We start from the raw sequence: 42,020 nt of genomic DNA, 5'->3' as shown, positions 1-42,020 counted from the left end.
CGAGCGTGACTATCCGTGGACGGCGAAGTCGTGTGGTTCTGGCGCCCCGACGCTGGCGCTAAGTTTTTTGCGCGAACAAGTTTGCGCGAGAGGCGACGGTGGCAAGAAAGCCCGGTCACCGGGAAGAGCACGAAGTAAGCCGTAAACCACTGCGCAGGGAAAGCCGGTGTTGCTCCGGTTGACCTGTGGTCCTACCCCCGTGCTTTTTGTTGCACGGGGCCCACGGGTGCAACCGGCACCCGGCTTTCCCTGCGCCCTCTACTCAATGAGAGGGTGGAACGAGATGCAAAGCTCGGGCGTAACGCGCCGCGAGAATGCGAATGCACATCCTCTTCTCACACTCCATCGTCATGCCCGCGAAGGCGGGCATCCAGTAACCGACGGCCTCTCAACTTAAGCTCAGACGCCTCTGGAATACTGGATCGTCCGGTCAAGCCGGACGATGACAGCGGAAAGCTGTTTGACATTTGAATCAGAAGAAGCGCCGACGGAGGTGAACGCGGCGCCTACTTCATCGCTCCGAAGCGGCTGTCGAAGGAGTTCGAGTGCACGATCGGCTGCGAGCCTGAGAGCTGCGTGTCCTTGGCGGCGGGCGCGGCTGCCGCGGTCGAGGTGGTCGGCGCGTCGGTGACGGTCGGCTTGAGCGCCGGCTTGGCGGCGGCGAGCTTGGTCTCGGCGGGCTTCGGTGCGACGCGAACGACCGACGGCGGTTTGGTCTCGGCAGCCTTGGTGTTGGCAGGCTTGGTTTCGGTAGGCTTCGTCGCCGCAGCTTTGGGCTTCGCGGCCGCTGCTGGCGCAGAGGGCGGGACGCTGGTAGCGGCGGCGTTGGCGTCGGCCGTGGCACTGATCCCGACCTTGCGGGCGAGGTTGGAGAAGAAGCCGTCCGACTGCTGGTCCGGCTTCGTCGCAGGCGGGGCGGAAGCGACACGGGTTGATGACGTCGACGAGGTCGTCGACACCGCCACCACCGGCTCCTCGGGCTGGGCCAGGTTCGGCTTCGGCGGATTGACGGTGGACGGGATCGTGCCGGGGGCGCGCGCCAGCGACAATGATTGCAGGCTCTGGCTGTCGCCGCCCTCGGAGAGGCCAGTGCTGCCCTCCGGCAGCTTGGAGGCGAAGATCTTGTTCATGCCGCCGTCGATGCCGGTGTTCATCCGTGCCACCGGCGTACCCTTGGAGATCAGCTTGGCGACCTCGGCCGCTTCCTGTTGCTGCTTCTCGCGTACGGCGCTCGCGATCTCGTCAGGGATCACATAGGCCGGGCATTTGGCGGACGCATCAAATACCGGGTCGCGAGTGGCGCTCGGCGGCTTGGTGGCGTCGAAGACATATTTCTTCTCGCAGAAGTCGACCTTCGGCTCCTGCTTCGTCACCTCGAAGTGGTCATAGCCTTCCTTGATCATCTTCCAGAAAGGCATATTCGGGTTGTTGCGGTGCTTGGCCATGTTCACCGGCGTCATCCGGAACGGATAGGCCTGGAGCTGGAACGCCTTCTGGCCGCCAAAGAAGGATTCGCGCCCGAGCGAGTAGATTTCCGCGATCTGCTCGTCGGTCATCGCGTAGCAGCCGCGCGATGAGCAGTCGCCATGCACCATCAGCTGCGAGCCGGTGCGGCCGAGCGCCTTGTCGAAAGCGTTGGGATAGCCGGTGTTGAAGGAGAGGTAATAGGCCGATTGCGGGTTCATCTGGCCCGGCGAGATCGTATAGAAGCCTTCCGGCGCCTGGCGGTCGCCCTCGCGGATCTTCGGGCCGAGATCGCCGGACCAGCGGCAGATCGGATAGGTCTTCAAGAGCGCGAACTTGCCGGAGCGGTCCTGCTTCCAGACTTCGAGCTCGGCTTCCTGCTTGAACAGGCGGATCAGGATCGGCGACTGCAGATCCATGTTCTTTTCGCCAATCGCCGCGACCAGCTTCGGCGGCACCGGCTGGTTGGCTTTGGCATTCGATGCGAAGGAGATGTCGTCGCTATTGCAACCGGCGAGCAATACACTGGCCGCAAGGGCAGCCGAAGCCAGAAGCGCGCGAACCAGCGTGCGGTGATTCAAGTCCAAGCTCCACACCCACCAGGCATTTCGGGCAAACCCCGATTCAACCCTTATGCCTTGAAGCGATCGTTAAAATAGTAACCTTTGGACTCCCGACCCGCAACCTTAACAGGGGTCACCGGGCCGGAACCATGACGGGCATGGTCAAGCAGAGGTTAAAGACCCGCCTCTGGGCCGAATTGCGGCCAAACCAGGCGAACTGGAGCAAAATGCCGCGCTTTCGGGGCGGCTAGCCGAGTTTGCGGCCGATATCGAGAAACTTCTGCCGCCGCTGCTTGCGGATCGCGTCCGCATCAAGATTTCGTAGGTCGTTGAAGGCCTGGGCGATGGCATCGCCGGTGGACGCGATCATGGCGGCGGGATCGCGGTGGGCGCCGCCCGGCGGCTCCTTCAGGATCTGGTCGATCACGCCGAATCGCAGCATGTCCTGCGCGGTGATCTTCATGCTGTTGGCGGCTTCCTGCGCCTTGGTGCCGTCCCGCCACAGGATCGAGGATGCCGCTTCCGGCGAGATCACGCTGTAGATCGCGTGCTCCATCATCAGGACACGGTTGGCGGTGGTGATCGCGATCGCGCCGCCCGACATGCCCTCGCCGGTGATGATCGCGACATTGGGCACGCCCAGCGACAGGCAGACATCGGTCGAGCGCGCGATCGCTTCGGCCTGTCCGCGCTCCTCGGCGCCGATGCCCGGATAGGCGCCGGCCGAATCGACCAGGGAGAGCACGGGGATGCCGAAACGGTCCGCCATCTCCATCAGCCGCACCGCCTTGCGGTAGCCTTCCGGCCGCGCCATGCCGAAATTGTGCTTGAGCCGGCTCTCGGTGGAGGCGCCCTTTTCCTGGCCGATCACGCAGATGCTCTCGCCGCGGAAGCGGCCGAAGCCACCGAGCAGGGCTTCGTCGTCGGCGAATTTGCGGTCGCCGGCCAGCGGCGTGAATTCGGTGATGAGCGCGCTGACGAAATCGGTGAAATGCGGCCGCTGCGGGTGCCGCGCTACCAGCGTTTTCTGCCAGGGCGTCAGGTTGGCGTAGAGGTCCGCCAACGCCTGGCCGGCCTTCTCCTCGATCCGCGTGATCTCGTCGCCGATGTCGCTGCCGGACGCCGCCAGCGTGCGCAATTCGTCGATCTTGGACTCAAGCTCGGCGACGGGTTTTTCGAAGTCGAGGTAACTGCGCATCTGATCCGGCATTACGGCAATATAGGAAGGAACCTGGCGGGCGGCGAAGCGGGTCTAGGTTTGGAAGAGAAGCTTTGTATCTTCAACAAGTTAACACGCAGCCTCAGTCGAGGCGCGCGGGCTGACCGCAAGCGGTGACGCTCTTTCCTGTGAGAAGCCGCCGAAGTCAAGGCGGATCGACTACTGCTGCGACTTCTCGGCCAGGGGATGCAGGTCACGCACCAGGCTCTTCAGCCGCTCCTCGACGACGTGGGTATAGATCTGGGTGGTCGAGATGTCGGTATGGCCGAGCAGCGTCTGGACGATGCGCAGGTCGGCGCCATTGTGCAAGAGGTGGCTGGCAAAGGCGTGCCGCAGCACATGTGGGGAGACGAGCCGAGGCGCCAGGCCCGAAGCGGCTGCCAATTCCTTCAGGTCGCGGGCAAAGTGCTGCCGGGTCAAATGGCCGCTCGCGCCGAAGGACGGAAACAGCCATTTCGACGGCGCGGCCTTCTTCTCCGGCTTCATCACCTGCATCGCCGCAAGATAATCGGCCATTGCTTGCCGCGAGGCGTCGTTCAGCGGCACCAGGCGCTCCTTGTTGCCCTTGCCGCGCACCACGATCATGCGGGCGTCGCGCCGCGCCGCCGACAGCGGCAGCGAGACCAGTTCGGAGACGCGCAGGCCGGTGGCGTACAGCACCTCCAGGAGGCAATGCAGCCGCAGTGCGCGCAGCCGCAGCGCCGGCGAGCTATCGGTTTGCGTCAGTTCCTTCGCCCGCGTCAGCATGCGGTCGACGTCCGCGATCGACAGCACCTTGGGCAGGCCGCGGCCGCGCTTCGGGCCAGAGAGGATCGCGGCTGGATCGTCGGTGCGAAGCCGCTCGTTGAGCAGGAAGCGGAACAGGTGCCGCATCGACGAGAGCCGGCGCGCCACGCTGGATGATTTGTCGCCGGCGCCCTGTTCAGCCGCGAGCATGTCGAGGAACAGGCTGATCAGCCCGGCATCTGATGTCCTGGAACGGGTCTTGGAACGCATCCCGAATCATAGCGGCTATTTCTTGAGGAACTTCTCCTGCGGGATCGTCACCGTCATTTCCCGTGGTTTCGGGGTCACGAAATTGGCCAGCGCGAAGATGATCCCGTATCCGATACCGCCGATCACGGCGAGGACCGTCAGGAAGCGGAACAGGCTCGGCATGTCGAAAGCTCGGGCGGCGAATTAACCATCGTCGTCATCCATCATGTTCCCTCAGCCGTTGCAAGGCTCTGGCAACGGTATCGGCGGGGGTAGTATAGGTGGCCTGGAACGACGCAAATTCGCCGAGAGACCGAGCTTTAGATGCCAGACAGCGCCGCACCGCTACCTGCGCTCCCGTCCCTGGAGGCCGACATTCTGGCCGCGCTGGGGTCGCGATCGATCGTGCTGGTGGGCATGATGGGTGCAGGCAAATCGACCATCGGCCGGCGATTGGCGGCGCGGCTGAGGCTGCCCTTCACCGATGCCGACTGTGAGATCGAGGCAGCGGCGGGCATGTCGATCCCGGAGATTTTCGAAACCCATGGCGAAGCCTATTTCAGGGATGGCGAGGCGCGGGTGATCGCGCGCCTGCTCGCGCACGGTCCCGGCGTGCTCGCCACCGGCGGCGGCGCCTTCATGCGTGAGGAAACCCGCAACTGCATCCGTGCCAAGGCGATCTCGATCTGGCTGCGCGCCGATGTCGATGTCATCATGCGCCGGGTGCGGCGGCGCGCCGACCGCCCGCTGTTGCAGACGGCGGATCCCGAGGGAACCGTCAACCGTCTGCTCGGCGAACGCGAGCCGGTCTACCGGAGCGCCGACCTGACGATTTCGTCGCGCGACGTGCCGCATGACCGTATCGTCGAGGAGTGCCTGGAGGCGCTGCACACCCATCTCTGTGGCAACGGCACGGCACAACCGGCAACGAACGGAATCAGCGTGCCATCATGACTGCGCCATTGAAACATTCGGATCCCATCACCGTCGATGTCGCACTCGGTGACCGCGCCTATGACATCGTGATCGGACGCGAGGTGCTGCCGTTGCTAGGGCCGCGCATTGCGGCGCTCCGCCCGGGTGCGCGCACCGCCGTTGTCACCGACCGGACGGTGGCGAAGCATTGGCTGGAGCCGGCCGAGGCGTCGCTCGCGGCGGCGGGTATCCCGAGTTCGCGCATCATCGTCGAGGAAGGCGAGAGCTCGAAGAGCTATGTCGGCCTGACGGAGGTCAGCGAAGCGCTGATCGCGGCCAAGATCGAGCGTAACGATCTCGTCATCGCGCTCGGCGGCGGCGTGGTCGGCGATCTCGCCGGCTTTGCTGCTGCCATCCTGCGCCGCGGCGTCGATTTCGTGCAGGTGCCGACTTCCCTGCTGGCGCAGGTCGATTCCTCGGTCGGCGGCAAGACCGGGATCAATTCGCCGCAGGGCAAGAACCTGATCGGCGCCTTCCACCAGCCGCTGCTGGTTGTCGCCGATACGGCTGTGCTCGACACGCTGTCGCCGCGCCAGTTCCGTGCCGGCTATGCGGAGGTCGCCAAATATGGCGTGCTTGGCGATGAAGCCTTCTTCGCCTGGCTGGAAGCCAATCACGCCGACATCTTCTCGGGGAGCGCGGCGCGCGAGCACGCGATCGCGACCTCGTGCCGCGCCAAGGCTGCGATCGTGTCGCGCGACGAACGCGAGACCGGCGAGCGCGCCCTGCTCAATCTCGGCCATACTTTCGGTCATGCGCTGGAAGCAGCGACGGGCTTTTCCGACCGGCTGTTCCACGGCGAAGGCGTCGCCATCGGCATAGTGCTGGCGGCGGAGTTTTCCGCTTCCCTCGGCATGATCGCGCACGCGGATGCCGCGCGCGTCAAACGTCACCTTGCTGCAGTGGGGTTGCCGACGCGGCTGCAGGATATCGGCGGCTTCGTCCAGGAAGGACTGGCTGATGCCGACGTGCTGATGGGGCTGATGGCGCAGGACAAGAAGGTCAAGCGCGGTAAGCTGACTTTCATTCTGCTGGAAGCCGTCGGCCGGGCCGTGATCGCGCGCGACGTCGAGCCTGCGTCGGTCGGCGATTTCCTGAAGGCAAAACTGGCCGAGAATTAAGAACGCTCCTCGTAAAAACGCTCCTCGGATGACGTAGCTTGACCTGGGTTTCGTTCTCGATCGTCATCGTCTGCCTGTTGGTCTCCGCCTTTTTCGCGGCGAGCGAGACTGCGTTGACCGGCGCCTCGCGTGCCAGCATGCTGCGGCTGTCCAAACAGGGCAATCGCGAGGCTGGCGTCGTCTCCAGCCTGTTCAACATGCGCGAGCGGCTGATCGGCGCGCTGCTGCTCGGCAACAACATCGCCAATATCGGCGCCTCAGCGCTCGCAACCGGCATTCTCACCGCCTGGTTCGGCGACGTCGGCGTGCTCTATGCGACCGCGGTGATGACGGTGACGGTCGTGATCTTCGCCGAGGTGCTGCCGAAGACGATCGCGATCAACGCGCCCGATCGGGTATCGCTTCTGGTGGCCCGGCCGATGAAGTTCACGGTCTATCTGCTCGGACCGTTCCTGACGGTGATCGAGTTCATCGTGCTCGCCCTGATGAAACTTTTGGGCATCAGAATCGGCGCCCATCAGGCGATTCTGTCTCCGACCGAGCGGCTGCGCGGTGCAGTCGACTTGCTGCATCACGAGGGCAAGGTCGAGAAGCAGGACCGCGACATGTTTGGCGGGCTGTTGGATCTGCGCGAACTGCAGGTGTCGGACGTGATGGTCCACCGCACCGAAATGACCATGATCAACGCCGACCTGCCGCCAGAGGAACTGGTGCGCGAGGTGCTGGCCACCGAGTACACCCGCATTCCGCTGTGGCGCGACAAGCCGGAGAACATCGTCGGGGTGCTGCACGCCAAGGATCTGTTGCGCGCGATCCGCGCTGCCGACGGCGACACGTCGGGCATCGACGTCTCCACCATCGCGCTGCCGCCCTGGTTCGTGCCGGAAATGCGGCCTGTCTCCGAGCAGCTCAAGGCGTTCCGCCGCCGCAAGACGCACTTCGCCCTCGTCGTCGACGAGTATGGCGAAGTTGAAGGCATGGTGACGCTGGAAGACATCCTGGAGGAGATCGTCGGCGATATCTCCGACGAGCACGACGTGGTGGTTGCCGGCGTTCGTGCTCAGCCCGACGGTTCCGTGGTGGTCGACGGCTCGGTGCCGATCCGCGACCTCAACCGCGCGATGGACTGGCACCTGCCGGACGAGGAAGCCACCACTGTTGCGGGCCTCGTGATCCATGAAGCGCGCTCAATCCCCGAACGCGGCCAGAGCTTCACCTTCCACGGCTTCCGCTTCCGCGTCCTGCGCCGCGAGCGCAATCGCATCACGGCATTGCGCATCACCGCGCTGCCGCGCGAACCCGAGACTGAGGAGCCCCAGCCGAAGCGCGCCGGGACAGCGTTCTAGCCGGCCCATACATTACGGGCGGCGACGCCTATTCGATATCGATGGTGATGCCGGAAAGCTTCCAGGTGCCGTCGGCGGGGATGAAGGCGAACTGATACTTCACCTGCTTCGGCGTGGTCTCGAAATGGCCTTTCAAGCGCAGCACGCCCTTGTCGTCGATCTTTGCCTCCTCGTCGGCGATAGCAGGCTTTGCCACCACGGCATCGAACACCGCGTGCTTGTCGACGAGATCCTTGAACACGGCCTGCAGCTTCTCCGGCGGAAACTGGTCGGCGAATTGCTTTGAGATCTTGGCGTGCAGGACGGTGAAATTATTGGCGGCGACGGCATCGCTCAGCGTGACCAGAATGCTCTTTATCAGGACTTCCTGGGCGAGTGGGCTCGGCATATCCTGTGCCACAGCCGGCGCGGGCGCCGAGAACGCCAGCGTTGCCATCACGGCCACGGCCAATCGCAGATGTGCCCAGTGAACCATCTGATAGCCCCTCATAACAGGTGGCGATGGTGCAATGAGCCTGCCCAATTCCAATGGAACTGGTCCATCGCCCAGGCAGCTATCTCTGATAAAGGAAAACGGCCATATCGTCTTGCGCGACGTTGTTCAAAGTCGCGGTTTGGGTGCGTTCTTCAACCAAATTTTCGGGCGGCGGCTTTCAGCGCGGTATCTCCCCCGGGACCTGTGCGTGGATTGCGAGCGCATGCACGGTATCCGCGAGTTCCTGGGCCAGTGCCACATTAATCATGCGATGGCGCTCGACCCGGCTCTTCCCTTCGAAGGCTTGAGATACAATATAAACTCGGAAATGCGTCTCGCCGCCCGGCCGATGTCCGGCGTGGCCCTCATGCAGATGTGATTCGTCGAGGACCTCGAGGCTTTCGGGCATGAAAGCTTCACTCAACTTCTTTATGATAGCGTCTCTTGTGCTCATGGCGGGGCAATAGTTCGAAGGCCGCATTTCGTCAATGGCACATCCGAAGAAGAGGTATTCGCAATGTCAAGACTTGAAGCATTTTGCATTGCGTAGTCAAAGTCAGTCATGGCGATCGATTCATCAAAATTCTTCGACTCCATTCGCATCAAGCCGACGAAGGTGAGTGCGAAGCGCCAGGCGCAGGCTGGCCAGGAGGCCATCAACTGCGAGTGGGCCGGCTGCCAGAACAAGGGTTCGCACCGCGCGCCGAAGGGTCGCGAGAATTCGCGCGAGTATTGGCATTTCTGCCTCGACCATGTCCGCGAGTACAATCAGTCCTACAATTTCTTCCAGGGCATGAATGCCGAAGCGGTGGCGCGCTACCAGAAGGACGCGCTGACCGGCCATCGCCCGACCTGGAAGATGGGCGCCAACACCAGTGCCAAGCGCGGCAAGGGCAATGTCGAGGACGATCTCGGCGGCGCCGCCGATCCCTTTAATGTGTTCGCTGAGCTTAATGGTCGCGCCGGCTGGCGGCCGGGCCCGGGCGCGCAGCAGGCCAAGCCCGAGAAGCGCACCGTGATGAATGCCGAGCGCAAGGCGCTGCAGGTCATGGGCCTCACCGCCGAAGCGACGCTCGAGGACGTCAAGGCGAAGTACAAGGCGCTGGTGAAGCAGCATCACCCCGACGCGAACGGTGGCGATCGCTCCACCGAGGACCGCCTGATCGAGATCATCAAGGCGTATAACTATCTGAAGACGGTGGTCCGCGAGGCGTAATCGCTCGTCGTCCCGGGCTTGACCCGGGATCCATAACCACAGGACGTTGGGGTTATGGAGAATGTCGGCCCAGTCTTCGTTACAATTCTCATCGGTGGTTATGGGTCCCGGCTTTCGCCGGGACGACGGCGGAGCATGTAACCCCGCCGTTTTTTCATTGAAATGCCCAGCTGGGCTAGGCCCTCGGCATCGGGCCGACATAGGACGAGCTTGGCCGGATCAGCCGGCCGGTGCGCTGTTGTTCGCGCGCATGCGCGGTCCAGCCTGCCGAGCGCGCCACCGCGAAGATCGGCGTGAAGGCCTGCCGCGGGATTGAAAGCGCATCGAGCAGGATCGCGGTGAAGAATTCGACATTCGTCTCCAGCGGCCGGTTCGGATTCTTCCGCCGCAACGCCTCGCGGATGTAGGCCTCGACCTCGCCGGCGAACGGCAGGTCGGCGCCTTCGGCAGCTAACCGCTCGATTGCTTCTTTCAGCACATCCGCGCGTGGATCGCGCACACGATAGACGCGATGGCCGAATCCCATCAGCCGTTCGCCGCGTGCCAGTGCCGCATCGACCCAGGGCTTGATGCGCTCGTGCGTGCCGATCGCGTCCAGCATCTCGAGCACCGGCTCCGGCGCACCGCCATGGAGCGGCCCGGTCAGCGCGCAATAGCCGGCGGTGACGGCCGCGAACAGGTCGGCCTGCGTCGAGGCCACCACGCGCGTCGTGAAGGTGGAAGCGTTCATCCCGTGATCGCAGACCGTGACGAGGTAGGCATCCAGCGCCGCGACCTCACGCGGTTCGGGCCTGCGGCCCAGCAACATCGTCAGCATATCCGCGGCGTGGCTGACATTCGGATCGGGCGCGACCGGCTCGTTGCCCTTGGCCCGCTGCACCAGCGCGCCCGCGATCACCGGAAAAGCGCCGACAACAGTCGCGTCATGCTCGAGCCCGTTTTCCGCGCGCAAGCCTGCGACCGCGGTTCGGACGCCGTCCACGATCGACATGCCGCGGGTCGCCGGCAGCAATTCCGGCAGTCGCGCGAAGGCGCGCTCGCGCGCGGCGCCGAGCTTGGCGCGCACGTTGGCCTCGCTGAGTGTGCTTCCAGTCGCTGCGTTCCACAGCCGCGTGGTGACACCTTCGAAGCTCGATGTGGATGCGAGTACGCGGACATGCTCGCCGGCGATGATCAGTTCGCCGCGCTCGCCATCGACATGGCTGAGCACGGTTTCGGCGGCGGGAATGCCGTCCAGCCCGATCGGGCTTTTGGTCGTCTGCATATTCATGACGGATCTCCTTTGGTGAGTGGAAAAGTCGATCCTCTCGACAGATTGATCAATCTTGATTAGCTTAATCAATATGAAAAAATCCGATGGCCTTTACCTCTCTGCCCGCGAGGCGGCGGCCGAACTCGCGATCTCGCCGGCCACGCTCTACGCCTATGTCAGCCGCGGCCTGATCCGCTCCGAGCCATCAGCGGATTCCCGCAGCCACCGCTACCGGGCCGAGGATGTGCGCGGGCTGAAGGAGCGCCGCACCCCGTCGGCGGAGCCGCGGGGCCTGCGCAGCTTCGATGCCGACCTGCCGGTGATGGATTCGGAGATAGCGACCATCACTGAGGACGGGCCGATCTACCGCGGCGTGAACTGCGTCGATCTTGCCGAAAAGGATACGCTCGAGCATACGGCCACGCTGCTGTGGGATGTGACGGGCGTCGATCCCTTTGGGCCGGACAACTGCCCGTTTGTCTCCCACGAGATGCGCGCCATCGCGGACGCCGCACGCCGCGCTGCGCCGATCGACCGTGCCATTGCCGTACTGGCGCTCGCCGCGAGCGCCGATCCCCGCGCCTTCACTCGCGCGCCGGACGGCCGCGCCATGGTCGGCGCGCGCATCGTCCGGCTGCTGGTTGCGACCATGCTGAACCGCGAGCCGTCCTCCGACCCGCTGCACGTGCAGATCGCCGACGCCTGGGCGGCTGACAACAAGCATGCCGCCGATCTGATTCGCCGCACGCTGGTGCTGCTCGCGGATCACGAATTGAACGCCTCGACCTTCACGGTGCGCTGCGCGGCATCGACCGGGCTCAATCTCTATGACGCTGTGGTCGCCGGCCTCGCTGCGCTGAAGGGTCCGAAGCACGGCGGCGCCGGCGTGCTGGCGTCGCGGCTGGTGAAGACCTTGGTCGATCAGGATGTCGAGCCCGTGATTCGCGAGCGCGTTGCGCTTGGCGAGCGCTTCGCCGGTTTCGGCCACGGCGTCTACCGGCGCGGCGATCCCCGTGCGCAATCGCTGCTCGACGCACTGGCCCGCGCCGGCGCCGCGCGCAAATTCACCAGGGAGGTTCCGGAGCGGATCGCGGAAGCGACCGGAGAGTTCGTCAATATCGACTATGCGCTCGCCGTGCTGGTGCACAGCCTGCGGCTTCCACTTGGCAGTGAACTCGCCCTGTTCGCGATGGCCCGCAGCGTCGGCTGGATCGCGCATGCCAGCGAACAGTTGCAGCACGGCCGGCTAATCCGCCCGCGTGCGCGATATGTCGGGCCGGCGCCGGGACGCAGCGCGACGGCCAAGACCATCTGAGATAAGACCATCTGAGGTTACGTGCGCGGTTTCGCGGCCGGCCCGATCATGCTGCTGCGTCGCCGGCGGATGATCCAGAGCGCCAGTACCAGGATCACGGCGCCGCCGATCACCGCCAGGATCCAGATATGTTTGCCGACATGATGGTAATACGGCAGCCCGCCATACTCATGCAGCGCCGAGATCGCCAGCACGCCCGGCAGCACATGCGCGGGCGCCCAGAGCAGGACCGCCGGGATATTCACGCTGTAGAAGCGCACCGGCGGCATATCCAGCGCGCCGGCGGTGAGCGGCACGAAGGCGCGGAACGGTGGCACGAAGCGCGCAAAGAACACCGCAAGCGTGCCCCAGCGGTGAAAGAACGCCTCGCTCTGCTCAACCACGCGCGGATAGTTCGATAGCGGCCATGCAGCCAGGATTTCCCGCTGGCGGCGATGGCCGATCCAATAGGCAGAGCCGTCGCCGAGCAAGGCGCCGCCGGCTGCCGCTGCCAGCACCGGCCAGAGCTTCAACTCGCCGCCGGGGATCAGCGCGCCCATGGCCAGGATGATGGTCGAGCCAGGCACCAGTGATCCCGCCACCGGAACTGCTTCCAGAAAGGCCGCCAGGAACAGCGTCAGATAGGCAAGCCACGCATGCGCCGAAACGAAGGTGATCAGAGGATCGAGGAGTGAGGTCACCAAATTCCCGTTGCTGCGTCTTGCCTACATCTTGAGAGCTAGCAACTCGCTCCCGGCCTGGAAAGGGAGCGCCACGCGGCGGTCCCTAGCCCTCGCGGCAAAGTGCGGCGTGATTCGCAGGGCAGCCCTCCAAAAACCGCGTCCAGCACCTATCTTTATGAAAGAGCAACGGAACTTTGATCGTATCGCGGGCTTCTGCCGGCGGTTGCACTCTGCTAGGCTTGTGCATAGCACCCAATCCGCAGCCAAACGAACAATCTGGTTTCGGGATTCCCGGGACCTCGGAGGACGAATGACGACCGCCGCCCAGACCACATTGGAAGACACCGTCGGCTTGCCCGACATGAAAGTATCGGTCCGGCAGGTGTTCGGCATCGATAGCGACCTTGAGGTGCCGGCTTATGCGGAAGTCGACCCGCACGTGCCGGAGGTCGATGCGGATTACCGGTTCGACCGCGCCACCACGCTCGCGATCCTCGCCGGTTTCGCCAGGAACCGCCGCGTGATGGTCACCGGCTATCACGGCACCGGCAAGTCGACCCACATCGAGCAGGTTGCAGCGAGGCTCAACTGGCCCTGCGTGCGCGTCAACCTCGACAGCCACATCAGCCGTATCGACCTGGTCGGCAAGGACTCCATCGTGGTCCGGGAGGGCAAGCAGGTCACCGAGTTTCGCGACGGCATCCTGCCTTGGGCGCTGCAGCATAACGTCGCGCTGGTGTTCGACGAGTATGACGCCGGCCGGCCCGACGTGATGTTCGTGATCCAGCGCGTGCTGGAGGTCTCCGGCCGGCTGACGCTGCTCGACCAGAACAAGGTGATCAAGCCGCATCCGGCATTCCGCTTGTTCGCGACGGCCAACACGATTGGCCTTGGCGACACGTCGGGCCTCTATCACGGCACCCAGCAGATCAACCAGGGCCAGATGGACCGCTGGTCGATCGTGACCACGTTGAACTACCTCGCCCATGACGAGGAAGTCGAGATCGTGCTCGCCAAGGCGAAGCACTACCGCAGCCAGGAAGGCCGTGACACCGTCAACAAGATGGTGCGGCTCGCCGACCTTACCCGCAACGCGTTCGCCAATGGCGATCTGTCGACGGTGATGAGCCCGCGCACGGTGATCACCTGGGCGGAAAACTCCGAGATCTTCGGCGATATCGGCTTTGCCTTCCGCGTCACCTTCCTCAACAAGTGCGACGAGCTCGAGCGGCCGCTGGTCGCTGAATTCTACCAGCGCTGCTTCAATGCGGAGCTGCCGGAATCCGCAGTCAACGTAGCGCTCAGCTAAGGACCAGCGATGTCGTCCCGGACAAGCGAAGCGCGATCCGGGATCCTCCGAGCGAGCGCTCGTCGCGATAACCCAAGGACGTGGTTGTTGCGAAGACTGGTGCTGCCTTCGCGCTCAACAACTTCTTCCTGTGGTTGTGGGTCCCCGTCTTCGCGGGGACGACAGTGAGATCGAGATGACCACGTCGAACTCCAAATTTCGCAATACGAAGGAAGCGCCGACCGAGCCGTTCAAGCGCGCGCTGACCGCGTGCCTGAAAGCGATCGCGAAAGCGCCGGAGCTGGAAGTCTCCTTCGCCGCCGAGCGTCCGGGGCTTGCGCCCGGCAAGGCGCGATTGCCGGAGCCCGCGCGTAAGTTGACCAAGCGTGACGCTGCGATCGTGCGCGGCCATTCGGACTCCATCGCACTGAAGCTCGCCTGTCACGATCCCAAGGTGCATCGCAAGCTGATCCCGGGCAATCCGCAGGCGCGCGGCGTGTTCGAGGCGGTCGAGCAGGCGCGCGTCGAGGCGATCGGCTCGCGGCGGATGGCGGGCGTCGCGAAAAACCTGAACGCGATGCTCGACGATCATTTTCACCGCGGCAAATATGACGAGATCACCGACCGCGCCGATGCGCCGCTTTCGGATGCGCTGGCGATGCTGGTGCGCGAGCGGTTGACCGGAATGGCACCTCCCCAGGCTGCGCGCAAGATGGTCGATCTCTGGCGGCCGCTGCTGGAAGACAAGATCGGCACGCGACTCGATAAACTGGCGCGCTTCACCGAGGACCAGGCCAGGTTCGGCGACCTCGTGCATGATCTGCTGTCCGCACTCGACCTCGGCGACGAGCGCGACATCGACGCCGATGAGGACGACAACCAGGACGAAAATCCGGACGGCGAGAGCGATCAGGCCGGCGCCGAAGGCTCGCCCGACTCCGATGCCGCGCAGGAGATGAGCGCCGATCAGGCGCAGACCACCTCAGAAGAGATGTCCGAGAGCGCGATGGAAAGCGCGCAGGCTTCCACCAGCGACACCTTCGACGATGGTGAGCTCGGCGATGACGAAACGCCAGGCGAGGCGACGCGGCCGCATGCGCGCGGCGGCAACGAGCCGCGCGGTCCCGAATATCACGCGTTCGCGCCGAAGTTCGACGAGATCGTTGCCGCTGAAGACCTTTGCGATCATGACGAGCTGGAGCGCCTGCGCTCCTATCTCGACAAGCAGCTCGCGCATCTGCAGGGCATCGTCGCGCGGTTGGCCAATCGGTTGCAGCGCCGCCTGATGGCGCAGCAGAACCGCGCTTGGGAGTTCGACCTCGAAGAGGGGATTCTCGATCCCGCGCGGCTGTCGCGCGTCGTCACCGATCCTTATCACCCGTTGTCGTTCATGCACGAGAAGGAAGCAACGTTCCGCGACACCGTGGTAACGCTCTTGCTCGACAATTCCGGCTCGATGCGCGGCCGCCCCATCACGGTCGCTGCCACCTGCGCCGATATCCTGGCGCGTACGCTGGAGCGCTGCGGCGTCAAGGTCGAGATCCTCGGCTTCACGACGCGCGCCTGGAAGGGCGGGCAGTCGCGCGAAGCCTGGCTCGCCGCCGGTAAGCCGCCAAATCCCGGTCGGCTCAATGATCTCCGCCACATCATCTACAAGTCCGCCGACGCGCCGTGGCGGCGCGCGCGGAAAAATCTCGGCCTGATGATGCGCGAGGGCCTGCTCAAGGAGAACATCGACGGCGAGGCGCTGGACTGGGCGCACAAGCGCCTGCTGGCGCGTTCCGAGCAGCGCAAGATCCTGATGATGATCTCCGACGGCGCGCCGGTCGACGATTCTACGCTGTCGGTCAATCCCGGCAACTACCTCGAACGGCATTTGCGCCACATCATCGAGGAAATCGAGACCCGCTCGCCGGTCGAGCTGATCGCGATCGGCATCGGCCACGACGTCACGCGCTACTATCGCCGCGCCGTCACCATCGTCGATGCCGAAGAACTCGGCGGCGCCATCACCGAGAAGCTCGCCGAGCTCTTCAGCGAGACTCACGGCCCTGCTCCCGTAGAACGCCGGCCCAGGCGGCTGCATTCTTGAACATCATGAAATGACGCGCCGCGCCAACAGATCGCCTCATCTCGAGGAGCGGCGTCAGCGCTGCCCCTCGGATGACGAGGAAACCGACGGGCCTCATGGTTCGAGACGGCGCGAATGCGCCTCCTCACCATGAGGGACGGAGATCTTTCCCGCCGCCGCTTCCTGGGCTTTGCCGCGGCGGGGCTTTCGGCCGCGGGGTTGCCATACTTCGCGCGAGCGCAGACCGTTCTCGAGCCGCCGACGAAGCCGATCCTACCGGGCGAATCCACGGTGGCGGCGCCGGTCTCGATCGACGTCAATGCGCGGCCGCTGCCTTCCTTCGACATCCGCGATCGCTCACATGTCCGGTTCGGCGCGCTGGCGTATCGCAGCGGCTTGGTGCTGACCTCTTCCTTTCGCGGTTTCGGCGGCCTGTCGGCGTTGCGGCTCGACGCGAAGGGCGAACGCTTCATCGGCGTCAGCGACCACGGCCGTTGGTTCACCGGCCGCATCGTCTATAAGGGCCGCGAGATGACGGGGCTTGCCGATGTCGAGGCGGCGCCGCTGCTCGGCCCCGACGGCAAGCCGATCAGCGCGCGCGGCTGGTACGATTCTGAATCAATGGCGCCCGACGGCTCGCTCATCTATGTCGGGCTCGAGCGCGTCAACCAGGTGCTGCGCTTCGATTTCGCCAAGGGATTCACGGGCGCCCGCGGCGAGGTGGTGCCGCTGCCGCCGGCCGCGAGACGGCTCCCGAACAACAAGGGGTTAGAGGCGCTGGTGGTCGTGCCGAAGGGCCTGCCGCTTTCGGGAACGCTGATCGCGATTTCCGAGCGCGGCCTCGATGCTCAGGGCAACATCATCGGCTTTCTGGTCGGCGGCAAGACGCCGGGGCAGTTTTCCGTTCGCCGTACCGATAATTTCGACATCAGCGATGCGGTGCTGCTGCCCTCCGGCGACCTCTTGCTGCTTGAGCGCAAATTCTCCTGGATCAGCGGCGTCGGCATCCGCATCCGCCGCATCGAGCTTGCGTCCGTGGTGCCGGGCGCTGTCCTCGACGGTCCTTCGGTCTTCAACGCCGACCTCGGCAACGAGATCGACAACATGGAAGGCATCGACGCGCACACCACGGCCGAAGGCGATACGGTGATCACCATGGTCTCCGATGACAATTTCTCGCTGATCCAGCGCACGCTGCTGCTGCAGTTCACGCTGGTGGAATAGGGGACTGGTCTCCAGGTTGGCAAATCCGGCGGCTGGCGGAACGGTTCTTGCAGCGCCGAGGCGTCAATCGAAACCGAGAGCCATGATGCGCAAGTTCCTTCTTTTCGTTCTCACCGTCACGAGCCTGTTTGCCACCATTGCGCACGCCGAGATCTGGCCCTCGCGGCTGATCAAGGCGACGATTCCGTTCGGCGCCGGCAGCGCCACCGACGTGGTACCGCGCCTGGTGTTCGATCGGCTGTCGGCCGAGCTCGGCCAGCCCTTCGTGATCGAGAATCGCGCCGGCGCCGGCGGCACGCTCGGCACTGGCCTCGTCGCCAAGGCGGAGCCCGACGGCTATAACGTGCTCGCGCATTCCTCGGCGCTGATCATTGCGCCGGCCATCTTCCCGAACCTTCCTTTCGACGCGACCAAAGACCTATCATCCGTATTGATGATCGGCTCCAGTGCCAACGTCATGATCGTGCCGAAAGAGCGGCCCTGGAAAACCATCCAGGATTTCATTGCCGACGCCAAGGCGAAGCCCGGCTTGATCTCCTTTGGTACGGTCGGCGTTGGCAGCGCCGTGCATATCAGCGCTGAAAAATTCCGCCTCGCCGCCGGCATCGAGGCGACCCACGTGCCTTATCGCGGCGGTCCCGAAGTGATTGCCGATATCCTGGGCGGTCGCATTGATCTCTATTTCTGTCCGCTCGCGACTGCGCTGCCTTTGATCCGTGACGGCCAAGTGAAGGCCCTCTTGGTGTCGACGCCGAAGCGCGTCGCCGATTTGCCCGATGTGCCAAGTCCGCTGGAGATCGGTTTGACCGGTGCCGACAGCGTGAGCTGGTTCGGGATCTTTGTGCCGGCGAAAACGCCGCGCGACATCGTCGAGAAGTTTCATGCGGCTGGCATGAAAGTGCTGAACGATCCCGCGACGCAGGCAAGCCTGAAGAAGCTCGGTGTCGAGCCGATGCCGATGACGCCTGACCAGATGGACGATTTCATCAAGCGCGAGACCGCCGCTAACCTGGAGTTAATCAAGACTGCCGGAATCAAGCAGTAGCTGATAGCTTGAGGCCGGGTCGGAGCGTCGTTAGATAGGAGGGCAGTTTCCCTCCCAATGGTGGATCCCCGCATGAGCGCCCTGTTTTCCCCGATCGAGCTGCGCGGCCTGAAATTACCCAATCGCATCATGGTGTCGCCGATGTGCCAATATTCGGCAGAAGACGGCGAGGCCAATGATTGGCATTTCACGCATATCAACACGCTGGCGTTGTCGGGCGCGGCGATGTTCTGCATCGAGGCCACGCATGTGGAGGCCATTGGACGCATCACGCCCGGCTGCCTTGGTCTCTACAACGACGCCACCGAAGCCGCGTTGAAGCCGATCCTGGCTTCGGTTCGCAAGCATTCGAAGGCGGCGGTCGCGATGCAGCTTGCGCATGCTGGTCGCAAGGCATCGAGCCACCGGCCCTGGGAGGGCGGGCAGTTGATCCCGCTGTCCGAAGGCGGCTGGCAACCAGTGGCGCCATCCGCCGTGCCGCACAAGGAAGGCGAGGCGGCGCCGCTGGCGCTGGATGACGCCGGGCTCAAGCGCGTCCGCGATGCGTTCGTGACGGCAGCCAAGCGCGCCGACCGGCTCGGCATCGACGCGCTCGAGCTGCATGGCGCGCACGGCTACCTGATGCATCAGTTCTTGTCGCCGATATCAAACAGGCGCACCGACCAATATGGCGGTTCGCTCGAAAACCGCATGCGCTTTCCGCTCGAGGTGTTCGACGCCGTGCGTGCCGCATTCCCGGATCGCAAGCCCATCGGCGTCAGGGTGTCGGCAACCGATTGGGTCGAGGGCGGCTGGGACGTCGCGCAGACGATCGAATTCGCCAAGGAATTGAAGAAGCGTGGGGTCGACTGGATCGATGTGTCCTCCGGCGGCGTTTCGCCGTTGCAAAAGATTCCATTGGGCCCGGGTTATCAGGTGCAGCTGGCGCAGGCCGTGAAGGAAGCAAGCGGCGTCACCACGATCGCGGTGGGGCTGATCACGGAAGCGAAGCAGGCCGAAGAGATCGTCGCCTCCGGCAAAGCCGATATGATCGCGCTCGCCCGCGGCATGCTCTACGATCCGCGCTGGGGTTGGCACGCCGCTGCCGAACTCGGCGGACAGGTTGAGGCACCGCCACAGTATTGGCGCTCGCAGCCCTCGACTCAGAAGGCGCTGTTTGGCACGACCACATTCGGCACGCGGTAAATCATCACCGTTATTGCGAGCGAAAGTGAAATCGCTATCCCGCTTTGCGGCGACGAAAGCCACTATTCCGCCGCAACGGGGGTGGGTACTGTCGCTTGTTTGCATGAGATGCGACAGCCAAGTCGCGCAGAACACAAGCGAGAGGAAAGCCCATGGAACTCGGATATTTCGCGATGCCCTCGCATCCGCCGGAGTGCGGGTTGAAGGAGGGTCACGACTGGGACCTGCAGGTGCTCAGGTGGCTGGATGAACTCGGCTATCAGGAGGCGTGGATCGGTGAGCACCACACCGCGCCTTGGGAGCCGCATCCGTCTCCGGATCTGTTGGTCGCGCAGGCGTTGCTGCAGACCAAGAACATCCGCATCGGTCCGGGCGGCTTCCTGCTGCCCTACCACCATCCGGCTGAACTCGCCAATCGCGTTGCGATGCTCGATCATCTCTCCGATGGACGGCTCAATTTCGGCGTCGCGGCAAGTGGCCTGCCGAGCGACTGGGCGATGTTCAACGTCGACGGTATGTCGGGCCAGAACCGCGACATGACGCGCGAGGCGCTCGAAATCATCCTGAAGCTTTGGACCGACGATGCCCCGTGGACATACAAGGGCAAATACTGGACGGTGACGAAGCCGGACGCGATGTTCGACTTCCTTAAACCCCACCTGAAGCCGAAGCAGGCGCCGCATCCGCCGATCGGCGTCGCTGGCCTCTCCAAGAACTCTGATACGTTGAAGCTCGCAGGCGAACGCGGCTTCATTCCGATGAGCCTCAACCTCAACCCGGCCTATGTCGGCAGCCACTGGGATTCGGTGGAGGCGGGCGCAGCGAAAACCGGCCGCAAGCCGAGCCGACAGGATTGGCGATTGGTACGCGAAGTCTTTGTCGCCGACACTGACGAGGAAGCCTGGCGTCTGTCGACCGGCGACATGATGGGGCGGATGATGAGCGAGTATTTCCTGCCGCTGCTCGGTCACTTCGGCTTCAAGGATTATCTCAAAGCCGCGCCTGACGTGCCGGACAGCGACGTCAACGTCGAATATTGTGCCCGCCACAACTGGATCGTCGGCTCGCCCGCGACCGTCACCGAGAAGATCGAGAAGATCTACCAGGAGGTCGGCGGCTTCGGCGTGCTGCTCGTGTTCGGCTTCGACTACAAGCACAAGCCGGAAGCCTGGCACCACTCGCTGCAGCTACTGAAGCAGGAAGTGCTGCCGCGGCTGAAACATCTCGGCAGCGAGTTCGGCCGCGCGGCCTGAATCAGAGAATCGTGTGGGCAAAGTGACTACATCCACCGCAGCTCACGACGTGTGACAATGACAGCGTGCCCACCATCACGAGTGTAGTGCTTGATGGTGGGCACGCTGCGCTTTGCCTACCCTGCGAGAGCTGTAAGTCTGCAAAAATCGACAATCGCGGTAACTCATCGCTGCTATCAGCGCAATTTGTGGTGAACACGGGCTCGCCGACATGTGCAGCGCACATGCGAACGCTATCTTTCGCACGATCCGAAAGAGGCGTAGCCTGATCATCATCATGGGGGATCGGCACGATGCGGTCCCACGTACGAAGATTCGCCCACGTTTTCGAGCGCCTCGGCCTGGCCATGGCGGGAGCCGCGAGCGGCCTGTTCGTCGCGGCCCTAGTCGGGTCGACCATCACCGCCTTTACGTCGCAGGGATTTTTGCTGCTCATGATGATCTGCGGCGCGGTCGGCTTCTATCTCGGCATCGATACGCCGCCATCGCCAGCACAGCCGCCGAGTGGCCAACCGTCGCGCGGAAATATCGATGCGGCGGAATTCCTGAGCGCGGTGGGGACATTTCTCGCGGCGCTGGTGGCGTTCGTGTCGGTCCTCGTCATCGTGCTTCGCGGCGAGCCGCATATCGCCTGGACGGTGGCGATCATGATTGGATGGGTGTTCGGCGTCGCCATGCAGATTGTCGCTGGCACAATCGCACGCATTCGCCGGATCGGTTAAGCCTCCGATCCACCACCGTTACATTAGTTATAAATATATCAATAACTTACGAGCTTGGTCGGCGACTGCCTGTCGATCAGGCGTAAGCGCATCCGGTCTGCGTAGATCATTCTTGAGCATTGCTCAATTTTGGGCTATAAGCGTGAGCGTTGCTCAAGTCCATCGGAGGCCGCCCACATGGAAGCGCTCGTCGTGCAATTGACCCGGCAACTGACCGCGACCTTCTTCGACGATGTCTTCAAGTCCATCCTGGGAGCTGGCCAGTCGATTGCCCGCGTCGTCACCGCGCCGATCAATCGTATTGCCAATGCCTGCGACGTTGCCGGCGTGCTCGAGCGTCGCCGGCTCGCTGCACGGATGCGGCGTCGCGCGCGACAAATGCAGCGTCCGCACGGGCGCGGGCTGTTCGGTTCACTCAGCGAACTCACCTGAGACGAACGAACGGCGCAATTCGCCTCGATTGGCCAATCCCTAACCAGGGAATCACCATGCTCCGCATTGTCGATGGCCCACATGGCGGCACGTAGCCAGACACAAGGTCTCGTACATCTTTGCCTTGCATGGTCCACCAGTGCCGCGACCTGGTCGCGTCGAACCGGGAGGCATTCAAGAACACTAATGGCAACGGCATCACTGCTCACATTTCGCTCATCTTGATCCCAATAATCCAGAACGAATTTTGCAAGGCCTCCCGGCCGAACTGCCAAGGAACTGTTCATGATCAGACAGTTGATGTCGTCCCGCCGCTTTGCGCCGCTGTTCTGGGCGCAGTTCTGCTCGGCGCTCAATGACAACGTTCTGAAGAACGCGCTGGTCATCATCCTGCTTTATGGCGCGACCGCCGGCGAGAATGCATCGCTGGTGACACTCGCTGGCGCCGTCTTCATCTTCCCCTTCTTCGTATTATCGGCGCTCGGCGGCGAGCTCGCAGACAAGTATGTGAAATCGGTCGTCGCGCGGCGGCTGAAATTCGTCGAGATCTTTGCCGCCTGCTTTGCGGCAGCGGGCTTCTTCCTGCATTCGGTGCCGCTTCTGTTCGTGGCGCTGGCGCTGTTCGGCACGGTGGCTGCGCTGTTTGGCCCGGTGAAATATGCTGTCCTGCCCGACCAGCTTTCGGTCGCCGAGCTCGCCACCGGCAACGCGCTGGTCGAAGGCGCGACTTTCCTGGCGATCCTGATCGGCACCATCGCCGGTGGCCAGTTGGTTGCGGGCGCGAGCCACATGGGCTGGATCTCGCTTGCCGTGATCGGCCTGTCTGTTCTGTCCTGGGCGTTCGCCGCGCGCATTCCCGCCACCACGCCGTCCGCACCCGATCTCGCGATCACCGCCAATCCCTGGACCTCGACAGTGCGGCTGCTCAAGTCGCTCTACGCAGAGCCGCGTCTGTGGGACGGCATGGTGATCGTGTCCTGGTTCTGGCTCGCCGGCGCGATCGTGCTATCGCTGCTGCCTGCACTGATCAAGGAAGGTGTAGGGGGCACCGAAGGCGTCGTCACGCTGTGCCTTGCGACCTTTGCCATCGGCATCGCGACCGGTTCGCTGATCGCGGCCCAGTTCAGCCACGTCAGGCCCAATCTCGCGCTGGTGCCGACCGGTGCCATCATCATGGGCGTGGTCGGCCTTGATCTCGCTGCGGTGATCGGTGCTACCGTCCCCGGCAGCGGTGTGACCGCGGCAGCGTTTGCGACCTCGCTCGGCGGGCTGCACATGCTGGTCGGCTTCTTCCTGTTCGCCGTTGGCGGCGGCCTGTTTGTGGTGCCGTCGTTCGCCGCCGTGCAGGCCTGGACTGCGCCGTCGGAGCGCGCGCGGATCATCGCGGCCGGAAATATCCTGCAGGCCGGCCTCATGGTCGTGGGCTCGCTGTTCGTTGCGCTGCTGCAATATGCCGGGCTGTCGATCGCCTGGATCTTCTTCGGCCTTGCCGTCGCAAGCTTCGGTTCGGTGTGGTTCGTGCTGAGCAAGTGGGGCAAGGAGGGTGTGCGCGATTTCGGCGCGCTCTTGTTCCGTGCGCTGTTCCGCGTCGAAGTCCGCGGCATCGAAAACCTGCCGCCGACAGGCACGCGCATGCTGATCGCGCCCAACCATGTCAGCCTGGTCGACGGCCCGCTGCTGCATGCGACGCTGCCGATCGATGCCAGCTTTGCGGTCGATACCGGAATCGCAAAGGCGTGGTGGGCCAAGCCGTTCCTGAAGATGGTTCGCCACATCACCGTCGATCCGACCAAGCCGCTCGGCGCGCGTGACCTGATCAAGCTGGTCGCCTCCGCTGAACCTGTCGTGATCTTCCCCGAGGGCCGCCTGACCGTGCATGGCTCGCTGATGAAGGTCTACGACGGCACCGCGATGATCGCCGACAAGGCGGACGCCGTGGTCGTGCCGATCAGGATCGAGGGCGCGCAGCGCTCTCATCTCAGCTATCTCAAGAACGGCGAGATCAAGCGCTCCTGGTTCCCGAAGGTGACGATCTCGATCCTGCCGCCGGTCAAGCTGCCGCTCGACCAGTCGTTGAAGGGCAAGGCCCGCCGCAATGCCGCGGGCGCGGCGCTGCAGGATGTCATGATCGAGGCCATGGTGAAGAACGCCATGCTCGATCAGACGCTGTTCGAGGCGCTTGCCCATGCTCATCGCGATCGCGACACCGGCAAGGTGGTGATCGAGGACGCTCTGGGCACCAAGCTGACATATCGCAAGCTCATCCTCGGTGCGCAGGTGCTGAGCCGCAAGCTCGAGCAGGGTACCGCCGTCGGCGAGAATGTCGGTGTGCTCTTGCCGAACTCGGTCGGCGTCGCCGTTGTCTTCATGGCGCTGCAGAGCATCGGCCGCGTTCCGGCGATGCTCAACTTCTCCGCCGGCCCGGTGAACGTGCTCTCGGCGATGAAGGCGGCCGAGGTCAGGACCGTGCTCACATCCCGCGCTTTCATCGAGAAGGGCAAGCTCGACAAGCTGATCGCGGCGATCGCGACCGAAGCGCGCATCGTCCATCTCGAGGACATCCGTGCCACCGTGGGCGCGCTCGACAAGATCCGCGGGCTTCTCGCCGGCACCGCGCCGCGCGTCGCGCGCAGGGCGGATGATCCTGCCGTGATCCTGTTCACCTCGGGCTCGGAGGGCACACCGAAGGGCGTCGTGCTGTCCCATCGCAACATCCTCGCCAATGCGGCGCAGGCGCTGGCGCGGGTCGATGCCAATGGCAACGACAAGGTGTTCAACGTGCTGCCGGTGTTCCACTCGTTCGGACTTACGGGCGGCATGATGATGCCACTGTTCGCTGGCATTCCGATCTTCATGTATCCGTCACCGCTGCATTACCGCATCGTGCCGGAACTGATTTACCAGACCGGCGCCACCATCCTGTTCGGCACCGACACCTTCCTCACCGGCTACGCCCGCTCGGCGCATGCTTACGACTTCCGCACGCTGCGGCTGGTGCTGGCGGGTGCGGAGGCGGTGAAGGAGCGGACACGGCAGGTCTATATGGAGCGCCACGGCATCCGCATCCTCGAAGGCTATGGCGTCACCGAGACCGCACCGGTGCTTGCCATGAACACGCCGATGGCGAACCGTCCGGGCACCGTCGGCCGGCTGTCGCCCTTGATGGAATACCGCCTCGATCCGGTCCCCGGCATCGAGGAGGGCGGCCGGCTTTCGGTGCGCGGGCCGAACGTGATGCTCGGGTATCTCCGCGCAGAGAATCCAGGCGTGCTGGAGAAGCTCGCCGATGGCTGGCATGACACCGGCGACATCGTCACCATCGACGCCGCAGGCTTCATCGCCATCAAGGGCCGCGCCAAGCGGTTCGCCAAGATCGCGGGCGAGATGGTCTCGCTGTCGGCGGTGGAAGCGATGGCTGCCGCGTTGTGGTCGCAGGCGATCTCGGTCGCGGTCTCCATTCCTGATGCGCGCAAGGGCGAGCGCATCGTGCTTCTGACCACGCAGCGCGATGCCGAGCGGGGCGCGATGCAGCGCCAGGCCAAGGCGACAGGCGCCTCCGAACTCGCCGTGCCGGCCGACATCCGCGTCGTCGACAAGGTGCCGCTGCTTGGCTCCGGCAAGACTGACTATGTCGCGGCGACCGCGCTCGCCAGGGAACTCGCCACGGCGATGCCGGCGGCGGAGCCGATGGCCGAGGTGGCGTAGGGTTCGATGCTTCGCATCGCCCTGGAATGACGCTACGCTTGCAAGCAACCAACTAACAACGATGCCGGCGCGCGATGGCGACGCCGGCCGGAACTTCGGAGGAACCGCATGCCTCTCCCGCTTGATCCGGTGATCGAGAAGATCATTCCGCTGCTGCCGCTGCGCGATCCGAAGGTCATGACGCCGCAGAGCGCGCGGCAGCAACTGCGCGATCTCGCCGCCCAGCGCGCCGCGATCCCGCCGCCGCCGGTCGAGCATGTGAAGGACATCAACGTCGCCGGCGGCGCCGGGCCGCGGCCGGCGCGGGTCTATCGCAACGGCAGCGGGACCGCGCCGACGGTGGTGTTCTTCCACGGCGGCGGCTGGGTCGCGGGCGATCTCGAGACCCATGACCGGCAGGCGCGCAATCTCGCCATCGAGACCGGTGCGGTGGTCGTCTCCGTCAACTATCGCCGCCCGCCGGAGACGCGCTTTCCCGGCGCCTTCGAGGATGCCTTCGCCGCGGTGCGCGACGTGGTCGGCCGCATCAAGGAATTCGGCGGCGACGTGGCCCGTGTCGGCGTTGCCGGCGACAGCGCCGGCGGCAATCTTGCCGCGACCAGCGCGCTGGCCTGCCGCGACGCTGGGATCAGGCTCGCCGGCCAGTTGCTGGTCTATCCCGTCACTGACGTCGTCGGCAATTTCGCCGACGCTGCGGAGAATGCGCGGTTCCCATCGCGGGATGGGAATGCGGAAGGATACTTCCTGTCGCGTGCGGTGATGGAGTGGTTCTGCGGGCATTATCTCGAAGAGCGCGCGCAGGGCGCGGACTGGCGGGTCTCGCCGCTGCGGGCGAAGGAGTTGAAGGGTGTTGCTCCGGCCGTGGTCACCACCGCCTGGTTCGATCCGCTGCGTGATGAGGGCGTGGCCTATGCCAGCGCGCTGCGCGAGGCCGGGGTGCCGACCTGGCACCATGACGGGCAGGGCCTGATCCACGGCTATTTCGGCCTGGGCGACGCCTCTGAGGCCGCGCGTACCGAGGCGGAGCGGGCGCGGGCCGATTTCAAGGCACTGCTCGAGAAGGGCGTTTAGCGTTTAGCATCAGCCGACGGCGCGCAGGCCCTTCGCAAACGGGCTGAGGCCCAGCCATTGCTGCATCGAGCGGGCGATCGCCTTGTCGCCGGCGAGCTCGATGCCACCGTTTGCGACCTCGCGCTCGAGCGTGGCGACCCCCATCCACACCGCGGTCATCGTCCGCAGCGGGCTCGTCACATAGAGATCGACCTCGTAGCCGGGATCGGTCAGGCAGAGGTCGACGGTCTCACGATCGATCACCAGCCACCAGGATTTGCGGTCGCCGGGTAGCTCCGGATAGATGAAGTTGATGGTGCAGCGGCGCGGCGGCAGCGGCTCGGGGCGCAGGTTCCGCCGCATGTCCCACATCAGAAGCGACGGATCGAGGTTCTTCAGCGACAGCGAGGATTCGACCCAGCGCTGGCCCCAGAAGCCGAGCGACATGATGACTTCGCGCAGATCCTCGCCGGCCTGTGTCGGCCGATAGTCCATCACCCCCGGCTGGCCCGATGGCGTCACGCTGATCAGCCCGGCCACCTCCAGTTCCTTCAGCCGCTTCGACAGCAGCGAGGGCGACATCCGCGGCACGCCGCGCCGGAGGTCGTTGAAACGCGTGGTGCCGCAGAGCAATTCGCGCAGCACCAGCACGGTCCAGCGGCTGCAGACGATCTCGGCTGCCATCGCGACCGGGCAAAACTGCCCATAGCTTCCGCGCTCGGTGATGTCAGGCAATCGGCTTCTCCTAAAAAATGCGAGTCCCAAACGGCGGTAGTACAGATCTGCTAGCGCGCGGCCGGCACCAGGCCGAAGACGCGGGCCGAAAATGTAAGTATTCCAGACGCTGTGGAGACGAGGATCGATGGCCATAGCGTCGCAGTACAGTTCCTGAACTGGAGCGCTCTTTGCGGCGGAATTAGGCTCTCCCACGGTGGATATTCTCAACGATGGAGAGTGTCATGAGCAGCAACGCAGCACACAATCTCGATGCGTCAAAATCGCGCAGCGCGGTCCAGCTCGCAGAGGAGCTTGGCCCGATCTTCGCGCGCCGCGCCGAGCAGGAGACGAACGAGGACAGGTTCGTCGCCGAGAATTTCGCGGACCTGAAGACCGCAGGCCTGGTTGAAGCCGGCGTGCCGGCCGAGCTTGGCGGCGGCGGCGCCGATGTCGACGAACTCGCCGAGATGCTGCGCACGCTTGCCCATTATTGCGGCTCGACCGCGCTCGCCTTCTCCATGCACACCCACCAGGTCGCAATTCCCGCCTGGCGCTGGAAGGTGCAGAAGGCGACCCCCGTGGAGCCGCTGCTCCGGCGTATCGCGAGTGAGCGCATCATCCTGCTCTCGAGCGGTGGCTCGGACTGGATCGGCGGCTCCGGCCGCGCCGAGAAGGTCGAGGGCGGCTATCGCATCACCGCGCGAAAAGTGTTCTCGTCGAGCTCGCCCGCCGGCGACCTGATGATGACGAGCGCGGTGTTGGAGAGCGAAGGCGAGCCGGCAACGGTGCTGCACTTCGGCGTGCCCGTGAACTCGCCGAACGTGAAGGTGCTCGACAATTGGCGGGCGCTCGGCATGCGCGGCACCGGGTCCAACGATGTCATGATCGACGGCCATGTCGTGCCGGAGGCGGCGGTTGCCGCGAGGCGCAAAGCCGGCGAATGGCATCCGCTGTTCCAGATCATCGCGACCACCGCGTTCCCGCTGATCTACTCGGTCTATCTCGGCGTTGCCGAGAGCGCCCGCGACATCGCGATCGCGACCGCGAAGCGCAAGACGCCGGACCAGCATGCGATCCAGCTTGCCGGCCGCATGGACACCGAGCTGGCGGCGGCGCGGCTCGCGCGGGAATGGATGCTGGCTGCTGTCAGGCTCAGCGCGCCGTCGGCCGCCACCGTCAACCAGGTGATGATGGGCCGCCAGCTCGTCGCACGGCATGCGATCGCTGCGGTCGAATGTGCGATGGAGCTTGCCGGCGGCGCCGGCTTCTATCGTGCAACGGGGCTGGAGCGGCGCTTCCGCGACATCCAGGCGGCGCGTTACCATCCGCTGCAGTCGGGCCCGCAGGCGCAATATGCGGGATCGATGGCGCTCGGCCTGCCGGTCGACCGGGTGTATTGAGCACGCCATTGACCAAGGCAACTCGCGGTCGCGCCGCGTTCGTTGTCGTGAGCGAAGCGATCCATTTGGCTGCAGCGGGCTTCGAATGGATCGCAGCCTCGCTCGCCGAGCACATGATGACGACGGCCTATGGCGGCGCGACGTTTTCATTTTGGTTGTCAAAGAGCCGAGGGGATGTGCAGCGGCGTTCTCGCGGCGGGAAACGCCCGAGGCTTGCGGCCGTTTCACCCTCTTGAGGAACGAAGAGGGCGCAGGGAATGCTGGGTGCCGGTCGCACCCGTGGGCCCCGTGCAACAAAAAGCACGGGGGTAGGACCACAGGTACAGCCGGAGCATTCCAGCATTCCCTGCGCGATGGTTTTACAGCTTACTTCGTGCTCTCCCCGGTGACCGGGCTTTCTTGCCACCGTCACTTCGTTAGAAGCTTAGCGCCAGCGTCGGGGCGCCAGGACCACACGACTTCGCCGTCCGCCAGCGAGAGCATTCGTCTCGTGCTCCGCTTGCGTCCACCGCATCCCACCGCAACGTTCGTGACGATCGCGATCCGCCCCTCGCTCGGGTGAGACGCGCGGAGTCATAATGCTGATTTGCCCGACGACGGAAGCGGAATATTTTTTGCGCGAGGGCTGGACAGACTTTTTGCTGATTTGCCCGTCGGGCAGTCGCACTCGTTGTCGTCTCCGCGAAGCGGGGACCCATAACCACAGGAGCTTGTTGTGGCGCGCGAGCAACCGGTTGGGGCGCGGCACACCACAAACGCTATGGTTATGAGTCCCGCGTCCCGGTTACGGCCAAGGGAACGACGCGGAGGGCGGCCGCCATTTCCAGGTCATTGCGAGCGAAGGTGGGAGCAATCCATGGGGTCGTATCTGGCGATATAGATTGCCTTGTCGCTGTCGCTCCTTGCCGGGACATGGTGCCGGTCTTCATCCTCATCGCGTTCAGCAACACCGCGGCGACGATCATCACCAGGATTCCGCCAAGGCTGAGCGCAATCTGCATCGCAAACCCATCCGAGATGTCGAGCAGCGCCACGTGGCTGGCGAGCGCCAGCAGGACGCCGAGGCAATAGATTGGAAGCGAGTTCTCGCCACAGCGTATGGCGCCGCGCATCACCGGCGTCATCAGCCCTCGCCAATGGTGAGGCACAAACCATGCAATCAGGGTCGCAAGAGCAAGAAAATGCAGCAGTCGCAATGGACTGAGATTCGACTTGTCCATCGGAAAAAGCAGATTGGTCAGAGCCTGCGGGACCAGCAGTTCCAGCGGCTTGATGCTCGAGATCAATGCGATGATCAGGCTGAAAACCAGATAGAGAACGGCCAGAACCAGCGCCGTGCGCGAAGTCACGTACGGCCGGAATCTCTTTCCCTCGATAACCCACCAGGCGCCAGACACCAGCAGAAGCTGCCAGGCAAGTGGATTGAAGAACCAGACGTTGTTCGGCCAGGTGGGCACGGTCCAGCCGAAGACGTGCACCAGTCCATAAAGCAGCAACGAGGCGCCAAGCGTCGCGTTCGGAGCTCGCAACAACAGCCACAGAAGCGGCGCAAACAAGGCATGATAAATCACGAAAACCGGCAAGATGTCGGTGTTGACCGGACGGTATTGCAGGATCGCAGCGTGCGCGAGCGTCGCGTCCGGATGGTCCAGCAGAATGCGCGTATTGGTCTCGTCGGCAAGATGGTCATGGCCTGCGAGGTAGACCATGATGGCGCAAGCCAGCGTGAGCAGCAAGGATGCGGCATATATCTCCCATGCTCGCCGCAGCGAACGGCGGAGCACGCCGCTCCAGCCCTCGCGCTGACGTGCCCTGCCGTAGGCCAGCGCGCAGGTCACGCCGGAGATGAACATGAATACTTCCGCGGCATCGCTGAAGCCGTAGTGCTGCAGCGTCAGCCAACTTCCGATGTTGTTGGGGACGTGGTCCAGAAAGATGCACCAGAGCGCGAGGCCGCGGCAGGCATCGATCCGCTGGTCGCGGCCAAACCCCTCGAGCTCCGCCGGCGACTCTCCAACCAATCGCTTCGTGATGTGAGTTCGATCATGCATCTGGTTATCCTGTCCAACGTGCGGGCGCGCTCTCGGTCGGACGCAGGTCCGCCCGGGATGCGCCGGAGCGTGCGGGTGCCGAGCGGCTATCGGACCGAACCGATGCGGTTACGAGACCCGGCTATCGGACAGTTGGGCTTCTTTCGTCGCGGGGCCGTCGCCTCCAACGCTATCCTGATCGCCAGGGCGGGCGGGATCGCCGGCATCCCAATTCGCTTGCCGGATTTCGTCACTCGCACGTGGGATCAGAAGCTGTTGTCGCATTTCGGCGAGGCGGGCGCGGCAATATTCGCGGTAAAGCAGGTCTAATATATTGGACATGATCGAATCCTCGCTTGATCATCACCGCCGACGTCCCCCACATTTCGCCCACGGCCGAAAATGACCTGTGCCGGGGGAAGTTGGTTTCCGACGAGATCTGATTACGATTTCGCGCCGAAGGACGAAGCGATATCGCTGTCAGAGGACATCCAAGTGCTGCAGATCAATCTGCACCGCGGATCGTTGAGTTCGATCAATCGCGAACAATGTAGTAAAGCTGTACTTGCGATTGCAGGGCTTATTCCTGAAATGGACGGGTGCCAGCAACGAGAAATAGAGTTCTCACGACTATCTCCCCTTAAAGGAGATTTTGACGTTACGACTTTCAAAATAACTATAGGCTTGATTTTCTGGCCGCCAAGTGAGGCAATTCACATCAACATCGATCAGGGGTGATTGAGACTAGCAGGTGGACGCTGTCGCTTCTTGGACTTCCGCGCACCGCATAACGGAAGGTTGGTGCGCGAATAGCAAACTATAATGCCAGCAGTCGTTTGTTGGAGCACTTTGTCCGAATATTTTAGCAACGCTGGGAGCGCACTCATGTCGACCGGCGCAACCGATTTCCTATCGTATCGATTTTCGACGCGCGAGCTCCCTGAACGGATGCGCATCCCGCTATGGCGCGAGAACTTTGGGCGAGCCATCGTCCACGCCGATATAGAGCCTTCATCAGACGTTCCGTTTCGGGCCGAAGCTGCACTACACGCGCTTCAGGGGTTGCGCACAATCGCATTGAAGGGCTCGGCCATGCGCTTCAAGCGCTCGCAAGCGAACATTGTCGATGGTGATGACTCGATCGGCCTCATCGTCAGCTTTCCCGGCAGGAGTCAGCTATCGCAGCGTGGCCAGGAGATGGAGCTCCGAGGCGGCAACGCAATCGCGATTCTGCATTCGGAACCCGTCATCGTCACCTATCTGGGAGGATTGCTATTTGGTCTGTCCGTGCCGCGCGACGCGCTCACGTCGCGCGTTGCTCATATCGACGACCTAACCATGCGGCCGATTTCCCATCGGGCCGAAGCGCTCCGACTTCTCATGACTTATGTGAAGGTGGCATTGAAGGATGGCGTTCTGGCTGCCCCTAAGCTGCGTGATGCGGTCGTTAGTCACATCCACGATCTCGCGGCGCTCGCAATCAGCGGGCACGCTCCGCTGGGGGAGAGCAACGCGAGCGCGGTTGTGGCTGCGCGCCACAGCGCCGCTTTCGAGCATATCGCGGCGCACTTTCAGGATCCGGAGCTCACCCTGGAAGTCGTCGCCGATCACCAGGGCATCTCTCCTCGTTATCTGCAGCGCCTGATGGCGTCATCCGGAACGTCGTTCACGGGGTGCGTGAATGAGTTGCGGCTACAAAAGGCGTTCATGCTCCTGATCGACCCCCACTACAGCGGACGCCGAATTTCCGATATCGCGCTGGAAGTCGGCTTTTCGGATATCTCGCATTTCAACCGATTATTCCGCGCTCGCTTCGGCGATTCGCCACGCCACGTGCGCGGGGCCGGGAAGGGGTGATGGTGTGCGACACCGCCACGAGCCGAGTGTGGATGGTGGGCACGCTTTACGCTTTGCCCACCCTACGCGCCTCGCGATGGCGCTACGCTTCGGCCGCTTGCTCCGTTCGCCTCTCCCCTTGTGGCAGAGGCCGTATCGCATGCAGCGAAGCGGAATGCGATGCGGGTGAGGGGTTGCGGTCTATCGAGGGACTATGACTCGCGGAGGCATACCCCTCACCCGGATTTCCCGCTGACGCGCGAAATCCGGCCTCTCCCACAAGGGGAGAGGCGGGAGATCGTGGCGCTGCCGTCGCGCAACACATGCGCTTTACGCCGCTTCCGTCGGGGCCTGCTCCGTCGGCGCTTCCGGCATCGGGAATGTCCTGTACTGCTTCGGCAGGTTGATCGGCCGATAGTCCTTCACCGCGTCCATGCGCTTCACGACGGATTCGTGGATCACGGCATCTTCGGGAATGAGCCGCGGCTCGGCGTTCGGGATGTAGAAGCCGAAATGCGATTTGCGCTCCGGCCATTCCTTGTAGATGTCCTTCTTCGGCAGATATTCCATGAGACGCCAGCCCCAGGTCATCGGGTCATGCAGCTCGGCCGCGACATCGGGCTTCACGTAGGTGAACGGGCTGCCCTTGCGCTGTACGCCCCAGGCGAGCTGCTTCACCATCTGTATGTTCACGGTGAGCCCGAACTTGCAGGCCTCGTCCATCATCCATAGCAGCGGATATTTCGACAGCGCGCTTTGCACTTCCGGATAGCCGCCGCCGATGTCGCCATGCGCGCCGGCGAACCACACCTGCAAGATGTCCTGCGGCTCGGCCTTCTCCTCGGCGATGAAGCGGTTGCTCATGAAGAACTGCGGCTCGTCATACTTCTTCAGGCGGAACATGCAGCGCCGCTCGTCGATCGAGATCGCCTGGCGGAAGATCCTGATGCTCGGATTGTGGATCGTGAAGGCGAGCTCTTCCAGGCTCGGCCAATAGAGCCGGTCGGGCCTCGGCACGAAGACGCTCGCGACCGTGTCCCAGACGCCGACGAAGCGGATGGTCGGCCAGCGCACCGAGAGGATGCGTGCGAATTGCGCCGCGTTGTCGTAGCGGTTCTTCGGCATCGGACCGAACTCGTCGCTCGCTTGTGCCGCCGCCTGCAGGCTGGCGCCGTCGCGCTCCTTGCCGTCATCGGAGAACTGCTTGTAGGAGGTGAGCCCGCTGCCGGCAAGGTTAACCTGCTCCGGCGAGATCAGCCCGACCTTGTGGATCAACCCGGCCAGCACGCGCACCGTATAGGCGCCGCGGGAGAAGCCGAACAAATAGATCGCATCGCCATCCTGGTAATGATGGACCAGGAATTCATAGGCCGCGAGCACGTTGTCATCGAGCCCATAGCCGGTGGTGAGCCCGAGGATCGCACTGAAATCCTGTTTCAGCTTCCGCCACGGATCCGGCCGCGCCAGCGTGCCGACGCCCGGATCGTAATAGACGAACTGCCGCGGAGACGTCTTCTCCGTCTTGCGCAGGCAGCGATAGAGCTTCAGGACGTTGGAAATATTCTCGTTGATCTCGTTCCCCGTCCCATCGCAGCAAATCACGATGTTTCGCATGGCGACCCCTCCCTGCTACCTCAGCGAGTATAGCGCAGATTCGGGAAGTTTGGATGATGCCTCGCGGGACACAGTGTCTACTTCAACCGGCCTGAACTATTTCTCCCAGAGAGTCTGTAACTCATCGTTTCCCTTCATCCGCACTACTCGCTTTACGAAGCTCTTGACGTCAGGAACTGAGTAATCAACCGCAAGCTCGACGACGCGCTCTCCGCGCGGACGTCTTCTTTCTTTCCACATTGCGTAAGGATAGTCCGGAATCCGACTAAACGTGGTTTTCCCCCTTGGGTGTGGAAATGGCTTTGTGCAACCGCTGTTTATTGGGCAGAACCAGATCTTCTCCTTGTAAGTGCCGATCAGAGGGGCAGCATCTAGTTGGAGAACGTCGTGCTCCTCATTTCGATAGTTACCCGCGTTCAATAGTCGCAATAACCGCGACCGTGTCAGCCAGAAGAAAACCTTGCTGTTAAGCAAACGGTACCAATCCTGGGGCTGGAGTCCATCCTGCAGGCAGCGCACGAGACCCTTACCATCCATTGGAAACTGGTCGCGAACTATTGCGCGCCCGATCCCTTCCTTTTGAAGGGCAACGCTGTTCGACCGCCTTTCCGCCTCAATAACATCTCGGGCTTCACCAGAGATTTCATATTGGTCAAGCAGCGCCGTCGTACTGAGAAGACCATACTTCTCGATCGAGAGCCAACTTCCGCGCTCGGCCATATGGTAAAGGGTAGGGCAATCGTCAATGAGCTCTTCTAGCTCCGCGTCAGTCATCAGTGCCGCCTATCAAGAATAACTACTTCGGGGTCTAAGGGTACGGAATCAGCAAATTAGATCCGATCCTCGAGAACGCCAATCGACCTCAGTCGCTACCACGCGGTATACTGATATTGGCGGAGCAAATCAGTGCGAAGTGGGGCAGAACGTCGTTGGCGGGCAACGGTCTCACAAGACGTCAGCGCCGTCTATCTGTCCTGCGTAGCTTAGCTATTTCCAGCAGGAGCGAGACAACAATCCCCGCATCCTGATGCGTTCCGTTCCATATGGCCATCGCGCTACTCGCGATTTGTCTACGGTCGTCTTCGTCCTGATCTCCCTCTCTGCGCGCGTCGATTTCGACTCCAAGGGTAATGCAAATTTGCAAGACATTGGAGCTAAGCGTTTTGAAGTCTCCCCTGATGATGCGGCTAACCTGGCTTTGGTGAACGCCTGTATTTCGCGCCAGATCAGTGGTAGTCCAGCTTCGCTGGTTAATTCGCTGGCGCAGGGAAGCCAAAAGAGCGCGTCTTTCTTCGCTTGTAAGCTTCATGCAAATCTGCATAATCTGAAAAACGGAGATTTGCAAATTCTGGCTCATCGTCCCGGTGGTCTGAATGGCAATGACCGTCTATATAAAGGTCGGCGAGAATGGTTTGGGGACAAAGGCGCATGGTGGCAGTCAAGGTCGGCAAGGGTCCGACGATCATGCTGCGGAGCGGAGCATGGTTTGACTTCTGCGCGCCCGAAGATAGTCAATTCACAATAGAAGACATCGCACACGGGCTTGCGAACATTTGTCGATATTCAGGTCAATGTGCCGACTTTTATTCGGTCGCCGAGCACAGCATACTTGTGAGCGAAATCGCTGTAGGCTTTGAACTTGAGGCTCTGCTTCACGACGCGGCTGAAGCCTTCCTCGGAGACATAACGCGCCCCTTGAAGCAAATGCTCCCAGAGTACAAGAGAATAGAGGCGGACGTGGAGCGAGCCATCCTGAAACGTTTTGGAGTGATCGGATCAGTTCCACCAGAGGTGAAGCAAGCTGATCTCCGTGTTCTCGCTGCAGAACAGCGACAAATAATGCCTGAAGGGACTGATGGCTGGGTCCGCGGTCAGAAGGTGGAGCCCGCTCCAATTGTGGTGCGGTACCTCCCTCCAAAAGAAGCCAAGAGGATATTCCTGCAGCGCTTTAGTGCGCTGCATCTAAGTTACCTAAAGCGCAAGTCCCTGCAAAATTGAATGCGTTCCGGCCAGTGAACAACGGTGACAACGAGGGTGTAGTCGTAGATCCTCGCTCGTCCAAAGCATAGCCGTAGTAACTCCCACATGCGGAAGCTGCTTCAAGATAACACTCGCTGGATATTGTGGTTATGTCTCTTAGGAAGGACCGCTCGCTAGACGAGCTTGCTAATATTGGTAACGTAGCGCAGTTCGTGAGCTTCGGCCCGGCGGGCTGTCGCGCCGAACAACAATTTAGCCGCATCGCTGGCTTTGAGCCAAACCACCGATTTCCAACTAACTATGAGGCCATAGCGGCGCTACTGGCCGCTAGCCCCGACGGCACCATTAACCTCCGGAGCTTCACGCCTGAGAGCCCACGCAGCCGCGATTTTCACTATGGAATCGCCAATGTTGATGAGGCGCATTCGATTGCCGAACGGCTATCAGCTGACGGGCTCTTTGTGATTGCCAACGAGACCGTCGACGTGGCCGATGGCGGTGTGTCAGGCGTCATTCAGGGGGGAGTCATTGAGTTCGCGCCCGATGATACGCCGCGCTGTGTTGAAAAAGGAGGAGCAGCCTCCTTGCCAATTGATTGGGGGCTGTCGATTCTGCGCCGGGTGTACCGGTTTCAACCCGACCTTGTGGATGCCGGAACAGGACGCCTAGAGTTCAGCGTGCACCCGAAGCCTCGAGGTTGGAAGAAGACTCACACGCTGATGTGGGAGTACGAGGCTTCAGACAGCGCGCCCGCGCTCTCAAACCTGGTATGGCCTAACCATTTCAGTCGTCACGTTGGCGACAAGGTTTTTGGGTTGCTTGTTGCGGATGTGATGGGCATGCCGGTTCCAAGCACTACAGTATTTGCGCGTCGCGTTGCACCGTTTTCGTTTGGTCAGGCGACCGGATCGTTTGAGGTCTGGACCCGCACCTGCCCCGTCGAACAAGAGCCCGGACGATTTACCACAGCAAAGGGCTGGATTGATCCGTTCAAGCTGTTCTCGACGGAAGATCCCGACGGCCATGCAATCGCTTCTGTTCTTTCGCAATCAGCAATCAGAGCTCGCTTTTCTGGAGCTGTCATAACAAGCCGCGAGGGCAAATTCGTCATAGAGGGAGCGCGTGGCGAGGGTGATCGTTTGATGCTTGGTCAGCGCCCTCCAGAACAACTGCCGCCAGAGATTGTAGCTGACGTTGAGCTGACCTATTCCGAAATTGTCGCAAAAATTGGTGCAGTCCGGTTCGAATGGGTGCACGATGGTCAACGAGTTTGGATAGTGCAACTCCACAAGGGGGGGACAAGCAGCGACGCCGCTATGCTCGTCCCAGGCGAAGCAAGCGAGTGGGCCGTCTTTAAAGCCTCTCGTGGATTGGACGAGCTACGCAGGTTTCTGGCCGATCTTCCCGACAATGTTGGCGTTCGCATCGAAGGCGAAATCGGGCTGACGAGCCATTTTGCCGACCTCTTACGAAAGACGAGGCGTCCGGCGCGCATATCGAGGCTCAACTTGGAGCACGCGTGATTGCTGCGTCAAGAACGCCGTTGGCGACAGTCCTTCATCGCCATGTCCTTCGGTCAATTACGCCAAACCTATGGAACCGTGTCGAGATCAGGGATACAGGCGCATTTGCAACATGCTCGACCTCGGCAATGAATCTCCTGGTTTCATCAGATAACTGTTCAAATCGTTGCGCGTTTTGGTTCTCCGCCGTGATGTAGTCAGCAAATGTAAGGGCGATGTCAGTCGCGCCGTTCAGCACGGCAGATCGTCGGAACTGTTCCCAGTCAAATTCCGCCATTCGCCGCTTTGTGCCCGAGATTGTCCCAACTTCAGTCTTTTCAATTTGGTGTAGCGGCAATCCCGATCGTTCAGCAACAATCCTGGCCTCAATTGGAAGCTGCATCGGGCCCGATGTGCCGCCCACCCTGATCGGATAGGTTCGTGTGACCATGATTACGCGTCGAACGCGATTCGGAGCGATACCCGCATCAGCTAAGCACCCGGAAGCCGTTGTCTCCCTTGAGGTGACAAACGGATAATGACCGTGATGCAGACTAAGGCTGGTGCCTTGAGTTCCTTCCAGCATAACACGCAGTCCGGAAGCGTAGGCGTTCTCTAACTCGTGCGCTACTGGCCTTACGAATGCCTTAAGGTCTGGATGATCACTAGCGAGCCTTACGCCGTCACCGAACGGTGGTTTGCAGCCGCGCCCAATGATTTTTCGCGCAGTCGCTGCTCCAACACCTTGCTTTGTGGAAGCAATTCCATCCAATAGCTGAGCTTCCACATCGCGGTCGGATTGTTCGATGATCATTGCACGCTCATCAATGACCAATCGGTCCTTCGTAAGCCCGCACTGAGCGATTTCCTTTAGGATTTGCTCGGGCCAAATTGTTGCGCCGGCGCCGATTAAGATCTTCGCTGTGAGGTTTGATCGCGTACCAGAGGGAAGTTGCACATATTTCTGTTCGGGGTAGGCAACCATGTGTCCTGCATTCGGACCGCCTACCCTCACCAAGACGTCATAGTCGTGCGCAAGATACGCGCAGATATTTCCCTTCCCCTCGCTACCATATTGTCCGCCCACGAGAACATCGACCAACCGTTCGGGCGCTAACGGGAACAGCCCGAGACCTGCAGTCGCTCGCGTCACGAGAGAAGCGGCGTCACATTGGACGTTCGCCACGACTCGATCTGCGATGCGGTCGAGGTGCCAAACTCCGCTTTCGGTGGAGTCTGCACGAACGTCCTCATATTGCAGATCGAGGTCAGATGCCGACCGCCGTCGCTCGTAACGTTCCTTTGCTATTGCGAACGGCACCGAGACGTGGATGTGGACGAACTTCTCACCGAACGCTTCACGCAAGTGGTGGACTTGACGCTCTGTGCGGACGGCATCGATCAATAGAATGTCGTGGGTGTCTTGGTGTTGCTCGATGTATCGCCGACTGCCATCTCTGATCCATGCTCCGTCTGTTAGCGCGTCGAGACGCTTGCCGGCTTCGATCAATTCGTTTCGATCGTTCGGAGTTCCTGCGTCCACTAGGAGCTGCCGAGTCGATACAGGGTATGTTTCGAAGCGTTTTTGAATCTCGCCTGCTAACACTGACTTCCCCGAGGCAATGGGGCCTGAAATCGCAATCAGATACTTCACTATGCCTCCCACTAAGAATTATTTTCGCCGAACGATTGGGTAGTTTGATACCACCGGTAGTTGCAGGACAAATTTATCCCGCGTGTTCGGCCTCTGCGCAAGCTTCCAGTGTCCTGCCTAGACGAAAGTCAAACAAAAACGGCCGGGTCTTTCGACCCGGCCGCTCAAACTCTCAAACCGTTACTCCGATACAGCGAGCCTCAGCTCGCCTTCTTCTCCGCAGCCACCACCCGCTTCTTCACGATCTGCCGCTTCAGGTCCAGCGCGCGGGGCGAGAGGTGTGCGGCGTTGGCCTTCAGCAGGAATGCATCCAGGCCGCCGTTGTGGTCGACGCTCTTGATTGCGTTCGAGGAGACGCGCAGGCGGATGTTGCGGCCGAGCGCTTCCGACTGGAAGGTGATGTTGCAGAGGTTCGGCAGGAAACGCCGCTTGGTCTTGATATTGGAGTGGCTGACCTTGTGGCCCACCTGCGGGCCCTTGGCCGTCAGTTCACAGCGCCGGGACATTGTTCAAATCCTCTTCCATCCCCGCTTAACCAACAGCGCGCGCCGCGCGCGGCGGGGGTCCAATCTCACGTCCATTTTTCAGGAACCGCGGACGTATAGGGGGTGAGGCGCGAAGCGTCAAGGTTTTATCGGGTTTGAGAGCCTCATTCGGGGGCTCTGAAACTCCCAATTTGATGCGCTTTCCTGGCGCTGGCGGTAAAACCCTACGGAGCCCAAAACCTGCACGTTCACAAGGCCGTCCAGCGGTTTAACGCACCATATAAAGGGCGTATTCAGGCCCGTATGGTGGTTCCGTATTCGCCCGCGTTGCCCGCCGGTCATTTTGTCCTAAATGATATCTGGCGGCGACGACAGGACCGTTAAGTTTGTGAGCATTTTCAGCAGTTTTCTGCCCTCGATGAGGGAATCCTGGCTGTTGTGCGCCGGCGCGCTGTTGCTGCTGCGGCCGGAGGGCGCGCTCGCGCAGGGCCGGCTGGAGGCGCAGTACGAGGCCTCGCTGGCCGGTATCGCCGTCGGCAAGGGCAGCTGGACGATCGAGATCGGCGAGGACACCTTTTCCGCGATAGCGCAGGGCGGCACCGCCGGGCTGGTGAAGGCATTTGCCGGCGCAAATGGGGTCGGCGGGTCCCAGGGGCGCGTGGTCAATGGCGCGCTGGTGGCAGCAGGCTATACCGTCAACTACACCAGCTACAAGAAATCCGAGACCATTCGGATGGCGCTCGGCGGCGGCAACATCACGCAAACCGTGATCGAGCCAGCGCCGCCGGTCGATCCGAACCGCATCCCGGTCACCGAGGCGCACAAGAAGAACGTGTTCGATCCGATGACCGGCTCGCTGTTGCGGGTTCCAGGCACGGGTGAATTGATGAGCCCGGATAGCTGCCGCACCAGTGCCGGCATTTTCGACGGCCGGCTGCGCTACGATCTGAAGCTCGATTTCAAGCGCGTGGAGATGGTCAAGGCGGAGAAGGGCTATCAGGGCCCGGCCTTGGTCTGCGCGATCTATTTCACGCCGGTCGCGGGCTATATCCCGGATCGGCCCGTCATCAAGTATCTGGCGGAAGCGCGCAACATGGAGATCGCCTTCGTGCCGATCGCGGGCACGCGCATCCTCATTCCCTTCCGCGTCAAGATCCCGACGCCGTTCGGGGTCGCCATGCTCGAGGCAACCTCGTTCGTAACGTCGGCCATGCCGCCGCGGGTGGCGAAGACGCAGTGAGGCGGGGCACTGTCATTCCGGGGCGATGCGAAGCATCGAGCCCGGAATCCATGTCTCCTCCGGCGCATGCGGCCCGATGGATTCTCTGATGTGCAAGAGCACATCATAGCTCGTCCTGCGGACGCTCCGGAATGACGAAGAGGGTGCGAATCCTGTTGACTCTTTGCTGCTTCTGATTCGACTCCGCACCCTCAGAGATTTTAAGGAATTGGCCCGCGCCGTGACCATCCTCAAACCCGATGTGGTGCTGGAACCGAAATGTCGACGCGAGATGTTGCGGTGAACGGAGGAGAACACAGGTGGAGTCAGCGATTCGGCCGCGATTCGTTCTAGACTCGTTCCGAAGCTTAAGCTGTGACATCCCTCGTGTAGCAATGTGAGACAATTTTCCTAGCCGCGTTCTCTGTTATCTCCAAGAAAAGCATCAAGAAAAGCACCTGGAATCATGGCTCTTTCTTCTCCTCCCTTCGCCCATGAGCGCGCGCCCGGCGCCGGCGTCACGGCCGTGCTCGGGCCGACCAACACCGGCAAGACGCATCTGGCCATCGAGCGCATGCTCGGGCATTCGTCCGGGCTGATCGGGCTGCCGCTGCGGCTATTGGCGCGCGAGGTCTACAACAAGATCGCCGATCGCGCCGGAGCTGAGAGCGTCGCGCTGATCACCGGCGAAGAGAAGATCAAGCCGAAGTCGCCGCGCTTCTGGGTCTCGACCGTCGAGGCGATGCCGCGTGATCTCGACGTCTCGTTCCTCGCGGTCGACGAGATCCAGATCGCGGCCGATCTCGAGCGCGGCCATGTCTTCACCGACCGCATCCTCAATCGGCGCGGGCGCGACGAGACGCTGCTGCTCGGGGCTGCGACGATGCGCCCCATCATCGAGCGGCTGCTGCCGGGCGCCTCCATGGTGACACGGCCGCGGCTCTCGACGCTCGAATTCGCCGGCGACCGCAAGATCACGCGGCAGCCGCGGCGCACCGCGATCGTCGCGTTCTCCGCCGACGAGG

General features: G+C 62.5%; 38 protein-coding genes (1 of these 38 running past the window's edge). 23 read left to right on the top strand and 15 right to left on the bottom strand.

The genetic code is table 11. The annotated features are described in order from the left end of the window. Positions 1-506 precede the first annotated feature (506 nt). From J6497_RS17535 to J6497_RS17520, 4 genes are all read right to left on the bottom strand, one after another. A complete protein-coding gene (locus J6497_RS17535) occupies positions 507-2,045 on the bottom strand; it encodes a L,D-transpeptidase family protein (RefSeq protein ID WP_225705521.1) in 1,539 nt (512 codons plus the stop codon). A 229-nt stretch (positions 2,046-2,274) separates the two neighbouring features. Further along, the gene (locus J6497_RS17530; protein WP_225705520.1) at positions 2,275-3,237 is read right to left on the bottom strand and encodes an acetyl-CoA carboxylase carboxyltransferase subunit alpha; all 963 of its coding nucleotides are present in this window, start codon (positions 3,235-3,237) and stop codon (positions 2,275-2,277) included. A 168-nt stretch (positions 3,238-3,405) separates the two neighbouring features. After that, the gene (locus tag J6497_RS17525) at positions 3,406-4,242 is read right to left on the bottom strand and encodes a tyrosine recombinase (RefSeq protein ID WP_225705519.1); all 837 of its coding nucleotides are present in this window, start codon (positions 4,240-4,242) and stop codon (positions 3,406-3,408) included. 15 nt (positions 4,243-4,257) lie between these two features. Next, positions 4,258-4,404, bottom strand: coding sequence for a histidine kinase (locus J6497_RS17520; protein ID WP_225705518.1), 147 nt, complete (start codon positions 4,402-4,404; stop codon positions 4,258-4,260). Between the two features lie 141 nt (positions 4,405-4,545). Between J6497_RS17520 and J6497_RS17515 the strand changes: the two genes are divergently transcribed. From J6497_RS17515 to J6497_RS17505, 3 genes are read left to right on the top strand one after another with little or no spacing between them, the layout of a single operon-like run. Next, the gene (locus J6497_RS17515) at positions 4,546-5,175 is read left to right on the top strand and encodes a shikimate kinase (protein ID WP_225705517.1); all 630 of its coding nucleotides are present in this window, start codon (positions 4,546-4,548) and stop codon (positions 5,173-5,175) included. Continuing rightward, positions 5,172-6,317, top strand: coding sequence for a 3-dehydroquinate synthase (gene aroB / locus J6497_RS17510; protein ID WP_225705516.1), 1,146 nt, complete (start codon positions 5,172-5,174; stop codon positions 6,315-6,317). Before J6497_RS17515 ends, aroB begins: the two co-directional genes overlap by 4 nt. A gap of 38 nt (positions 6,318-6,355) precedes the next feature. Next, entirely contained in the window at positions 6,356-7,663 is a 1,308-nt protein-coding gene (locus J6497_RS17505; protein ID WP_225705515.1) for an HlyC/CorC family transporter, read from the top strand. A gap of 28 nt (positions 7,664-7,691) precedes the next feature. On the opposite strand, the gene J6497_RS17500 is transcribed toward J6497_RS17505, so the two are convergent. Further along, on the bottom strand, positions 7,692-8,138 hold the full coding sequence (locus J6497_RS17500) for a hypothetical protein (RefSeq protein ID WP_225705514.1): 447 nt from the start codon (positions 8,136-8,138) through the stop codon (positions 7,692-7,694). Positions 8,139-8,316: 178 nt separating this feature from the next. Next, entirely contained in the window at positions 8,317-8,592 is a 276-nt protein-coding gene (locus J6497_RS17495) for a BolA family protein (RefSeq protein WP_225705513.1), read from the bottom strand. Positions 8,593-8,700: 108 nt separating this feature from the next. Between J6497_RS17495 and J6497_RS17490 the strand changes: the two genes are divergently transcribed. Then, a complete protein-coding gene (locus J6497_RS17490) occupies positions 8,701-9,354 on the top strand; it encodes a J domain-containing protein (protein ID WP_225705512.1) in 654 nt (217 codons plus the stop codon). A gap of 175 nt (positions 9,355-9,529) precedes the next feature. Here J6497_RS17490 and J6497_RS17485 read toward each other — a convergent pair whose 3' ends face one another. Then, a complete protein-coding gene (locus J6497_RS17485) occupies positions 9,530-10,624 on the bottom strand; it encodes a citrate synthase/methylcitrate synthase (RefSeq protein ID WP_225705511.1) in 1,095 nt (364 codons plus the stop codon). Positions 10,625-10,697: 73 nt separating this feature from the next. On the opposite strand from J6497_RS17485, the gene J6497_RS17480 reads away from it, so the two are divergent. Then, positions 10,698-11,921 (top strand): citrate synthase family protein, encoded by a 1,224-nt coding sequence (locus tag J6497_RS17480; RefSeq protein WP_225705510.1) that lies wholly within the window; start codon positions 10,698-10,700, stop codon positions 11,919-11,921. A gap of 17 nt (positions 11,922-11,938) precedes the next feature. On the opposite strand, the gene J6497_RS17475 is transcribed toward J6497_RS17480, so the two are convergent. Continuing rightward, on the bottom strand, positions 11,939-12,601 hold the full coding sequence (locus J6497_RS17475; RefSeq protein WP_225705509.1) for a DedA family protein: 663 nt from the start codon (positions 12,599-12,601) through the stop codon (positions 11,939-11,941). A 292-nt stretch (positions 12,602-12,893) separates the two neighbouring features. On the opposite strand from J6497_RS17475, the gene cobS reads away from it, so the two are divergent. The 10 genes from cobS to J6497_RS17425 all read left to right on the top strand — a co-directional run bounded on the left by cobS (position 12,894) and on the right by J6497_RS17425 (position 26,579). Next, positions 12,894-13,892, top strand: a complete 999-nt coding sequence (cobS, locus tag J6497_RS17470; protein WP_225705508.1) for a cobaltochelatase subunit CobS — start codon at positions 12,894-12,896, stop codon at positions 13,890-13,892. Between the two features lie 175 nt (positions 13,893-14,067). Then, a complete protein-coding gene (cobT, locus tag J6497_RS17465; RefSeq protein ID WP_225705507.1) occupies positions 14,068-15,963 on the top strand; it encodes a cobaltochelatase subunit CobT in 1,896 nt (631 codons plus the stop codon). A 114-nt stretch (positions 15,964-16,077) separates the two neighbouring features. After that, complete coding sequence (locus J6497_RS17460) at positions 16,078-17,166, top strand: esterase-like activity of phytase family protein (protein WP_225705506.1); 1,089 nt, start codon at positions 16,078-16,080, stop codon at positions 17,164-17,166. Positions 17,167-17,251: 85 nt separating this feature from the next. Further along, on the top strand, positions 17,252-18,211 hold the full coding sequence (locus J6497_RS17455; protein ID WP_225705505.1) for a Bug family tripartite tricarboxylate transporter substrate binding protein: 960 nt from the start codon (positions 17,252-17,254) through the stop codon (positions 18,209-18,211). A gap of 72 nt (positions 18,212-18,283) precedes the next feature. Continuing rightward, positions 18,284-19,396 (top strand): NADH:flavin oxidoreductase/NADH oxidase, encoded by a 1,113-nt coding sequence (locus J6497_RS17450; protein WP_225705504.1) that lies wholly within the window; start codon positions 18,284-18,286, stop codon positions 19,394-19,396. 152 nt (positions 19,397-19,548) lie between these two features. Further along, positions 19,549-20,649, top strand: coding sequence for an LLM class flavin-dependent oxidoreductase (locus tag J6497_RS17445; protein WP_225705503.1), 1,101 nt, complete (start codon positions 19,549-19,551; stop codon positions 20,647-20,649). 293 nt (positions 20,650-20,942) lie between these two features. Beyond that, on the top strand, positions 20,943-21,371 hold the full coding sequence (locus tag J6497_RS17440; protein ID WP_225705502.1) for a hypothetical protein: 429 nt from the start codon (positions 20,943-20,945) through the stop codon (positions 21,369-21,371). Positions 21,372-21,548: 177 nt separating this feature from the next. After that, positions 21,549-21,803: a hypothetical protein gene (locus J6497_RS17435; protein ID WP_225705501.1), complete on the top strand. Its 255-nt coding sequence runs from the start codon at positions 21,549-21,551 to the stop codon at positions 21,801-21,803. A gap of 285 nt (positions 21,804-22,088) precedes the next feature. Then, entirely contained in the window at positions 22,089-25,508 is a 3,420-nt protein-coding gene (locus J6497_RS17430; RefSeq protein WP_225705500.1) for an acyl-[ACP]--phospholipid O-acyltransferase, read from the top strand. Positions 25,509-25,616: 108 nt separating this feature from the next. After that, positions 25,617-26,579 (top strand): alpha/beta hydrolase, encoded by a 963-nt coding sequence (locus J6497_RS17425; RefSeq protein ID WP_225705499.1) that lies wholly within the window; start codon positions 25,617-25,619, stop codon positions 26,577-26,579. A gap of 9 nt (positions 26,580-26,588) precedes the next feature. On the opposite strand, the gene J6497_RS17420 is transcribed toward J6497_RS17425, so the two are convergent. After that, positions 26,589-27,284 carry a winged helix-turn-helix transcriptional regulator gene (locus tag J6497_RS17420; RefSeq protein ID WP_225705531.1) on the bottom strand — a complete coding sequence of 232 codons (696 nt, stop codon included), beginning with the start codon at positions 27,282-27,284 and terminating at the stop codon, positions 26,589-26,591. 233 nt (positions 27,285-27,517) lie between these two features. On the opposite strand from J6497_RS17420, the gene J6497_RS17415 reads away from it, so the two are divergent. Beyond that, positions 27,518-28,675, top strand: a complete 1,158-nt coding sequence (locus J6497_RS17415) for an acyl-CoA dehydrogenase family protein (protein ID WP_225705498.1) — start codon at positions 27,518-27,520, stop codon at positions 28,673-28,675. 764 nt (positions 28,676-29,439) lie between these two features. On the opposite strand, the gene J6497_RS17410 is transcribed toward J6497_RS17415, so the two are convergent. Further along, positions 29,440-30,726 (bottom strand): OpgC domain-containing protein, encoded by a 1,287-nt coding sequence (locus J6497_RS17410; protein WP_225705497.1) that lies wholly within the window; start codon positions 30,724-30,726, stop codon positions 29,440-29,442. Here J6497_RS17410 and J6497_RS17405 point away from each other — a divergent pair. From J6497_RS17405 to J6497_RS17395, 3 genes are all read left to right on the top strand, one after another. Then, positions 30,721-31,035: a hypothetical protein gene (locus J6497_RS17405; protein ID WP_225705496.1), complete on the top strand. Its 315-nt coding sequence runs from the start codon at positions 30,721-30,723 to the stop codon at positions 31,033-31,035. The genes J6497_RS17410 and J6497_RS17405 overlap by 6 nt on opposite strands. A 165-nt stretch (positions 31,036-31,200) precedes the next feature. Next, entirely contained in the window at positions 31,201-31,443 is a 243-nt protein-coding gene (locus J6497_RS17400) for a hypothetical protein (protein ID WP_225705495.1), read from the top strand. A gap of 147 nt (positions 31,444-31,590) precedes the next feature. After that, positions 31,591-32,562, top strand: coding sequence for a helix-turn-helix transcriptional regulator (locus tag J6497_RS17395; RefSeq protein ID WP_225705494.1), 972 nt, complete (start codon positions 31,591-31,593; stop codon positions 32,560-32,562). Positions 32,563-32,871: 309 nt separating this feature from the next. On the opposite strand, the gene J6497_RS17390 is transcribed toward J6497_RS17395, so the two are convergent. The 3 genes from J6497_RS17390 to J6497_RS17380 form a co-directional block, all read right to left on the bottom strand. Beyond that, positions 32,872-34,155, bottom strand: coding sequence for a T6SS phospholipase effector Tle1-like catalytic domain-containing protein (locus J6497_RS17390; protein WP_225705493.1), 1,284 nt, complete (start codon positions 34,153-34,155; stop codon positions 32,872-32,874). A 96-nt stretch (positions 34,156-34,251) separates the two neighbouring features. Continuing rightward, complete coding sequence (locus J6497_RS17385) at positions 34,252-34,929, bottom strand: DUF7002 family protein (RefSeq protein ID WP_225705492.1); 678 nt, start codon at positions 34,927-34,929, stop codon at positions 34,252-34,254. A gap of 181 nt (positions 34,930-35,110) precedes the next feature. Further along, positions 35,111-35,464, bottom strand: a complete 354-nt coding sequence (locus J6497_RS17380; protein WP_225705491.1) for a helix-turn-helix domain-containing protein — start codon at positions 35,462-35,464, stop codon at positions 35,111-35,113. A gap of 119 nt (positions 35,465-35,583) precedes the next feature. Between J6497_RS17380 and J6497_RS17375 the strand changes: the two genes are divergently transcribed. Then, a complete protein-coding gene (locus tag J6497_RS17375; RefSeq protein WP_225705490.1) occupies positions 35,584-36,153 on the top strand; it encodes a hypothetical protein in 570 nt (189 codons plus the stop codon). Between the two features lie 131 nt (positions 36,154-36,284). After that, complete coding sequence (locus J6497_RS17370) at positions 36,285-37,658, top strand: hypothetical protein (protein ID WP_225705489.1); 1,374 nt, start codon at positions 36,285-36,287, stop codon at positions 37,656-37,658. Between the two features lie 34 nt (positions 37,659-37,692). Here the strand turns inward: J6497_RS17370 and J6497_RS17365 are convergent, their stop codons facing one another. Further along, positions 37,693-39,291, bottom strand: coding sequence for an adenylosuccinate synthetase (locus tag J6497_RS17365; protein ID WP_225705488.1), 1,599 nt, complete (start codon positions 39,289-39,291; stop codon positions 37,693-37,695). Between the two features lie 200 nt (positions 39,292-39,491). Beyond that, positions 39,492-39,797, bottom strand: a complete 306-nt coding sequence (rpmB, locus tag J6497_RS17360; protein WP_225705487.1) for a 50S ribosomal protein L28 — start codon at positions 39,795-39,797, stop codon at positions 39,492-39,494. A gap of 397 nt (positions 39,798-40,194) precedes the next feature. Here rpmB and J6497_RS17355 point away from each other — a divergent pair, with 397 nt between their 5' ends. Both J6497_RS17355 and J6497_RS17350 read left to right on the top strand, forming a co-directional pair. Then, entirely contained in the window at positions 40,195-41,016 is an 822-nt protein-coding gene (locus J6497_RS17355) for a DUF3108 domain-containing protein (RefSeq protein WP_225705530.1), read from the top strand. Between the two features lie 445 nt (positions 41,017-41,461). Then, on the top strand, positions 41,462-42,020 hold the start of the coding sequence (locus J6497_RS17350) for a helicase-related protein (RefSeq protein ID WP_225705486.1). 2,861 nt of this gene lie beyond the right edge of the window; 559 of the gene's 3,420 nt are visible here — the first part of the coding sequence; the start codon lies at positions 41,462-41,464; its stop codon lies off the right edge, out of view.

The organism is Bradyrhizobium cenepequi (assembly GCF_020329485.1).
GTDB lineage: Bacteria > Pseudomonadota > Alphaproteobacteria > Rhizobiales > Xanthobacteraceae > Bradyrhizobium > Bradyrhizobium cenepequi.
This window is presented reverse-complemented; position numbering and strand designations above follow the sequence as displayed.

Coding starts and splice junctions, on each gene's coding strand:
- J6497_RS17375 (WP_225705490.1), top strand. CDS start 35,584: ATGGTGGCAGTCAAGGTCGGCAAGGGTCCGACGATCATGCTGCGGAGC.
- J6497_RS17425 (WP_225705499.1), top strand. CDS start 25,617: ATGCCTCTCCCGCTTGATCCGGTGATCGAGAAGATCATTCCGCTGCTG.
- J6497_RS17490 (WP_225705512.1), top strand. CDS start 8,701: ATGGCGATCGATTCATCAAAATTCTTCGACTCCATTCGCATCAAGCCG.
- J6497_RS17515 (WP_225705517.1), top strand. CDS start 4,546: ATGCCAGACAGCGCCGCACCGCTACCTGCGCTCCCGTCCCTGGAGGCC.
- J6497_RS17370 (WP_225705489.1), top strand. CDS start 36,285: ATGTCTCTTAGGAAGGACCGCTCGCTAGACGAGCTTGCTAATATTGGT.
- J6497_RS17390 (WP_225705493.1), bottom strand. CDS start 34,155: ATGCGAAACATCGTGATTTGCTGCGATGGGACGGGGAACGAGATCAAC.
- J6497_RS17445 (WP_225705503.1), top strand. CDS start 19,549: ATGGAACTCGGATATTTCGCGATGCCCTCGCATCCGCCGGAGTGCGGG.
- J6497_RS17380 (WP_225705491.1), bottom strand. CDS start 35,464: ATGAAGCTTACAAGCGAAGAAAGACGCGCTCTTTTGGCTTCCCTGCGC.
- J6497_RS17405 (WP_225705496.1), top strand. CDS start 30,721: ATGCATCTGGTTATCCTGTCCAACGTGCGGGCGCGCTCTCGGTCGGAC.
- J6497_RS17440 (WP_225705502.1), top strand. CDS start 20,943: ATGCGGTCCCACGTACGAAGATTCGCCCACGTTTTCGAGCGCCTCGGC.
- J6497_RS17500 (WP_225705514.1), bottom strand. CDS start 8,138: ATGGTTCACTGGGCACATCTGCGATTGGCCGTGGCCGTGATGGCAACG.
- J6497_RS17525 (WP_225705519.1), bottom strand. CDS start 4,242: ATGCGTTCCAAGACCCGTTCCAGGACATCAGATGCCGGGCTGATCAGC.
- cobT (WP_225705507.1), top strand. CDS start 14,068: ATGACCACGTCGAACTCCAAATTTCGCAATACGAAGGAAGCGCCGACC.
- J6497_RS17485 (WP_225705511.1), bottom strand. CDS start 10,624: ATGAATATGCAGACGACCAAAAGCCCGATCGGGCTGGACGGCATTCCC.
- J6497_RS17435 (WP_225705501.1), top strand. CDS start 21,549: ATGGAAGCGCTCGTCGTGCAATTGACCCGGCAACTGACCGCGACCTTC.
- J6497_RS17495 (WP_225705513.1), bottom strand. CDS start 8,592: ATGAGCACAAGAGACGCTATCATAAAGAAGTTGAGTGAAGCTTTCATG.
- J6497_RS17395 (WP_225705494.1), top strand. CDS start 31,591: ATGTCGACCGGCGCAACCGATTTCCTATCGTATCGATTTTCGACGCGC.
- cobS (WP_225705508.1), top strand. CDS start 12,894: ATGACGACCGCCGCCCAGACCACATTGGAAGACACCGTCGGCTTGCCC.
- J6497_RS17450 (WP_225705504.1), top strand. CDS start 18,284: ATGAGCGCCCTGTTTTCCCCGATCGAGCTGCGCGGCCTGAAATTACCC.
- J6497_RS17480 (WP_225705510.1), top strand. CDS start 10,698: ATGAAAAAATCCGATGGCCTTTACCTCTCTGCCCGCGAGGCGGCGGCC.
- J6497_RS17410 (WP_225705497.1), bottom strand. CDS start 30,726: ATGCATGATCGAACTCACATCACGAAGCGATTGGTTGGAGAGTCGCCG.
- rpmB (WP_225705487.1), bottom strand. CDS start 39,797: ATGTCCCGGCGCTGTGAACTGACGGCCAAGGGCCCGCAGGTGGGCCAC.
- J6497_RS17355 (WP_225705530.1), top strand. CDS start 40,195: ATGAGGGAATCCTGGCTGTTGTGCGCCGGCGCGCTGTTGCTGCTGCGG.
- aroB (WP_225705516.1), top strand. CDS start 5,172: ATGACTGCGCCATTGAAACATTCGGATCCCATCACCGTCGATGTCGCA.
- J6497_RS17455 (WP_225705505.1), top strand. CDS start 17,252: ATGCGCAAGTTCCTTCTTTTCGTTCTCACCGTCACGAGCCTGTTTGCC.
- J6497_RS17430 (WP_225705500.1), top strand. CDS start 22,089: ATGATCAGACAGTTGATGTCGTCCCGCCGCTTTGCGCCGCTGTTCTGG.
- J6497_RS17460 (WP_225705506.1), top strand. CDS start 16,078: ATGCGCCTCCTCACCATGAGGGACGGAGATCTTTCCCGCCGCCGCTTC.
- J6497_RS17520 (WP_225705518.1), bottom strand. CDS start 4,404: ATGCCGAGCCTGTTCCGCTTCCTGACGGTCCTCGCCGTGATCGGCGGT.
- J6497_RS17530 (WP_225705520.1), bottom strand. CDS start 3,237: ATGCCGGATCAGATGCGCAGTTACCTCGACTTCGAAAAACCCGTCGCC.
- J6497_RS17415 (WP_225705498.1), top strand. CDS start 27,518: ATGAGCAGCAACGCAGCACACAATCTCGATGCGTCAAAATCGCGCAGC.
- J6497_RS17385 (WP_225705492.1), bottom strand. CDS start 34,929: ATGACTGACGCGGAGCTAGAAGAGCTCATTGACGATTGCCCTACCCTT.